Genomic DNA, 57,671 nt, shown 5'->3' on the forward strand with positions numbered 1-57,671 from the left:
AATTTTCTGACAATGGCATCAGAGTCAACGTAGTGGCGCCTGGCGCAGTGGATACGCCGATTCTCAGTAAACTCGGGATACCACCTGAGCAAATCTCCACGCTTAGAGAGCAACAAGAATCCATGATTCCACTGAAAAGATATGGAAAAACAGAGGAAATTGCACACGTTATAGTAAGTCAACTTAACGCTTCCTATGTTACTGGCTCGACATGGCAAGTTGACGGTGGCGTTGATGCCATTTAAGAGGGTTTCCCCTCTTAAATTTTAACCTCCCGGCGTGGCGGAACCACCATTAACTGCTATGCCTTTTACCCTGTCTCCCATTGGCGGGATTTCTTCTTTATCAATGCGTACATCAATTAATGTTGGGCCGTCTTTACTAAAGATGCGGTGGTAATCAATACTTTCCAGCTCTTCGACGGTATTGATAACAATGCCTTCAATGCCCATCGATTGAGCCATCATGGCAAAATCCACTTCGCCCAGTTCAAATCCCACCTGCTCTGCACCGCCCAGACGCTGACCGTGCATCACCATGCCCAACACTGAGTCGTTCAGGATCAAAAACACAATGGGTAATTTCATTTGTTTGGCAACAGTAATTTCCTGCGCACTCATCAGGTAACTGCCATCACCCGTAATACAAACATGAGGTTTAAGCGCGCCATCAGCGCGATTGCCGCCAGCAGAGCCCACAACAGCCCCTATTGCCCATGCCATAGCGCCAAGTCCCATTGCGATATGCAATTTACCGTCGTGCTCTTTGCGCTGGTAATATTGAATTGACCAAGACCAGGCGTTTCCGGCGTCCACAAAAACACGGGTATCAGCGGGCAGTTCACGACTCAAATGCGTAAACAGCCTATGAGGCTTAATAGGATTATCGTCACTCAAACATTTTTCTTCGTCGAATAACGAGGTAGCACAACCATTGATGTTCATTTTTTTCGGTTGTGGCAGGCCTTTCCACTCTTTATTCCAGTAGCGTTGTGCACGATTTAATTTCTCATTCACAATACGAAAGATAGTCGGCAAATGGCCACACACATGCAGGCGCGCCATGTGGGAACGAGTAAAATGTTCCACCCTGGAATCAACGTGAATGAGTTTTTCATTCATTAATTCCCCAGCCCAACCGCGGGTGCCTAATTCACCTAAAGCAGCGCCAATGGCGATAACCAGATCCAATTCCTTGTTCTTGTCTTGCAGCAGTTCTTTTGCGCTCTCATGCCCGGCAAAACCAAAAACACCACGATATAAGGGGTGAGTTTCATCTACCCAACGCTTACCCATTGGCCCGGTAACGAAGGGAGCATTAATCATCTCTGCAAAACGCATGATCTCGGTAGAAGCATCTTTACAACCATCACCGATAAATAGCGCCACCCGGTCAACGCTCTTAAGCTCAATAACCATTTGGTCCATTGCGCCCTGGTCAGTTAAGGTGTAGCGGCCACGTAATGTTTTCTTTTCAACATTGGCTTGTTTTAACGCCACCGCGCGTAACACATCGGAAGGAATACTCACATGCACAGGTCCCGCGGGCTCGTTGCGCGCGGTCATCAATGCAGATACAAGCTTGGTTTCAAGCTGCTCGTGGTGACTGACTAAAGTGCTGTACTTTGTGCAATGGTTAAACATACCAACGGTATCAATGGCAGCGCAGGAAGAGTCTTGCAAAGCGCGCTTACCAAACTTAGGTAATGGGGTTTGAGCGGTGATCACCAACATGGGAGTATTGTCAGCATAAGCACCTGATACACCGGTGATCAAGTTAGTTGCACCCGGCCCGGTGGTTGCACAGCAAACCCCTATTCGGCCAGTTTCGCGCGCATATCCGTCCGCCATAAAAGCTGCACCGGACTCATGCCTTGCCACAACAGGTGCAACTCCACCATATCGCGCGCTTACCGAAAGCGCATTAAATAAAGGTTCAATTGCCCCACCGGGCACCCCGTACACATAATCAATATTCAATTGATTGAGGTAATCCACAATCATGTCTGCGTACGTAAACACATCCATGTCTAAACTAGATTCCGTTTTTGAATCAGCCATAGACATCACACCACCTTTCATCTGTCACTTGTTAAAAAGAGCAATTAAAATCGTTATTATACTGAACGCTAGAGACCAATAAATCGGGCAAAATTTTGCGTAAACTCAAAAAGATATGAAACATAATTCATAGGTCTTACTATCCTTGAGTTCTGCGTCTTGAACTCAACAGCGCGGCGTAATCTACACAAAATTTAACCAATTTAACACCGTAAATCTGATTATTTTTTCGCTAATACGCTTACGAGTTTAGTTTAGGTTAGAATTTTTTCCGTTGCTGAATTGTTTCGGTATTTATTATTACCAAACCTTGATGGGTATCAGGAAGGTGGAGGATATCGTTCGTTGATGACATCAATACCAATTGGCTTACTGATGTGGTAGCCCTGTAAAAAATCCACTCCCATTTTGCGTAATTCAAGTGCGGTCTCTTCGTCTTCCACAAATTCGGCAACTGTGGTTTTGTTGAGGGCACGAGCAACCTCACAAATGGATTTAACAAGCGCTCTGTCGATAGGATTGTCTTTCATGTCTTTTACAAAAGACCCATCCACTTTTACACTATTGGCTGGTAACTGTTTTAAATAACTAAAGGTACTAAAACCCGTTCCAAAATCATCAATGGAAAACTCACAGCCAAGCTCCATTAACTTTTTGATCATATCTTGGGTTGCGCCTAAGTTAGTTAAACTGGCACTTTCGGTAACCTCAAAAATAATTTGCTGTGGATTAACGCCGTATTGGGCCAACTTCTCTTCCACAAGCGGTAACAATCGCTCATCACTAAAGGCTTGCGCTGAAAGGTTGATGGCGACTTTTTTTAGCACCGGGTGTTTGCTTATCATGCTCATGGCTTTGGAAATCACCTGATGATCCAGTAAATTAATATCTTCAACCCGCTCAATAGCTGGAATAAATTCACCGGGAAATATTAACTTACCATCGATTTCCAGTCTTACCAGTGCTTCAAAGTAATGTACATCGCGGGTTTCGGCATCAACCACTGGCTGGAAATGCAATATAAGCTGATCTTTGCTGATAGCTTCTTGCAGTACGTGAACCCATTGTACGGAAATCTGAAAATCTTCGGTTTCTTTATCCTCTTTTTCAAATACATGCACCAGATTACGGCCGCGTTTTTTTGCAACATAGAGTGCAATATCTGCCTGTTGCAGATAGGTTTCCGGCTCGGTTTGTTCGCCGTTGATTTCCGTGGCGCCAATACTACAGCTGATCTTAAAGATGCGCTCGCCAAACTGATAATGACCTTGTTGCAATAAAGCACAAATTTCGTTAGCAATATCCCGCGCTTCATGGCGGTCGGTGCGAGGTAATAACAGCGCGAATTCATCACCGCCTACGCGACAAAACACGTCGGCTTCACGCTTTAAAGAAGAGATAGCGGTAGCCACCTCTTTAAGAATAATATCCCCTTGATGATGCCCTTGAGTATCATTGATCACCTTAAAATGATCCAAATCCAGGTATAACAGAGAGTGCACCACATCTTGCGATTGTGCAGTTTCCGCCAGACGCACAAGTTCGGCATCAAAATAGTGGCGGTTGAAGAGGTTGGTTAAGGTATCATGTGAGGCCAAATGGCTAAGTTGCATCTCCGCTTTTTTGCGATCATCGATGTTGTCCAGATTTACCGTAACCCCTGACACTTTGCCTTTGCGATACAAATCGTTAAATTGCACTTCCACCCAAATCGCTTCACCGGTTTTTATCTCCAACTGGAATTCAATGCGTTTGGACCCGGTTTGGCCTTCTAACATCTGGCTCATGTGATACTCGACATAATGTCGGGTATTGCCATCATCACCGAAAGCAAAATCCGCCAAAGACTTACCCATGGTATCTTCGCGAGAATAACCCGTGAGCAAAACCCAAGCTTTATTAATAAACTTGATATACCCATCGGTATCCAGTTCCATTACCACTGTAGACAAATGGTTGAGCAAGCGCGTATGCGCCTCTGACAATTGTCGGAACTGCTCTTCCCGCCGTTTGATGGTGATCACTTTTTCCTCAAACTGGCTATTGCTCACCAGGTAATTTTCCCGCTGAGAAGCAATCGCAATAACTTTCCTCAGCTGCTCGCCTTTAAAGGGCTTGGAGATAAAGTCCACAGCACCTTGAATCAACAACTCTTCCGCCAGTTCAGTGCTGCCGTGGGCGGTCATAATAACTACGGCTTGTTGGGGATTCATAGCAAGAATGTGCTTTAACACTTCCCCACCCGACATCTCTGGCAGTTGCACATCCAACAAGACAATATCAAAATGCCCATCATGGAATTTACTTACGCCTTGTGTGCCGGTTGTGGCTATTTGCACTTTATAGTTGTTTTTTAACAATCTGTGCGCCAGTTCGGCAATATCAGGATCGTCTTCTACCACTAACACCGACATACGATTATCGGGAGTTTCCGTGGTGTCTGAAAAGCTCAACACCAGATCTGGCAGAGTTTCAAGATGTTCACAAGCAACCACGTGGTTGATGGTAAAGGCATGTGCTGTGGTTTTAGCGATGTGTTCGCAGAATGTATCGGTAATGAGGATATAAGGTGTTTCTGCGGGTACTCTAAATAAGTTAGCTCTTACCATACGTACCAGACGCCAGGCATCCATTTGCCCAATCAAGGTGTCAGAGACAATGACATCGACTTCTTGCTGCTTTAGCTTGGTTACTGCGCTGCTAGCATCTTTTACATGCAATACTTCTGCGTTGTGCTCTGCTAATAGTTCCGTTACGGACTGCCGCCGCTCCACACTGTCGGTGATCAGCAGTACTGAAATCGATGTCGCCATTCGTTTCCTTTCTTCAGATAGCTTCTGTTAATTGGCATCTTAAGTTCCCATACTAGCCGGAATCCAGGGAAACTAAAATACTCAATAGGTTTAATTGCTCAAATTCTGACATGTAACAACGATGAAGCAACCGCATCCGCCAGCTCACCGCTAACTCCAGCCTTGTTATTAGAGATTAAAATACACTTTTTAACCCCAGCCGCTTTACCCGCAATCATGTCGGTAATTTTATCGCCAATCATCACCGATTCTGACAAATCCAAATCCAATTCATGAGCAGCGGCATAAAGCATTCCCGGCTTAGGCTTACGGCAGTCACAATCGATTTTATAATCACCATAACCCTCTTGTGCATGGTGAGGACAATGGTACACCGCGTCGATGTTAATACCCTGTTGTTTAAACTCGTTAAGCATGTAATCGGTTAGATACTCAAAATCCACTTCAGAATAATAGCCACGGGCAATACCCGACTGATTGGTTACAACAACGAGTTTGTAGCCCATGGACATAAAACGACGGCAGGCGGGGAAAACACCGTCCAGGAATTCGAAATCATCAGGTCGAAACGTATAACCGTGATCTTTATTGATCACGCCGTCTCTGTCTAAAAACACCGCTTTGTGTTTTATTGTTGGAGTAGACATCACTGTTTATTCTCTAGAGAACTTGGCCTCTAGCATACTCAAACTCGGGCTTTTGGCTACAGTGCAATGCAAGGAAAACGCACGTTTGCTGAAGAAACGTGCGAGCAGGTAAGTAAACTTCACCAATTAAACGCGGGTACCGCCATCTAATTCGATAACACGACCAGTGAAGTAATCATTTTTGAAGATAAACTTCGCAGTTTGTCCTAACTCCTCCACCTTAGCCAGGCGACGAAGTGGTACTGTGCTTAAGAATTTCTCCATCATTTCCGGACGCATCTGGCGTGCCATTGCGGTGTCCACTAAGCCTGGAGCAATACAGGCAGCACGAATACCAAAACGCGCTAACTCTTTACCCCAAGTTACGGTCATGGTCGCCACTGCGGCTTTAGAGGCTGAATAGTTGGTTTGCCCCATGTTACCGGCACGCGATACCGAAGAAACATTGATGATCACGCCTTCACAGCCCAAATCAATCATCGTTGCCGCCGCTTCACGACCACAGAGGAAGGTGCCCGTTACGTTCACATCCAGAACAGACTGGAACTGCTCAAGCGACATTTTACCAACTACCTGACCTTCTTTGACTTTCAGCAACATACCATCGCGCATGATGCCGGCACTGTTTACCAGACCATTTAGCTGCTTGAAGTCTTCGGCAATTTGCCTGAATACCGCTTCCACTTCCGCTTCATTGGTAACATTCACCACATAAGGACGTGCAGTGATGCCCTTTTCTGAAAGCTCAGCGACGGCTTGATTCAAGGATTCTTCCTGCATGTCCAACAGTGCAATGTGCGCGCCTTCGTCGGCCAACACATCGGCCATAGCACGACCTAAGCCTTGTGCTGCACCTGTAATGGCAATGACTTTGTCTTTTAAATTCATAATCTTGCTCTATCTCTTATTTGTTTTGTTCAAACAACTGAAAAATACTGGAGAAGTCTTTGCTGCCCTGCCCCTGGGCGCTTAAAATCTGATAAAGATTTTGTGCCAGCGCGCCCATCGGCGTCATGGATTGGCTTTGATTGGCCGCTTCCATAGCAAGACCCAAGTCTTTTTTCATCAGATCCACCATAAAGCCACCTTCGTAGTTCTTTGAAGATGGTACATTAGGCAATACATCCGGGCATGGATTATAAAGCTCCAGGGTCCAGTTGCGTCCAGAGCTTTGCAGCATGATGTCGGATAACACCTTTGGATCAAGACCGTGCTTAATCCCCATCTGCAGCGCTTCTGAGGTACCCGTCATCAAGATAGCCAATAACATGTTATTGCAGATTTTAGCCACCTGGCCTGCGCCAATATCACCAGCGTGAAAGATGTTTTTGCCCATACCTTCTAAAATCGGCTTGGCTGTGGCAAAACACGCTTCTGAGCCGCCCACAATAAAGGTTAGCGTGCCACCTTGTGCACCTGCAACACCACCAGAAACCGGTGCATCTACAAATTTAATATCCATTGAAGATAAATGTTCGCCCACTTCTTTGGCAGATGCAGCATCGATGGTGCTGGAGTCAATTACCATTGCACCTTTAGCAATGTGCTTAGCGACCCCGTCTTCCGAAATGAAAAGCGATTTAACATGCTTACCCGCCGGTAACATGCTGATCACGAATTCCACATCGCTCACCACGTCAGCGGCTGTTGCCGCAGCACTGGCACCTTCTGCTACCACTTTGACGACATTCTCTGCGACCAAATCAAACACTTTAACGCTGTGCCCGGCTTTAACCAGGTTCACCGCCATAGGACCGCCCATATTGCCCAGTCCGATAAATCCAATCGTTGCCATAATTATTCTCCTAATTTTGCCAGCGGATGAGTTTGCTCAGTCCAGGGACCGGCGAAGAAAGACTCAATAAAATCATCCGGTACGTTTTCTTGTGCCGGATACAACCACTGAGGCGCGCCGTCTTTATCAATTAACAAGGCCCGTACCCCTTCCTGAAACTCACCGGCAGAAGCGCAGCGACACGCCATAACCAACTCCATGCGAAAACAATCCGCAAGTGCCTTGTCCTGGCCCCGCTTAAGCTGCTCCCACACCAAACGTTGCGTAACCGGCGAACCGTTAAGCAAGGTTTTAGCGGCACGGTTAAGCCATTTGTCTTCGGTCTCTAACCACTTGCTGATACCGTTGATAATGTCCGCCAATGACGCATGAGACATTAGTGTTTCAATCTCAGTATGATATTTCGCGATATTGGATTCTGGCAATTTTGCAGCAGAGTGCTGAGCCAGGTTCGCTAACAAGTCATCTATGGCATAGCGGACATCACTGAGTTCAGAATCTGCAAGTTGCTCAACAAACGACTCAATGGACACTTCAGCCAAGGCATAATCCGCCATACCAATCAGTTTGGCATCGGCAGCATTGATCTGTACCCCGGTTAAGCCGAGGAACAAACCCATATTATCTTTCAGGGTATTTAAGAAGTAACTGCCGCCCACATCCGGGAATAAACCGATAGTGATCTCCGGCATGGCCAGGCGCGAGGTTTCAGTAACCACTTTATGGCTGGCACCGGCAAATAAACCGATACCCCCGCCCATGATAAAACCACTACCCCATACAATCAGCGGTTTGTTGAAGGTATGGATGAGATGATCTAACTGATACTCTTCGGTAAAGAAGGTTTGCACTGACTCAGGGGTTTTGCCCGGCTCGGCTTTCATGGCGTTGTACAAAGACACCACATCACCGCCAGCACAAAAGGCTTTCTCACCCGCACCGCTCAACAGCACAGCCGTGATGTTCTCGTCGGATTGCCATTGTTGCAACTGCTCAGTAAGCAAGCGCACCATATCTAGGTTCAGTGCATTTAAGGCTTTCGGCAAATTTAATTGCGCATGGCCTAACTGGCCATGCTTTAAATTTACTGTACTAAATAAAACAGGAGCTTCGCTCATTTTTATCTCCGTTTTAAAGTAGTTCACCAGCGCCTTCAGCCAGTACACGACGGCCTACAATCAAGCGCATAATCTCATTGGTGCCTTCCAGGATCTGATGCACACGCACGTCACGCACATGGCGCTCCAGCGGATATTCCTGGATGTAACCATAGCCACCGTGAATTTGCAGCGCCTCGTCACACACTTTAAAGCCAATATCCGTAGCAAAGCGTTTCGCCATGGCGCAATAAGCAGTGGCTTCGGGATCGTTACTATCCAGTTTAAAGGCCGCTAAACGCACCATTTGACGGGCTGCCACTAACTCAGTAGTCATGTCGGCAATTTTAAACTGTAATGCCTGGAAGGCTGCCAGAGGTTTGCCAAACTGACTACGCTCTTGCATGTAGTTTTTAGCGGTATTTAGTGCTTGTTGCGCGGTACCGATAGAACAAGTGGCAATGTTAATTCGTCCACCGTCAAGGCCCTTCATGGCAAACGTAAAACCCTGCCCTTCATCACCCAATAAATTACTTACCGGAATGCGCACGTTTTCAAACGTCACAAGACGGGTTGGCTGGGCATTCCAGCCCATTTTCTCTTCTGCTTTGCCATAGATGATGCCTTCAGCATCGGCAGGCACAACCACGGCAGAGATGCCTTTAGGTCCGGCTTCACCGGTGCGCACCATCACTACCATCACGTCAGTTTCACCGGCACCAGAGATAAACATCTTAGAGCCGTTAAGCACGTAATGATCGCCATCGCGCTTTGCTGTGGTGCGCAAAGACGCAGCATCACTACCAGAGCCTGGCTCAGTTAAGCAATAAGAGGCCAGCTTTTCACCCATTACCAGGGCTTCACACCACTGCTCTTTCACTTCCTCGGTGCCCCAGGTCGCAATCATCCAGGACGCCATATTGTGAATTGTCATCATGGCGGTTGTAGCCGTACAGCCCATGGAAAGCTGTTCAAAAATAATGGAAGAATCCAAACGGGATAAGCCCAGACCACCTACTTCTTCAGGTGCATACAGGCCACAAAAACCCAATTCACCGGCTTTTTGGATCACTTCTTTTGGGAAGTAATGCTCTTTGTCCCATTTACCGGCATTTGGTGCCAGCTCCTGCTCAGCAAATTGTCTGGCAGTATCGGCGAAAGCGATTTGATCTTCTGTCAGATTAAAATTCACAGCACACTCCTTATTAACGCAAGTGGATAGTCATGTTAGGACCAGTAGGAATATCGTCTTCAAACCAACGAGAGGTGATGGTTTTGGTTTCGGTGTAGAAACGCACGGCTTGTTTACCGTAAGCGTGCAAGTCACCAAAGAAAGAGTTTTTCCAACCCGTGAAAGAGAAGAAAGGTAATGGCACCGGAATAGGTACATTGATACCCACCTGGCCCACTTCTATTTCGTGCTGATATTTACGCGCAGCCGCACCGCTGGCGGTAAAGATAGACGTACCGTTGCCATAAGGGTTAGCGTTAACCAAGGCGATAGCTTCTTCTAAGGTGTCCACACACATACAGCACAATACCGGACCGAAGATCTCTTCTTGGTAAATGCTCATCTCAGCAGTCACATTGCTGAACAAAGTAGGACCAATCCAGTTACCGTTTTCGTAACCTGCTACGGTGCACTCAGAACCGTCAACTAAACAGTCAGCGCCCTGCTCTTTACCTTTTTGGATGTGCGCCAATACGCGCTCTTTCGCCGCAGGACTGATCACCGGGCCATAAGCGGCAGACTCGTCATCCCACAAACCTGGCTTCACTTCTTTGAAAAGTGGTACGAGTTCTTCAATCCACTCTTGTGCACTACCAACAAATACCGCAACAGAAATCGCCATACAACGCTGACCGGCGGCACCGACAGACGAACCTACAAGGTTATTTAAAACTTGCGCCTTGTTGGCATCAGGCATGATCACACTGTGGTTTTTGGCGCCAGCAAAACACTGAGCGCGTTTCATGTTTTCAGTTGCAGTTTTGTAAATGTACTGACCTACAGGCACAGAACCCACAAAAGATACCGCTTTAATATCTTCGTGATGCAATAAACCATCAACCGTGCTCTTGTCACCGTGCAATACGTTTAATACGCCTTTAGGTGCGCCCGCTTCCATGAACAATTCTGCCAGCTTCATGGGCGTCATAGGATCTTGCTCAGACGGCTTAAGTACGAATGTGTTACCTGCAGCAATGGCCATCGGGAACATCCACAAGGGGATCATGGCCGGGAAGTTAAATGGCGTAATACCAGCGCACACGCCTAACGGCTGAATGTAGCTGTAGGTATCGATACCGCGCGCGACGTTTTCAACGGTTTCACCCATCATCATGGCAGGCATGTTGATGGCTTGTTCTACCACTTCAATACCGCGCCATACATCACCTTTGGCATCAGCGAAGGTTTTACCGGTTTCTTTACTTAAGATTTTGGCAATTTCATCGTGGTTTTCTTTCAGTAATGCCTGATAGCGCATCATCACACGAGCTCGCTCTGATACCGGCGTTTCGCGCCAGGTTTCAAAGGCGGCTTTGGCTGCCGCTACCGCTTTTTCCACTTCCATGGCTTCAGCCACAGGCGCAAGTGCGATAGTTTCGTTATTGGCAGGGTTAGTTACATCGATGGTTTTTGTGCTTTGAGAGGCGACGAATTCGCCGTCAATTAACAAGGGAACGGTTTGCATAGGGTACAAGCTCTTTTGTTAATGTTAAGAAATTGTAGCGACTTTAGCAGAGTTTTAACCTTTACGTTAACGTCAATTGAAAAAATTTCACGATGCAAAGTGACAACTAGAGCTTACAGCTAGAGAATTTTGCCCGGGTATTGCGTTTCATTGTTTTATCAGGAAGTTGAAAATCCAGTAAGAAATTTGCTAACGGAGGCTGACCTTGACGCTTAGAACATTTTTTGAAGAGCCACCTTATTTCCCCTCCTGAAGCGCCATTGAAAAACGTTAAGCAAGTTTCCGGTGATTTTCAGGGAGGAAAATCAAGTCACGCCAATACCAATTAGTAATAATATTTGCTCTACTCAGTGGGAATTGAAACGCATTTAGACAAGGCGGATGTTTGAAGGTCTAGTGGGGCTAAATCGAAAACATCCAACACCGTATAAATGCGTTTCAAACCCATCGAAGACGCGCCTCAGGAACATTATTTCTTTGTTGTGCGAGTTCACAAGACCACCAGTATTCTTTCATTCGCACGCCTCGAACTAATGTCCCTGAGACGGCGCTGAGCGATCACATATTAATACCAATTGGTATAAACATGGACGCGCATCGTGACGACGGAGGCTTGCAGTTTTTTAATGGGTTAAGCGCAAGGCGGGGCGCCCTTTGCTTTTGCTTACTTTATCCTTTGGGCGAGCAAAGGAAAAGTAAGTAGACCAAAGGGATTTGGTTCAGAAAGCCATGGATGGCGTCTATCAGGTTGCGTTAGAGTTAAAAAGCTATGGTGCCCCTGAGACTTACATCTGTCCTAAATGGAATGTAGAAATTCGGTCATATGTAGCAGAGTTTCTGCACAATTATTTAGCATTCTGAACCTCTTCAATAAATGTTGTTTGCAAGCTCTCCAATGAAGCTACTTTTTTCTAGCCGCGAGCACCAAAGGTTTAAGTGTTCAATCAACAAGCAATAAATATCAGACCTAAAAATAAAGCACATTAATTTGCACAATTATCCAACCCCCACTATGGTTAATTTATTTCCAACAACTAAAAGGTAAACATTATGAACGGACGTCGAGGCGATCAAATTACTCATCATCGCACTTATGAAACAGCAAGCGACCGCCGGGCCAATACCCATTTAGCCCATGGTCAAACAAGAACCCGCTCAGGTTCCATTGAAATTCGCCGCCGATCCGGCTCAGTGGACCACTTCCACTATCACGAAAATCGCAACAGTACAGGTTTTATGGTGAGTCGTGGCACTCATACCGACCGCCATGGAACGGTGACCCGTGGTCGCAGAAATGTTGACCCATCGTACAATCCATAGAGGCTTTTATGTAATCCATAGCAAGTGGATAGCATAGAAGAAAGTGCAACCAAGACATATTGATGGCAACGCAGTATATAGCGTTAGGGAACCATAAATGGTTGGAACTAAAGAATAGATAAGTCCTGCCTACCTATGATCCGCATGATATGGACTGAGGCCCCTTGCACCTTAAAATAAATAACATCAGCACCGCAGGGGCAGCGTCGATATCCTTTTTTAATGTGCTGAATGGATTGGTAATGTCCAGGATTTTCAGCAATAACAGTTAACTTCTCAATCAGCTTCAAGTAATATTTATCTGCCTGCTGCTCTCCAAATTCTGATAATCCTCTTAGCGCGCCCCCAAAAGATTATTCTCTCTAAATAACTGCTCCTAATTATGAGTCACTTTTACAGAAAGTCGTACGAGAGTGCGACAACAGTGCCTGAGTCTACGCCGTTATAGGACTTACATCTCAGGTTTCCCCGATACGTTGTCCCCATTAATTTATCTTTTTGTTGATAAATTCATAAGGTTATGAAGTCTCATTGTTTAACCAGAAACTTGAAATGCTCTTCGGAAATTTACTAACGGAGGCTGACACCAACGCTTAGAACAGTATTTGAAGAGCCACCTTATTTCCCCTCCTGGAGCGCCATTGAAAAACGTTAAGCAAGTTTCCGGTGATTTTCAGGGAGGAAAATCAAGTCACGCCTAAGCATGGACGCGCATCGTGACGACGGAAACTTGCAGTTTTTTAATGGGTTAAGCGCAAGGCGGGGCGCCCTTTGCTTTTGCTTACTTTATCCTTTGGGCGAGCAAAGGAAAAGTAAGTGGACCAAAGGGATTTGGTTCAGAAAAGCCATGGATGGCGTCTGTCAGGTGGCGTTAGAGTTAAAAAGTTATGGGAATCGCTGAAACTTACATCTGTCCTACATGGAATGTGGAAATACGGTTATATGTAGCAGAGTTTCTGCACAATTATTTAAATCACCTTCTGCTTTATTAGAAAGTTTATAATTTGCCATTCAATTTGGCTCTTTCCTTTATCGCTTGCAAAACCTGCTCTGGGTTTGTGCTGGATAAGCCACTTTCTTCCGCTTCCTCAAGTGCCACACGGATTTTCTCAATTTGCTTATTTTCATCGTGATCCCTGCGAATTAGCGTCCTTAAATATTCACTGTCAGTAGCAAACTCACCAGAACCGACGCGATCTTTTACGTATTGATCCAACGTTTCTGTAATTGAATAGGTTCGTTTCACCATCGCCATTTTACGCACCGGTTTGAACTTAAGTATGAATTAATCATACCACGTTTAAGTAAATTTACTATTTTAACGGCTCACTAGCAGAAAGTTTAAGAGTCACAAATACCAACAAAAAACGCTCCTACAAGGGAGCGTTTTTTAACAATGTAGGTAGAAGGCGCTTAAGCTTTACGCTTGATGCCCATTCTTCCAATATTGTTTTTATTGTCTTCGTTACCTGAGCTTAAGATAATATCGTACCAAGAACCTGTTTTAGCGATTAAATCCTCAGCCAATATTCTTTTGAGAGAGTCATCACTCATTTTTACGACTTCAGCAGCGTTCTCAACGCCCGCCTGCAATAACATCGCTTCTTTGGCAGCATCGTCGCCATTGTTAAACGACTGGGCTACCGCTGCATCGGTTGCCAGCACTAATAAAAAAGCAGCTAATTTGTTCATATACGCTCCCTGCGCTGTATTAGCGATTATTTAAACCCAAGCGACCAATATTATTTTTCTGGTCATCGTTATCTGCATTAATTGCTAAATTCTGCCATGCACCCGTTTGCGCGATCAGCTCATCGGACAAAAGCTGTTTTAGCTCATCGTTGCCCAAAGCCAGCACTTCAGTAGCATTCTCAACGCCTGCTTGCTGTAACATGGCTTCTTTGGCGGCATCGTCGCCGTTATTGAACGATTGGGCTACCGCTGCATCGGTTGCCAGCACTAATAAAAAAGCAGCTAATTTGTTCATCGTCTCCCCCAACTAATCTGTAACTATTTAAAACTTACTAATAAAAAACTTACAATCAAAAAAATCATTCTGACCTGAAATATTCTGGCCTACCGCCAAAACATAAGAGTATCAGTAAAAACACTGATGCGAAGTTAATCAACCCAAACTTAACGGGTAATTTATTTTTATTCAAGTATAAATAACCACCAACCTGTACATTACACTTAACATTAGGCCGCAAAAGACTCGCAATACAAGTCAGACTCAATTGAAAGAGTGAACCTGTATTGAATAGGTTTGGCAGTGGTGGTGGCACACCATAAGCCAATAATAATTAAAATTGTGGATTACCCTGCCCCATGGTTATTTTTATTCGTATATTTTTGCATAACTAAATTGCAGGATGACAAAGAGTGGCATATTCTAGGTTGGTGAAAGTCAATTCAATGGAATAAGGAAGTCAATGATGCCAGAGAAACAAGGCAGCTTAACTATCGCAGGGTGTGGCTTACATCCAGGACACATGACCCTGGAAACCGAAAGCCTGATCAAAAACGCTGAAAAAGTGTTATTGGTAGCCCCTAACCCACTCTCCATTCAACATATCATCAGCCTGAATGCCACCACAGAGCATTTGGGCAAGTACTACAACGAAGAAGGCATCTCCCGCCCGGAAATCTACAAAAAGATGGCCATGCACATTGTGGATTTGGTGCGCAGTGGTGTGCAAGTCGTTACGGTATTTTATGGTCACCCTGGTGTGTTTGTTACCTCTACACGCACAGCCAGTCGTGTATTAAAACAAGAAGGTTATCCCATTAAAATGCTGCCGGGCATTGCTGCCGATGCCTGCCTGTTTGCCGATCTGGATTTGGATCCGGCAGAAACCGGTTGTCAGTCGTATGAATCCACCCGCTTTTTGCTTACCCGTCGGGTTCCGGATACCAGCGCTGCGTTAATTTTATGGCAACTGGGCTTAACTGGCGAACATACTAATGAGCACTTTAAACCCGGTGAACAGGGTTTATCAGCCCTGAGTCGCTTATTGTCTGAATATTACCCGCAAGGTCACAAGGTGTGTGTTTATGAAGCCCCTACATTGCCGGGTTTTGCGCCGCGTATCGACTGGATGACCATAGAAGAGCTGGCCAGCGCAGATGTGAATACCATTAGCACCCTATATGTACCCGCAGGCAGTGAGCCAACTTTCGCTGAAGATCGCCTGGCATGGTTAGGCTTAACCGAAGCGGATATAGAGCACTGGGAAGAATACGAAGATATCGAATATTAAGCCTGTTAAGCAGTCTGGCTTACTATCTTGCCAACAGTGTTGTTGGCAAGCAAACCACCAAAAAGTAAAAAGAGGAACATGAAATGGATAATTTAAGCCGTTTTTATATTGATTTGGCCACTGATGTTAATAAAGCCAATGCTTTTCATTTGGCGTCGGAAGGTGAGCGTAGAGAGTTGTTGGAACAGGCTGGCGTGGAAGCGACTAGCGAGCTTCTGAGTTCGGACCAGAACGCAACTAAAGAAATTATGATGGCCAACCTTTCGGAATCGACAGGTTCGTGGAAAGGACTAAACAACAATGCTGGCAATGATGACAATAAAAACAACATTGGCCGTTTAGGTAGAAATAAAAAGCACTAAATACTGATGTTTTTAACAGCCTCTTCACTTAAGAAAATTTTTTCTATTGCTTTTATTATTGTTGCGTTCTGCCATGATACTAAAGGAGAAGAGGCTTCATTTGGATCAGAGCAGTTGACTGCCAATCAAAGCGATTTGGCAACGCGAATAGAACAATTAGCGAGGAACAAACCAGAATTAGTTGTTGAAATGTCAGATAGCTCGCTTTCCGAACTACTTTCAAATAAAAGTTTTGAATCCGCAGGAAGAGTTTTAAACGCCAAATCCTATGCCTATTCCTTTTTAGGTAAGTATAAGGAGTCTATGCAATCAGCCAGAGAGGCTGAAAGTTTAGCAATTCAGCATGGTCTTCTTGAGGTCCATGCGCGTTCGGAAATGCTCCAAGGCAATATTCTCCAACTAATCGGAGAATACACCAGTGCAATTAATAAATATCTTAAAGCATCTAAAAAGTATCAAGACGCCAATAATCAATTATATGTTGGATATTGCTTCCACAATATGGCGAATACTTATAGGGCTGCTGGACACTATCAATCAGCATTAGATTATTACAACCAATATAAAAACATTAAAAATGATGGCAGTGTAAACAAAGGGATCGGTGATACGTTACTTTTAATGGATCAAACTGAGCAAGCTCTAGAATTCTTCGAAATGTCTTTGGAGTTATATAGAACCGAAAATGATACTTTAGGAGTCGCTTTGGTAAGAAATAGCCAAGGAGATGCTTTTTTGAAGAAAAAGAATTATATCGAAGCCCTAGCATCATTTGAAGAATCTATTGCACTGTCAAAAAGTCACGGCCAAAGCTATACGCTTGAGTATTCGACTAGAGGAAAAGCTAAAGCTTTGCTCCAATTGGGAAAGCTCAAAGAATCATTTACTTGGGCCAACAAAGCATCAGAGTTAGCTACACAGCGAGACGAGACAGAAGCAATATTATCAAATCTAGAGCTAAAAGCTCAAATTAGTACAAAGCAGAACAAATTATCTTCCGCCATTGGTTATTTGACAAATTTAAGGACATTGGAAAAAAAATACAGAGCAGAACAAGATTCTACTCAGCTTGTAGTTATGCAGGCGTTATTCGACAGCGAAGCCAAAGCCGCTGAAATTGCTGAACTGGAAGAACAAAATAAAATTCTGCAATTAGAGCGAACCGTGGAAAAAGAGCGCTCTCAGCAAACCCAGTTTATCGCCTTCACGCTAGTCTGTGCAATTCTGGCGTTGGCCTTTTGGATTTTTACCGTATCTCGGGAAAAACAACGTCTGGCCAAAATTTCTGGTGAGCTGGAAAAAGCCAAGTTGCAAGCGGAACAAGCCACTAAAACCAAATCAGCCTTTTTGGCCAATATGAGCCATGAAATTCGTACCCCGCTCACTTCCATTATTGGTTATGCCGACAGTATCTTGCAGGGCGATATCCCGGAAAAAGAAGAGCACCGGGTGATTAATATCATTTCGGAGAACGGTAATCATTTACTCAATGTCATCAGCGATATTCTGGATTTCACCAAAATCGAAGCCAATAAATTAGAATTTGAGCACATCTCCACGCCGCTCATTCCACTATTGGCTCAAATTGAATCGGTTACCGGCAAACGGGCGCGGGACAAAGGGCTGAGCTTTGATTTACATTTTCGCTATCCCTTGCCCAGCAGCATTATTACTGACCCTACTCGCCTGCGACAAATTCTATTTAACCTCACCAACAACGCCTTGAAGTTTACCGATAAAGGCAGTATCAGCTTATCGGTCAAAACCACTGAAGAACAGCTGGTCATCGCAGTGCGGGATACCGGTATCGGCATCAGTAAAGAAAACCTAGCCACATTATTCCAACCCTTTCAGCAGGCCGATGGTTCCATCAACCGCCGCTTTGGCGGCTCTGGCCTGGGCTTATCTATTTCCCGTCATTTAGCGCAAGGTTTAGGCGGTGAGTTAAGCTGCACCAGTGAGGCGGGCAAAGGCTCAGAGTTTGTGGTGGCAGTAGAACTACAACCCTCACAGGATTGTCGCTGGATCACCTCGGGAGAAGAAGCCCGTGTTGTCACTAAAAGCGCAGAAATCGAAAAGCAGAAAATGCCAAAATTCAGCAGTGCAAGGGTATTGCTGGCAGAAGATCATCCCAATAATAGAGAATTAATCCGCTTAATGCTGTCTCGTATGGGGCTGGAAGTAACCGACGTAGAAAACGGTTTATTAGCTTGCAATGCCGCCTTAAAAGACAGTTTCGACCTGATATTTTTGGATATTCAAATGCCAGTGATGGATGGCCTGCAAGCGCTAAAACAAATCCGAAAAATCCACGCAGATACGCCCATCATAGCCTTAACTGCCAACAACATGAAACACGAAATTGCGCAGTACTTACAGGAAGGGTTTGACAATCACTTACCCAAACCCTTGCCCCGCGAATCTCTGATTGCGGTATTGGAAGAGCATCTACAAGATCATATTGTTGAGCAAGATGAGGGTACAGCACAAATAAGCGAAGACACTCAGCAAGCCCAAACCTGTGCTGAACTGGCGCAAACACCTGAACCGGAAAACATTCCCGATTTACCCGGCAGCGACGAGGATATGGTTCAGCTTATCGCCAGTTACAGTGCACAGCTGCAAAAGGATGTAGAACAAGCCACACTGCATTGGCAGGAAGAAAACTATGAGGCATTACAAGAGTTAGCCCACAGCATAAAAGGCTCAGCAGCAAACTTTGGATTTGCGGTTATCGGTAATGAATTTGATGAGATTGAAAACTGCCTCAAGGCAAACAATAGTGATGCCGTCAGTGGTTTTATTAATCAAGCCTTGGGTAAAATGCAGCGTTATCTAGCAGTTCCCGGCACCTACCCGGCCTTGGGTATTTTTAAACATGATATCAGTGTGGAGAATTGGCACAGTGCGTTGGTTAAGTTCTGCCAGCAGGTACAATTAACCCTGCCGCAAGCCAACAGCACTAATGAAGAAGAGGTGCTACAACTGGCCTCAGACATTACCCAACTACAAAAACAACTCTTGCAACTTGCACTGCCCAAAGCCCACCTGTTGTGTACTCAAATTCGCAAAGCCATTCGCGAAAACTGCGAACTGGATATCTTGATGAAAAAACTCACGCAACTCTCCGATGAATTGCGCACGATTAAACAGTTTTTGGAATCGAATTGAGCGTTGTAGGGTCCTGCTTGAGCGCCATGGATGGCGTGAATGTCTTTTTTGCAGGGAGGAAAAAAAGACCAGCTGGACAATGGTGTATTAATCAACAACAGCTGTCCGCATAAATGCGAACCTACAAAAAAGTTGCACCGTTGTATGACTGAAGTAAATCCAGAAAAAGAATCATCAGCTTAACTTTCTGTTAGCCAGTTCTGAACTCTTAATCCTTCTACACGATTAAATTCCGCTTCGTTGTTGGTGACCAGGATCAAACCTGAACTTCGTGCATGACCTGCAATCATGACATCATAACCACCAATTGGTGTGCCTCGTTTTTCCAGGTTAGCCCGGATTTCACCAAAGTGCTGCGCCGCCGACCTGTCAAAATCCAGTATTTCCAGCCGAGCGGCAAAGCCTTCGATTACGGCCAAATTATGCGCCACCTGTTGAGATTTTTCGGCCCCTTGGATTAGCTCCCCCCAGGTAACGGAAGAGATACATAGCTGCCCGATATGGGCATTGAAAAGGCGCTTTAAATGCACTGGTTTGCGTTTGATGGTGTAAATGCAGATATCAGTATCCAGCATATACTTGAGCATCAGAAGCTCTCTCTCACTTGAGATTCAGGTTGCTCCCTTGCTTCGGCAAAATCGCCAGAAACTGACTCACCATCAAACCAGGCATCCCACGCGGTTCCGGCAGGTGAAATGATGCGTTGATTACCGACAGCCACCACATCCACCTCTTTTACCCCTTCGGGCATGGCAACCGCTTTTGGCAAGCGCACCGCCTGGGATTGATTACTTTTAAAAATCTTGGTTTGCACCATAACCACCTCATGGATATACATTAGGTATATTCAATTTATACCTGACACATGGATATGTCAAAAGGATAGTCATAAACGGCATTTACATCATCCCTGTAGCTTTAGTCGAACCCAAAGAGGAGCATTGTAGGTCCTGCTTGAGTGCCATGGATGGCGTGAATGTCTTTTTTGCAGGGAGCAAAAAAAGACCATGTCGACAAGGATATCTAAATCAACCACCGCTGTCCGCATAAATGCGAACCTACAGAAGAGCATTGTAGGTCGACATTTATGTCGACATAAGATAGCTGAATAAACCGCCGTTGTCCGGCTAAAGCCGAACCTACAAAAAAAGCGATGCCACTTGCACCGCTTTTCAATTCGATATACACAAAATCGCGCTTACATCATCTCAACAGCAATGGCTGTGGCCTCACCACCGCCAATACACAAAGAGGCAACCCCTTTGGATTTACCCAAACGCTTAAGGGCGTGTAGCAGGGTTACCAAAATTCGAGCACCAGAGGCACCAATGGGGTGACCTAGAGCACAAGCACCACCGTTGACGTTAACTTTAGCTTCGTCCAGCTCTAACTGGCGTACCGCTAACATGGTTACCATAGCGAAGGCTTCGTTGATTTCGAATAAATCCACATCGTTTAACGACCAACCGGCTTTGTCCATCAACTTCTGCATAGCGCCAACCGGAGCTACGGTAAAGTTTTCAGGCTCAATGGAGTTGGTGGCGTGCGCTACGATACGCGCTAGTGGCTGTAAGCCCAATTCTTTGGCTTTAGATTCAGTCATTACCATCAAGGCAGCGGCACCATCAGAGATGGAGCTGGAATTTGCTGCTGTCACTGTGCCGTCTTTTTTGAATGCCGGACGCAGGTTAGGAATTTTTTCTGGCATGGCTTTAGCGGGTGATTCATCTTCACTCACGACCACATTGCCTTTACGGCCCTGGATCACTACGTCAGATACTTCATCTTTAAAGAAGCCTTCTGCAATGGCCGTTTTAGCTTTATCTAACGAAGACAACGCAAAGGCGTCCATATCTTCACGAGTAATGCCTTCGGCATCCGCAGTCGCTTGGGCAAAACAACCCATTGCTTGACCGTCATAGGCATTCTCCAGGCCGTCTAACATCATGTGATCCAGTACCTGACCGTGGCCCATACGATAGCCGCCGCGGGCTTTGGGTAATAAATACGGTGCGTTAGACATACTTTCCATACCGCCAGCAATGACCACTTCAGCACTGCCCGCTTTGATAAAGTCATGCGCCATCATCACGGCCTTCATACCAGAACCACAGACTTTATTAATGGTGGTTACACCAGCAGACAATGGTAAACCACCCGCTAATGCCGCCTGACGGGCAGGAGATTGGCCTAAACCTGCAGGCAATACACAGCCCATGATCACTTCGTCTACCTGATTAGCATCAGCTTGACTATCGGCTAATACGCTGGCGATGGCACCGGCACCTAATTCTGTCCCCGTTAACGGCGATAAACTGCCCATGAAGGCGCCCATTGGCGTGCGTTTGGCAGATACAATAACGATATTTTCTGTAGTCATTTTCATTACCTTTGCTTATTTTGCTGGCATTGTGATCCATCCCTACAATCCTGGCGACTGTACTTTAGGACCATTGGCATCTTGTACAACATTCTGGACGCAAGCGATAACTTTGTCGAAATCGGTTGTAAATAGAATGTTGAAAAGTTGTCAGGGTTACTTTACCTTTACGTTAACCCAATCCTTACGTGAACGTAAAGGTAAACCTATGAGTGAACAAACTTATTCAATAGGTGAATTGTCAAAAGAATTTGACATTACGCCCCGCTCCATCCGTTTTTATGAGGAGCAAGGTCTGCTGGCGCCCGAAAGAGCGGGTCAAAGTCGAATCTACAACAAAAAAGACAGAGTTCGACTAAAGTTAATCCTGCGCGGTAAACGCCTGGGCTTTTCTTTGGCAGAAACCAAAACCTTATTCGAGCTTTACGACTCTCATCAAAGCTCCCGAATACAACTTGAAGAAATGTTACGCATGACGCACGAAAAACGCGCCATCATGAAACAGCAAATGGAAGACATTCAAATGCTGATGAATGAATTAAACGACGTTGAACTGCGCTGTAAAGAAGAATTAGCTGAATTAACTAAAGGTGTATAAATCCATGAATACTCCCTACCCTACATTAAACTTTGACCTTGGCGAAGACATTGATGCCTTAAGAGAAGGTATTTACCAGTTTGCCCAAGGCGAGATTGCACCGCTTGCAGAGAAAGCCGACGAAGACAACGCCTTCCCCAATCAATTGTGGCCACAACTAGGTGAGATGGGCTTACTGGGCATGACCGTAGCCGAAGAATACGGCGGCGTTGACATGGGTTACCTGGCACACGTTGTTGCCATGGAAGAAATCAGCCGCGCGTCTGCCGGTATCGGTTTGAGCTATGGTGCTCACAGTAACCTGTGCGTTAACCAAATTCACAAAAACGGTACAGCGGCGCAAAAAGAAAAATACCTGCCAAAACTGGTTAGCGGTGAGCACATTGGCGCATTGGCGATGAGTGAGCCAAACGCCGGTTCTGATGTAGTCAGCATGAAATTGCGCGCCGAGAAAAAAGGCGATCGCTATATTTTAAACGGCAACAAAATGTGGATCACTAATGGTCCAGACGCCAGCACCTTTGTGATTTACGCAAAAACCGATGTTAATGGCGGCTCTAAAGGCATTACCGCCTTTATCGTAGAAAAAGGCTTTGCTGGTTTCTCCCAAGCGCAGAAGCTGGACAAACTAGGCATGCGCTCTTCTAACACCTGTGAGCTGGTATTCGAAGATTGTGAAGTACCTGAAGAAAACATCCTGGGCGAAGTCGGCGGCGGTGTACGCGTATTGATGAGCGGCCTGGATTATGAGCGTTTGGTCCTTTCCGGTGGTCCTATCGGTATTATGCAGGCTGCCATGGATATCGTGGTGCCTTACATTCACGACCGTAAGCAATTTGGTCAGTCCATCGGTGAATTCCAGTTGGTTCAAGGTAAAGTCGCCGATATGTACACCCAAATGAACGCCGCTCGTGCTTATGTCTACACCGTAGCCAAAGCCTGTGACCGTGGTGAAACTACTCGTAAAGATGCCGCTGGTGCCATTCTTTATTCTGCGGAATTGGCCACCAAAATGGCATTAGATGCAATCCAGTTATTAGGTGGTAACGGCTATATCAACGAATATCCTACCGGCCGTTTATTACGTGACGCTAAGCTGTATGAAATCGGTGCAGGTACCTCTGAAATTCGCCGTATGTTGATTGGTCGCGAATTATTCAAAGAATCAGTCTAAAGTATACAAACCGGGAAATTTAAACGCCCGGTTTGTTTTTAATGGATCGGATTTCTCAGAAATCCGATTTTTTGTGAAGCGGATTTAACGGAGTTAACTGTGTCGACACAAGCAAGTAATCCAATTCAAAGCAAAATTAATGTGAAAAGCGCGGCGTTTGCTGAAAATGCCGAGCACATGTCGCTTCAAGTCAAAGACTTGCAGGACAAAATTGCCCAAATCAAACAAGGTGGCGGCGAAAAATCCAATAAGCGCCATACCGATCGCGGTAAGTTATTGCCCAGAGAGCGCATTAACGCCCTGTTAGATCCGGGTTCACCGTTTTTGGAAATATCACAACTTGCCGCCTGGCAAGTGTACGAAGATTACGTACCTGCAGCGGGCGTCATTGCCGGTATCGGCCGGGTGTCAGGTCAGGAATGCATGATTGTCGCCAACGATGCCACGGTAAAAGGTGGTACCTACTATCCACTTACCGTGAAAAAGCACCTACGGGCGCAAACTATCGCTGAGCAAAATAATCTGCCTTGTATTTATCTGGTGGACTCGGGCGGTGCTAACCTGCCTCGTCAGGACGATGTATTCCCGGATCGCGAACACTTTGGGCGCATCTTTTACAACCAGGCTAATTTGTCCGCGAAAAACATTCCACAAATCGCCGTGGTGATGGGCTCTTGTACTGCCGGTGGTGCTTATGTACCTGCGATGGCAGATGAATCCATTATCGTTAAAAACCAGGGCACTATCTTTTTAGGTGGCCCCCCTCTGGTAAAAGCCGCCACCGGTGAAGTGGTAACGGCTGAAGAACTCGGCGGCGGTGATGTGCATTGCCGTACCTCGGGTGTAGTGGATCACCTGGCTAACAATGATCACCACGCATTAAAAATCGCGCGGGATTCCGTAGCCCGTTTAAACCGGGTTAAGCAACCTAATATCGATATCCGCGAAGCCCGCGAGCCACTGTACGACGCCAAAGAAATCTACGGCATTATCCCGAAAGATTCTCGTCAGCCTTACGATGTGCGTGAAATCATCGCCCGCATTGTGGATGGCTCTGAATTTGATGAATTCAAAGCGCTTTATGGCACCACTTTGGTTTGTGGATTTGCCCGCATCTTCGGCTATCCGGTAGGCATCGTAGCCAACAACGGTATCTTATTCTCTGAATCAGCACTCAAAGGGGCTCACTTCATTGAACTGTGCGCCCAGCGCAAGATCCCGCTGGTATTTTTGCAAAACATCACCGGCTTTATGGTGGGCAAACAGTATGAGTCTGGCGGTATCGCTAAAAACGGCGCCAAAATGGTTACCGCAGTGGCCTGTGCTAATGTGCCTAAATTTACCGTACTTATCGGTGGCAGCTTTGGTGCCGGTAACTATGGAATGTGTGGCCGCGCTTACGATCCGCGCTTCTTGTTTATGTGGCCTAATGCCCGCATATCGGTAATGGGTGGCGAACAAGCGGCTGGTGTACTGGCACAGGTTAAAAAAGAACAAAAAGAACGTGTCGGTGAAAGCTGGTCGCAAGACGAAGAGCAAGCCTTTAAGCAGCCCATTATTGACAATTATGAACATCAGGGACACCCCTACTACGCCTCTGCCCGCTTGTGGGACGACGGTGTAATCGATCCTGCTGACACCCGTTTTGTATTAGGTTTGAGCCTGTCAGCCTCCCTGAATAAGCCCGTTGAGGAAACTCAATTCGGCGTCTTTAGAATGTAAGGTGTGAATATGTCTGACTCTGTACTATATGATCTTGATGAACGCGGTGTCGCCACCGTTACCCTGAATCGACCGGAAAAGCATAACGCCTTTGATGATGAAATCATCGCTGAGCTAACCAAGCTATTTAAACGCATCGGTGAAGACAAGTCCGTTCGTGCCATGGTGCTAAAAGCCAATGGCCCTAGCTTCTGTGCCGGCGCCGATGCCAGTTGGATGAAGCGCATGGCGGATTATTCTTTCGATGAGAATGTCGCCGACGCCAAAAAACTTGCTGATATGTTGTGGCATTTAAACTATATGCCAAAACCGACTATCGCTCGAGTGCAAGGAGCCACTTTTGGTGGCGCTGTAGGTTTGGTAGCCTGCTGTGATATGGCGGTGGCCAGTAAACTGAGCAAATTCTGCTTAAGTGAAGTGCGCTTAGGGCTAATTCCAGCCACTATCAGTCCGTATGTAATTGCCGCCATGGGCGAACGTGTTGCCCGTCGTTATTTTATGACCGCTGAAGTATTTTCTGCCCGTCGTGCTCGTCGCTTGGGTCTGGTAAGCGAGACCGTGACCGAAGAAGAATTAGATAGCACGGTAGATGACTTGCTGACCAATATTTTACGCAATGGACCACATGCGGTTGCCGCCGCAAAGCAACTGATATTTGATGTAGAAAATCAGCCTTGCGAAGAAGAAGTCATCGAAAAAACCTGCCTGCGCATTGCCACCGTCAGAGTGTCTGAGGAAGGTCAGGAAGGCTTGAGTGCCTTTCTTGAAAAGCGCAAACCCAACTGGCGCAAGGATTAAGCATGTTTAAGAAATTATTAATTGCCAACCGCGGTGAGATTTGTTGTCGCGTTATCAAAACGGCGCGCAAAATGGGTATACCAACTGTTGCGGTTTATTCCGATGCTGACGCCAATGCCCTGCATGTGCAGATGGCCGATGAAGCCGTGCACATTGGTGGTCCTGCTGCCAAAGACAGTTACTTAAAAGCACAAACCATTATTGATGTGTGTAACGAAGTGGGTGCGGATGCCGTGCATCCCGGTTATGGCTTTTTGTCTGAAAACGCGAAATTTGCAGATTTATGTGAAGCCAACAACATTACCTTTGTCGGCCCGCCTACCAGCGCAATCGAAGCGATGGGTAGCAAAAGCGCCGCAAAATCCATTATGGAAAAAGCTGGCGTGCCATTGGTGCCCGGTTATCACGGCGAAGATCAATCCGAAGCCATTATCAAAAAAGCCGCTGATGACATGGGTTATCCGGTGCTGTTAAAAGCTGCTGCCGGTGGTGGTGGTAAAGGTATGCGTCAGGTTTGGTCTGAAAGCGAATTCGCAGGTGCACTGGCGGCTGCCAAACGCGAAGCGATTTCCAGCTTTGGTGACGATACCATGTTGGTGGAAAAATACTTGACTCAACCCCGTCACGTGGAAATCCAGGTATTTTGCGATAAGCACGGCAATGGCGTTTATCTGTTTGAACGTGACTGTTCAGTGCAGCGTCGCCATCAAAAAGTGATTGAGGAAGCCCCGGCTCCGGGTTTATCTGACGATATCCGTAAAGCCATGGGTGAAGCAGCACTCAAAGCCGCAAAAGCCATTAATTATGTGGGTGCCGGTACGGTTGAGTTTCTCTACGATGTGGACGGCAGTTTCTACTTCATGGAAATGAATACCCGTTTGCAGGTGGAACATCCGGTCACTGAGATGATCACCGGACAAGATCTGGTGCAGTGGCAATTAGATGTGGCAGCTGGTGAGCCGCTACCACTTTCTCAAGAGCAATTAAAAGTAAACGGCCACGCCTTTGAAGCACGGGTTTACGCCGAAGATCCGGACAATGACTTCTTACCGGTTACCGGACAACTCACCTACTTACAAGCGCCGTTGGAAAACCGCCATGTTCGCGTGGATACTGGGGTGCGCCAGGGTGATGCAGTGTCGGTTTATTACGACCCGATGATCGCTAAATTGATTGTTTGGGATGAAGATCGCAATAAAGCCCTGAATCGTTTAACGACTGCACTCGCTGATTATCACATTAATGGCATGACCACTAACCTGCCATTTTTGTACAACCTTGCCAGTACTGATGCGTTCCGCAATGTAGAGCTGGACACCGGCTTTATCGACAAGCATCAGGATAAGATTTTCGTTAACAGCGAGCACGATTTTAATCAGTGTTTACCCCTGATGGTTTTGGCAATACTGCTGAATAAAAAGCAAAGCCAGCCTCAGGCCAATAGCACTGACTTATCCTCGCCTTGGCATTACAGCAATGCCTGGCGTGCGAATGAGCATCATACCCAAACCGTTGCGGTAGCCGTTGCTGGAGAAACCTTCTCGGTTACCGTAACCCATGTTGATGCGGAGCAGTTTGAACTGAACATTGATGGCGAAGACTTGCTCGTGTCGGGAACGTTGGAAGGCAATGCTTTGATTGCCAATGTCAACGGTCATCGTCAGCGTGCCTCCTTGGTGGTACACGGCAGTGATATGTCTTTGTATACCGCACAATCTGCACTGCATTTCAGTGAAGATGCACCAGATTTGGGTATCGACGACATGCAAGACGATGCAGGCGGTTTAACGGCGCCCATGAATGGTACTGTGGTTAAACTGATGGTTGCCGCAGATGAAGAAGTGGAAGCAGATACGCCGCTACTAATTATGGAAGCCATGAAAATGGAACATACCATTAAAGCACCTGCCAAAGGCAAGGTTACAGAGTTCTTCTTCCAGGAAGGCGAACTGGTTGACGGTGGTGCCGAGTTATTAGCTTTTGAGGTAGCGCAATAATGGCTTTACCAAACAGTGCAACCATCGTCGAGGTAGGTCCTCGCGATGGCCTGCAAAATGAAAAATCCGATATCCAGTTGCAGGATAAGATTGATCTGGTACATGGCCTGGCCGATGCGGGTTTAAACATCATAGAAACTGGCAGTTTTGTATCCCCCAAGTGGGTACCCAAAATGGCGGATTCTGCCGAGGTTTTTAAGCAAATATCTCGCAAGTCTGGTGTCACCTATTCGGCATTAACCCCTAACTTAAAAGGTTTTGAGGGGGCAATAGCCGCAGGTGCCGATGAGGTAGCCATTTTTGGTGCGGCCTCTGAGTCTTTTTCCCTGAAAAACATCAACTGTTCCATAGCTGAGAGCCTTGAGCGTTTTGCCCCTGTAATGGCTGCAGCGCAACAGCAAGGTATCAAAGTACGCGGTTATGTATCCTGTGTACTGGGCTGCCCTTACGAGGGTGAAATTGCGCCAGAAGCGGTTCGTATGGTGTCCAAAAAACTGCTGGATATGGGCTGCTATGAAATTTCACTGGGCGATACCATTGGTGTCGGTACGCCGCTGAAAACAGAGCAAATGTTGCAGGCAGTAATGCAAGATATTGCATCAGATAAGCTGGCGGTGCACTTTCACGACACCTACGGTCAGGCACTGAGCAATATTTTGATGGCACTGCAAATGGGCATTAACGTGATTGACTCTGCGGTGGCAGGATTAGGCGGTTGCCCTTATGCCAAAGGTGCCTCTGGCAATGTGGCCACTGAAGATGTGGTGTACATGCTAAACGGCATGGGCATAGAAACCGGCATCAACCTTGAGTCACTGGTGCAAACAGGTGACAAGATCACTAAAGCCCTCAATCGAGCCAATAACTCCAAAGTGGCGAATGCCATGCTGGCTAAAGCGTAATCTCGATATTATTAGGTAGTCAGGAGTACTCTGGCTACCTTCATTTTGCTCACATCCCAACTCCATTGCACATCTTAAGCGGTCAATTTTTTTCTTTTAGTTGACAGAAATTATTTCTGCCCGCAGTCTTTCTTTTAAACAATAAAAAACAGGAGCCGACTGGTTGGAACCTGTTTGATTAGTAAAAATTGGATTACGTTGCAGGAAAGGTGGCATGCACTGGTTTTTGAATCTGTCTATTAAAAACAAGCTCTGGTTATTAACCGGATCATTCTTCGTTTCCATGTCTCTGGTGATTATTGTGGCTTTCTGGACCCAGCAAAAACTGGCCAATGACGTTGATATCATCGCCAATAAATATTTCACCGCCTCTAATCTGATGCTGGCTGCGGATGCCAATTTGTATCGCGCCATTTCCGCGGAGAGAAGCTTGATTTTTGTCAATGCCACCTCGCCACAATTCCGCAATCTGGTGAATTATCACAAGCTCAACATAGAAGAAGCCCAGCAGAAGTTACAGCAATTCAAACAAGCCATTGATGATCCTCGCGTTCATCAGCTTATGTCGGATTACGATCGTTTAAATCGGGAGTGGCAGGCACTGACCTTCAGAGTGGTTACCCTGAGGGAAAATAATGGCCGGGAAGAACGCCGGGAAGCGTCGCGCATCAGCTTGCAAGACGCGTCACAAAAGTTTGCCGAAATGCATGACGTGATAGATCAGATTTCGGATATTGTGGAACAAGACAGTCAACAAGTGGTGCAACAAGCAGAGTCCAATGTCACCTACTCTGCCTCTCTCATATTATTCGTTACCATAGGCGCATTTATCTTTGGCACCTTGATGACCTTAATGGCCATTCAGCTTTTGGCACAGCCTCTTAAAGTGCTCACTGACCGACTCAAGCAAATATCATCCGGTGACGGTGATCTCACCCAGCGATTAGAAGAAGACCGCTGTGATGAAATAGGTGAAACCGCTATCGCCTTTAATCGTTTTGCCAGTAATCAGGCTGATATCCTCAGGCAGGTGAAAAACGCCATGGACAGTTTTATGGCTTCTATGGAGTTTGTAGGCGAAAAAATGGACAAATTACATGAGGCCACATCAAAACAACAAAACGTCAGTGATGGCGTCGCAGGTTCCATGAGTCAGATGAGTCTGGCAGTGACCGATGTGGCCAAAAACGCAGCCAATGCTTCCGAAGCAACGGAAGAAGCGAATCAATTGGCCATCAAAGGCCATAGCGTGGTTAACGAATCTGTCTCCACCATCAACGAAATCACCTCCAACATTGCCAATACTTCTGATGTGGTGAAACAACTGGATGTGCGCACTCAATCCATCTCAAGTGTTACAGATACCATTAGTGAAATAGCCGACCAAACCAATCTGTTAGCGCTTAATGCGGCGATTGAAGCTGCTCGCGCCGGTGAACAAGGGCGCGGATTTGCCGTGGTAGCAGAAGAAGTGCGCAATCTGGCAAAACGCACATCAGAGCTGACTAAGCAAATACGGGAAAATATCGAACAGCTCAGTATTGAAAGTGCTCAAGCCGTGTCGGTAATGGAAGAATCCTTAAATAATTCAAAAATTTTGGATGAAAAAGCCATATTGTCCGGTCAGGCTTTACAAGAGATCACAACTGCCGTTGATTTGATTTCTGGAATGAACATGACCGTTGCCAGTGCAGTAGAAGAGCAATCGGTAACCGCTGAAGAAATTAATCGCAATATTGAAAACTTAAAATCCATGGCAGTTGAATCCGATACGCATTCTCAGGACACGCTGAAGGAGGTAGTTGCCTTGTTATCACTTGCCAGAGATATGCAAACTTTGTTGAATCGATTTAAAGTTGAGTAAGTTCATGCCTCTGTTTATACGTTCTCTGGTGCTGTTAGTACTCAGTTCCGGCAATTGTTGGGCGGCCAACATTTCTTTTTCAGTCGTAGATAAGGACAATAAACCGCTTGCGGATGCCATAATAAGCCTTACCCCCTTGTCTGAAGGCGCGATTAAAGCCGCCGCAACAACAACCGCTCCTGCAGCCGAGATGCTGCAAAGCAACAAACAATTCAGTCCTCATGTTGTGGCTGTGCAACAAGGCCACAAAATACGATTCCCTAACCAGGACTCCATTAAGCACCAGGTTTACTCACTGTCTAGCTTACAAAATTTCGACTTACTTGTTGAAGCAGGCGCCACAGAACAAGGGCCCGAGATGACAACACCGGGTGTTATTAATATTGGCTGCAATATTCATGACTGGATGCAAGCTTATGTCTATGTTGTAGATACTCCCTGGTTTGGACAATCTGACGCAAATGGCTACGTTTCAATTGAAGTGCCCGAAAATGAAGCCTTTAATTGGCAACTGTGGCACCCAAGAGTCAGCCCGGAAGAAGCTTCACCAGAAGGTTTAGTAAAGGCCCCTTATGGCAAGATAGATATCGTTTTAAAGTCGGCACTTTTACCCGCTTATGATGAAGCCTCTGACTTTGATGACTTTGATGATTATTGATCTTTAAGGAAAAGCGAAACGTTCCATTAAGTTGTAACAAGTACACACAATCAATAACTTTGAGATACCTTGGTGAGCGTAGGCACATAAAAATGAAAAAACTCTTGTTGTTATCCCCGTTAGTTTTTTACAGTGCTATCAGCCATGGTGAAGCACTAAAAGTGAGAGGGCTTTTACAAGCCAGCTATGCTATTAGCGCTGACAATGAAGCGAGTTTTCTCGATGCCGGCACTAATATTCTTCGTTTTGACAATGACAGCCGCCTGCAATTAAACCAAGCGGTTTTAAATTTATCTGGTGACCTCACCGACTTCGTTTCCTGGCATACCGTCCTTAATTTCACCCATACGCCAGAGACACACGCAGGTCCCACTCAAGCATTTCTAAAATACAAACCCATCTGGTCCAGCAAATACCGATGGCAATTTCGCGCAGGCATGTTTTATCCGGAGATGGGCTTTGAAAACCCGGAAATGGGCTGGCTCTCTCCGTTTACCTATACCAACTCAGCCATCAGCAGTTGGATTGGAGAGGAAGTGCGCACCATAGGTGGCGAATTTAAGGTGACCCGGCCCGGTCGTTTTCACAATCGCAGTCCCCACACCTTTGCTCTGACTGGCGCTGTGTATAAAGGTAATGATCCCGCCGGTACTTTATTTGCCTGGCGAGGTTGGGGCCTGCACGACAAACAAAGTATCATTAATGAACGAGTTTTTTTTGCCGACTACCCTTCAATTGGGCCCGGACAGGCTCTGGAGCCTCAAGCTAATTGGGTAGAGCCTTACCGGGAAATAGACGGCCGCTGGGGTTATCAGGTGGGCTTACATTGGGATTATCAAAAACAATCCCGATTGAAATACTACTACTTTAACAATAACGCCGATGAAACCGTGCTGGCCAGAGGTGGACAATATGCCTGGCATACCATCTTCCACTCCCTCGCATGGCAATATCGCTTCGATAAAAACTGGCGTTTGATTATGCAAGGGATGCATGGCAAGACGGCAATGGGCCCCGGTGCGGTATTGGTTGGCTTTAATAGCTGGTACACCATGCTGGCTTATCGAGATAAAGAGCACAATGCAGCGCTACGCTTTGAAAAATTTAATACTATTGATAAAGACACTCTCATTCCTGAAGATGACAATAATGGCCACGGTTGGGGATTGACTGCCGCTTACCGCTATAACCTCAACACTCACTGGCAAATGGGCAGTGAGTTGGTATTGAGCGAGTCCTGGCAAGCCAGTCGCGCACAATTTAACGCAACCCAACCCAGGTTGAGCCAAACTCAGTTAACGGGTGTTGTACAATATCGATTCTAAATAACTTCTTGTGCCAAAAATTGCTTTACATAAATAGAATGATATGACTAGTATTAGATTCAGATAATCACAAAAATCGAACATTCTCATGTATCGCTCAAAAACGACTCTCGAGCAATGGCGCATTTTACAAGCTGTCGTGGATTATGGGGGTTACGCTCACGCCGCGAAAGTTCTCAATAAAAGTCAGTCTTCTCTCAACCATGCCGTGGCTAAATTACAATCCCAACTGGATGTTCAATTGCTTGAAGTGCGAGGCCGTAAAGCCTACCTCACCAAAGCAGGCGAAGTCATGTTGCGCCGCTCCAGGCTTTTAAGCAAAAATGTTGAGGACCTGGAAGAACTTGCTAAAAGTATCAACCAGGCTTGGGAGCCGGAGATCAATATTGCTGTGGAGCTGGCATTTCCGGATCAATTTCTGACACCTATTATGATGGAGTTTTATCCGTCTTGCCGTGGCAGCCGCCTGAACATCATTGATACCGTGCTTACTGGTACCGAAGAACTCATCAATGAGGGCTGGGCAGATATCGCATTGACGGCTTCAATACCCAAAGGCGTTTTAAGTGAGCCGATATTGAACGTAAAGTTTGTGCCAGTCACCCACCCAGACAATCCGTTGGCTCATAAGGATCAACCGATTGATCCCAACGAACTGGTTCAACATTTACAGATCGTGATTAAAGATACCGCTAAAGCCCCAGTAGAAAAGCAAGGTTGGTTAAAGGCAGAACAACGTTGGACGGTAAGTCAATTTGAAACTGCGATAAAATTCTTGCGTCAAGGGCTAGGTTTTTGTTGGTTGCCTGTGCACAATGTAGAAAAATACCTTGCAAGCGGTGAATTAGTGAAACTGAATATCCAGGGAAGCAGTTTTCGCTCAATTACCATGTCGCTTGTTAATCCGCATTCAGATAGAATGGGGCCTGGTACTAAGATGCTAACGGATATGATCTTAGCCAAACGAGAATTAGAACAATAATCTGGAAAGAGATATGTCAATGACACGCGAAGAACTTGATGAGCTAATGCTAGACAGTGCCAGAAATGCGGTGATCACCACCCGTGAAGAATTTGGCCTTGAGCTTGACGGTTCCGTAGACAGTATTGCCGTTGTAGATGAAGTTATCTTAAAGTGGATTAATAAATACCGCGACCAGGCACTTGAAAACAAGGCCGTGTTCACGCTATGCAACATTTATGGTGCTTACGTGGGTGAAGTTTTCAAGCAAACCGTTGGCGGAGAATGGAGTTATGATGACTCTAACCCTGAAGCGCCCCTTCTTTTATTAGAGTACGGGACTCACTCTTACGCCTTTGCCGGCATTTGCTATCAAAGACTGGTTAACGACAGTCAAATCAGTGTTGATAGTTATTTCAATCAAGCTGTTAGCAATAATACTCAATAAAGCGATTAATTGATGGCGAGTAAAGAGTGTTGTGTGACAGCCCCAGACTGACACACAACAACCCTCGCCTCTCGTCAGTTACGCACCGATGCTCCTGCCCCATTGCGATACTCCCTGTCACTGACTATTCCATGTTAACGGCAACTCCTGTAGGGCTGCCCGGCATTATCTGGTCGTTATCTTTATTCCTTACAGACAATAACCAAATAGCGGTTCTGCCTCATCCTTGAGAATACAATTTGGCACTCCTTTGTCAGAACCCTTGCCAGCTTCCTGCTTGTTCACTGGTTAAGCTTATTCCTTGTGCTTTTCCAGTTCTTTCCTTGTACACAACGACTTTTCAGATAGCAGCGCCAAAGCTAACAACTCACTCCTGTCCGAATAAACACTCCCTATTAATGGTATGCGATGGCTTAATCCTTAAACCTACATAGCGCTTCCTGCGCAACCATTTCCGTCGAGTACGGAGTAAAGGTTAGAAAAAAATGGATATCATCGCTTTCACAATTAAGCCAACGACGTCAGAAATTGAGCCATATCAAACGTTTAAATATGAGAGAAACAACTAAATTTATTGACTGTTGGTCATTAGAAACTGAGCAACTCGTCAACCTTTTAGGGAAGTTGGCCTTGAGTTAACTCCACAAGAAAAGTTTCTTTAATCCTGCACAATTTTTAGTTCGGAGTACTATTCAGCATTCCCTTTACACGCAGTAAGCTAAGTATTCAGATGACACAACGATGAGAGGTATCAGGGAAGATACCTCAATCAATGCCAGCACACGGATGTGCTGTCATTGATGGTCATTGTTGTGCTGAATACGAAGTTTACGCTTTGCGTGTCAAGGGCTGCGGAGGATTCTTAAGGAGTGCCGCAGGCAGCATTCCTTAAGGCGCGGTCGGCGCCCCGGCAAAATAACATCATAAGTTGAAACTTTGGTACTGTCCGGACAATATCCTTTTCTAAATGATAATTATATAGTGGAGTTGTTGATTCAAAACTCAAAAAAAATACCAAGGTGTATATTCCCATACCGGGCACAAAAAAGGCGACTAAATGCCGCCTTGATAATAGCTGGTAGTTTTATTCAAACTTTCTACCACGCTTGGTTTCGATGGTATCAATATATGCATGCCAGGACGCATAGCCAATTAGCGGCATGGTAAACAAGAAGCTCCCAAAGCCAAGGATGTAGTCCAGAGTAATGCCCACAACAAACCCAAAGGCCACGCAAGCAAAGATAAATCCGCCCCAAATAAGCATTACTTTTTTGTTCACCCAAACGGCGTTCATGCTGGTCATTACTGCGGTGGCAAGGTCAACTTTTCGCTCCATTAAAATGGGCTGCGTAAAGGCGCTGATGAAAAATACCAATATAGTAAAACCAGCTCCAACAACCGTTCCTACAGCCAAGAACGGTAGTAGATTCTCAAAATTTTCTTCCAAATAAGGGGGGTAAAGAGCGTGAATCAACGCTGCCACCCGTAACCAGAAGATCATCAGCACCATTAGCAAAATACCAAAAGCCCATTCATTTACGGCATTGCGCGTAATAGCCTTGATACTGTGCCAGATACTGGGAACATGGTTTTTTTCCAGTTCCCAGGAAACATCATATAAGCCTGCCGCTAAAAACGGGCCTATCAACATAAAACAAACTAAGGCAGGCAAGATCACCAGATGCCACCCTGTTTGCACCACCAGGTAATAAATAAGCCATGGAACTAACGCAAATAACAAACCGAAAAACGCAGTAATATGCGGTGCCTTTAACATGTCTCTTAAACCTAGACGTATCCACTTCAAAGGATCGCCGAGGTCCAGTTCTTTACAAGGGATGACACGTGCAATCTTACTATCGGTGATCGCGTTATGGGGTTGTTCCTCAAATTTATGCGACATATATTCTCCTAATCTTCCAATTCTTCTAGTTTTTGATTTTTCAACGGATTATCAAACGTCGTATCTTTGCCGAGATAGCGAGAATAGGTATCAGTCTGTTGCACAATTTGTCTCGCTTTTTCAGCATGCTCATCATCAGTATATACAAGCATGATAGCTTTGCCATTTTTCAACTCATTTTCGTACTTGCTGAGTCGATAGTTACGGTGACTTATTCCTGACAAGCCACCAATCCATCCTCCAAACCCCGTGCACAAAGCCATCATAAACAAGGCGTTGATGGTGCCAAATTGCCAACCCCAGGGCTGCAATACGGAAAATAACACACTTACGACTATACCGAAGCCAAGCCCAACAATGCCAAACCTTACGGCGCTATGAATAATGTCCCGCTCTTCAAAGATTGATGCCTCGTGAACTTTGTGACCGGCATAGTCTTGATTGGTTTCAGTAACAAAATGAATATCATTCTCTTTGATGCCAGTGGCCATTAGCCCAGCCTGCAACTGATCAGAATGCGTTAAATTATTCAGCAGAAATTGATGTTGCATAACATCACCCTCCTAACAGTAAAAAAGTCACGATTGACCATTTTTTGTACTATTAAGTTTAGCAGTTGGTTCAGTTATAACGTAATGACACAGGCAAAAACTTGTTGCAGGTCAAGTTTTAATCAATTGATAGACATTTTAAGCCAGGAAAGGCGGGATTGATGTAATAAGCTAAGGTGCTGATTGAGATCAGTAAAACGATTAATAGGCTCATCTATCCCACTTACCGCTTGCCAGACAAAACGGTGGCAATTGTTATTCAGTAAATCGTAATCTCGGTATTGATAAAGATGGCTGACTGCTCGAGTGTGGGTATGCTCTGCAATCAATGGGTGACCAAATGTATCACAGGCGATAAAGATCTCTTCACCGGAACGGTCCGCTAGAAAGCGTTCAGCGCTAATACTGCGGATCAAACCATTACCATTGAGCTCTATGACACCATCATCGAACCAAATACCGGTGTGGTCCAGTACACCATAAACTTCACAGCACACCACGGCCCCGTCTAAAGGTTGTACCGAAAGCGTCGATTCACCCGGTAAAACATCGACATGTCCCCGATGCTGAGAAATTTTATTGCTGTATTTAATTCCAGCCAAAGTTGCTGCGGCAGCGGCACCTAGCCATAACAAGGGTAAAGCCATATTGTCGATTCACATTGACACATAACAAAATATAAGCAGGATATAAGCAAGAAGGCAAAAAATAAGCAAAACCTACTTCGTAACCTTTTATGTCAGATTTCCAGCAGGCTACTGCAAAATTACAACAATGGATTGCCCAGCAATTAAAACAGGGTATCAGTAAACAGCAGCTTTATTTCTATTTACTAAAGCGCGACTTTGCACAATCCATGATTGATTTGCTTCTCGATGGCTATCAACCTGTGGCCAATACAGCTGTGATTGAACAACTCCCGGAAACACTGAGTCCCAAGCAATTAGCTTTATTTGATGAGGCCAGCCACTTTTTTGCTCTGGCCAATATTCGCCTGACCACAGAACATAAACGGTTCCAGTTGCCTGTGTCTGATGTGCAGATTTTTCACGTACCTCAGGTGATCGATGCAAAGCTGTGTGAACAGCTTATCATTCGCTCGCGCCGTTTCTTTTCACCATCACAAGTGGTAGGTCAAAAATACGCAGTAAAAGACTCAGGTCGCAGTTCAACAACAGCGTTAGTGCGAGATATTGCCGCTGATGTTGAAAAAAAACTGCAAAGAAGTTTCGGAGCACTGTTGGGTATCGATCCCCGATTTTGCGAACCGCTGCAAATCCAGAGTTACCAACCAGGTCAAGCTTATCAAAACCACGCAGATTGGTTTGACAAAGCGCATCCTGGATACAAGGACAGCATAGCGAACCAAGGTCAGCGTACCTGGACCTGCCTGATTTATTTAAACGAAGACTTCGAAGGCGGAGAAACGCTGTTTACTAATATCAAACAGCAAATTAACCCAGCAACAGGCTCAGCTTGCATCTGGAATAACCTGCAGGTTAATGGTGAGGTGAATAGCGAAACCTATCATCAGGGTTTAACAGTGAACAGGGGAACAAAATATATTTTAACGGCCTGGTTTAGAGCCAAGCCGCATTAACACTTTAAGATTTAGCTTTATGAGCTTTAACAGCAGTTCCGGCAATGCTTACCATCAACATACTGCCCTTATCTCCGACAATTTGATAATCAATATCGATACCAATTACCGCGTTAGCACCACAAGCTCGAGCTTCGGCTTCAATTTCTGAAAAAGCAATCTTGCGCGCTTTAGTGAGTACATCCTCGTACGCACCACTTCGTCCACCTACAATATCCCGTACCGCAGCGAACATATCCTTAAATAAATTGGCCCCCATTACGGCTTCGCCCACGACAATGCCATAGTAGTGATCAACTTCGTAACCTTGCAGCTCGTGTGTCGTTGTTACTATCATCCTAATTTATCTCCTTGAATTCAGTGAAGCTAGATATTAGCTGGCTAATCTGGCTTTCGCCATAAGCTTTGGCTGTGAATTTACTCCAAACGGGTGCAGGCCAGGCTTCATCGTGGCGAAACCGGGCAATGTGATGGATATGCAGCTGAGGAACCACATTACCCAAGGCTGCTACATTTATCTTATCGGCCTTGAGCTCAGTCTGCAAAAAACGCTGCATTAGAGCAGATTCGTACCAATACTGACGTGCATCGCTATCAGATAATTGCATTAACTCAGTAAGCCCATTGACCATGGGCACCAGAATAAACCATGGATACCTTGATTCGTTCATCAGTAAGACCCGGCACAATGGCAAATCACAAACAAAAATACAATCTTGCTCCAGCTGCTTGTGCAGTGTGAACGCCTCCACTTAATTCTCCTCGAGCGACGTAGGTACAACCGTTAGCAAAGCTCGTTGCCCAAGCGCCACCTTGGCATTGGGGAACACTATGGCCTCGCCATCTTGTTGTGCAAAATATTCCGCTCCCGGCTCTGAGGCCAACAAAGTACCTTGTGCATAATCACTAAAATTGGGGGTATCGTCGGCAAAATGCAGGGTAAAGTCTTCCTGAGTACGATTGATGATCTGGTTTACGCGATAAATTAAAAAGTCTTCAGGATTAAACTCTGGCAACACCATCTCGGGTTCACAAGCCCAACGAGTTAACATATTGCGAGCCTGTTCAAAACGAGACATGTCGTTCTCACCGAACCCTCTCACCTTGCCTAATTCGACAGTAAAGGCATCCGCTTCGAAATGCTTATTGCTATGGTAGCTAAAGGTGGTTGTTGGAGACTCAGAAAGCATTATTGTAGATACGCCACACTCCCTCATAAAAACAAGCTGTTCAGGTTTACGAGGGCGACCATGGGTAAAGGGATAGACTGCAAACTTTTCGTTTTTTGAATCCCGGATTGCGGTGTGTAAATCGTAGTGATAGCGCTTACGGCCCTCACCTTGTGAGGTAAAGAATACAGATACAACTTCTTCTAAATGACGCGCACGTTTTCTTTCCTGATTTTCAGGAATATCGGGATTAGCATGTTCACCATCAAACAAGCGATTCATATTTTCTTGCACAAATCGCTCACCGATGTCCATCGCAGGTAAATTGCCAAAAATCACTAATAAGCGATGCGCCAGTGTTAATTCACCTATAAGGATAGAACCCACCAGATCATCACAAATTTCAATAGGCGCAGTTTCGTTTCCGTGAATACCGCAGGAATATATGATGTCTTTGTCGCCTGCATTCTCCGGCTCAAATTGAATTACCCCTTCGGACAACACACTCACCTGGGTATTGTTGTTTAAGGAAAATTGTAGTGGTGTTGCGAACAAGGCAGGTTCAGTTCTGGAAAGGTGTAAAAAGTCACCTTTAGATAATAATCTGGTTATTGTATCGGACATAAAGATGTTTTGATTCTAATTAGTAGGGTCAGAATGCTCAATGATACAGGATGTGGCAGGTTATTTTAAGCCAGATGAAACTTTGACCCGGACGCCAATAGAAAACTTAAACTATTTACGCGCTTCGAATGCGTAAGAGCCACCAACGCTGATATCGGTATTAAGCAGTTGCATAAAATCAGCCATGGGAATGGCTTGTGAGAATAAGTAGCCCTGCCCTGAATTGATGCCCAGCTGACGAAGAATATGCAGGTGCTGCAATTCTTCAATGCCTTCAGCTACCACATTACAGGAAAGCGAATCGGCAATCACCTTGGTGGCTTCGACTATCGCTTTATTCACTGGATTGTCCAGCAGTTGCATGATAAAGGTCTTATCAATTTTGATAGTATCGATATCCAGATCCCGAATATAGGCCAGATTAGAATAACCTTTTCCGAAATCATCAATTGCGATTTTGGCTCCCAAACGCTTAGCAGCCGCCAGCTGTTTATTTACCATCAGTGAGTTGGACATAGCCGCATCTTCGGTAAGCTCCAACTCAATGCGACTTAAATCGACGCACATGTTATCGCTGTACTGTTTTAAGCGATGCACAAATTTATCGTCGTAAAGCTGCGTCGGCGAAACGTTTACTGCCAAATTGATATCAAAACCTGCTGCCTGAAAATACAACAAGCTGTCAAACGCTTTACGCAGTGCCCAATAACCTAATTCGTTCATCATGTTATAGGACTCAGCGGCATCGATAAGTGCCCCTGGAAATAACATGCCATCTAACGGATGATTCCAGCGCAACAAACATTCTGCCCCGGTGATTTGCAAGCTATTCAAATCGATTTTGGGCTGGAAATAAAGTTCCAATTCATCATGGGCAAAAGCGCGCTTTAAATCGGCTTTCAAGGCCAACGCCCGACCACCAGAATGGCGACGCTGCTCTAAAGTAACAATAGAGAAGTTATCGTATTTATTACCCTTTGCTTGTTTTAAGGCTGTTTCCGCGCCAGAAAAAAGTCGGTTAACATCGCGATTATCAATTGGGTTGGATACTGCTCCAACGTTAAAGTCGGCAATAAACGCGTGATCGCCAATGTGAATCGGCGCCTTGAAGTGTTCGTTGAGACGAGTGTAAAAACTGTTGAGTTGCGTTGCTCTGTGTTGTCCGGGAAAAACTAAGCCAAAAATGTCGCCACTAACCCTGCCTACTTCAGCATCAAACGCGAAAATTGACTGAATACGCCTGACTATTTCCGCCAATATGTAATCACCAGCCTTATAACCAAAGCTGGTAGACACGTCGGAAAACCGGACAACATCAATGATGAACAACGATACCTGCCCGTCCTGGTCAATCAGGTTTTGCACTTTTTGCAAAAACGCATATCGACTCGGGATTTCAGCAAGCACGTTATGAATAACGCTCATAGAGTACGACTAAACCTCACACAATCTCAAAGCGCAATTTAGCGTTTTTTTGCACAAAAAAAAAGCCCTGATGGAATAATCAGGGCTTGAAACTGTAAAGTTTATGTTATGTTTTCCCCAGACCGCGATCCGGGTGAAATGAAATCATCAGATTTCGCAATTTTAACTCCATGTTTTAAATCAGGAATTCACCTTGCAGCTTTCTAATTTCCATATCTTATTAACATAATCACGGATAGACCTGTCAGAGTTAAATTTACCCATATTGGCCGTATTGATGATGGCTTTCTCTGCCCAGCCGGCTTTATCTCGATAGGCGGCATCAACTTGTTTGTGCGCTTCTGAGTAAGACTCATAATCAGCCAAAGCCAGGTAAGCATCACCGTGCTCAAGTAAACTGCGTTTAATTGAAGACAATTCACCCGGTTTACCCGGCGTAAAGTAGTCAGTGTCCATCCAATCCAATACCGCTTTGATCTCAGCGTTTTGGTAATAGTGATCGTGAGGGTTATAGCCCTTTTCGCGCAACGCGTTTACTTCATCCACTGTTAAGCCGAAAATGAAAATATTCTCTTCACCAACTTCTTCGGCAATTTCGATGTTTGCACCATCCATAGTGCCGATGGTTAATGCGCCATTCAGCGAAAGCTTCATGTTGCCAGTACCCGAAGCTTCTTTACCCGCCGTCGAAATTTGTTCGGAGACATCCGCTGCCGGGATCATTTTCTCCGCCAGTGAAACGCGGTAGTTAGGCAAGAAAACCACTTTCAGTTTGCTGTTGACGCGGTTGTCCGAGTTAATACGCTCTGCAACTTTGTTGATGGCATAAATAATATCTTTGGCAAGCTTATATCCGGGAGCCGCTTTGGCACCGAAAATAAACACTCTGGGATGCATGTCGTAATCAGGATTTTCTAGAAGACGACGATACAGGGCCATGATATGTAGCAAATTCAGATGCTGACGCTTATATTCGTGCAAGCGTTTTATCTGAATATCAAAAATCGCATCGGGGTCGATAGTCTCTCCCGTCAAACGCAGAACCTCTTCCGCTAACGCGACTTTATTACGGCGCTTAATGGCCATAAACTCATCCTGGAACTTCTTGTCTTTGGCAAGCTTGGTGAGCCCTGTCAGCTTATCCAGGTGAATTGGCCAATCAGTACCAATCTTACCATCGATAAGTGCCGATAACTCAGGATTACAGGCTTTCAACCAGCGTCTTGGCGTAATACCGTTGGTTACGTTAGTGAATTTACCCGGCCACATTTCGTCGAATTCCGGGAACAGGTTAGCTTTAACCAGCTTTGAGTGAATTTCGGCAACACCGTTAACGGCAAACGAACCAATGACACTCAAATGGCCCATGCGCACCATCTTCTCGTTGCCTTCTTCGATAATAGAAAGTCTGGACTTAACATCGGTTTTACCCGGCCATTTGGCATCCACTTCTTTCATAAAGCGATGGTTAATTTCGTAGATGATTTCCAAATGGCGAGGCAAGATCTTTTCAATCATTTTGGCAGGCCATTTTTCCAATGCTTCTGGAAGTAATGTGTGGTTTGTATAAGCAAATACCTTAGTAGTGATTGCCCATGCGTCATCCCAAGACATCTCTGCTCTATCCACCAGAATACGCATTAACTCGGGAATGGCGATTGCTGGATGGGTATCGTTAAGTTGAATAACCACTTGCTCAGGGAAACGGCTCCAGTCATCACCATGGGCGCGCTTGTAACGACGTACGATGTCCTTCAATGAACAGGCACAGAAGAAATACTGCTGAATAAGACGCAGCTCTTTACCTGCTTCGGTTTCATCATTCGGATAGAGCACTTTTGAAATTGTTTCAGCCTGAACGGTTTCAGAATGAGAGTCTACATAACCACCGGCATTAAAGACGTCCCAGTTAAAATAATCTGAGGACTGGCTCTGCCATAATCTCAACACGTTAACGGTTTTACCTTCGTAGCCTACTACCGGAATATCCCAAGGTAAGCCTTTCACGATAGAACCGGGGTGCCATTCCTTCTGAATTTTACCATTTTCGCCGTATTTGGTTTCCACATAACCATAAAGCGGAATTTCCTGAATAGACTCAGGACGGCAGATTTCCCAAGGGTTGCCATAGTCACGCCAGCTATCTGGACGCTCTATTTGTGCACCATTTTGGATTTCCTGGCGGAATAAACCGTGTTCGTAATGCAAACCATAACCAATAGCCGGCATTTCTAAGGTGGCAAGTGAATCGATATAACAGGCCGCAAGACGCCCTAATCCGCCATTCCCCAGCGCCATATCCGGCTCTTCTTCCATGATATCAGTCAAGCTGATACCCAACTCCTGAAGCGCTTTATCCGTATTTTCAAACAAACCCAAGTTGTGCATGTTGTTTGAAAGCAAGCGCCCCATTAAAAACTCGGCAGAAAAGTAATGCACTGCACGAGTATCATTAAAGTAGTGGGTTTTTTGGGTCATTCTCAGGCGCTCTAGCACCTGTTCATTGATGGCTGCACAAACCGCCTTCCACCATGCGTGATTATTTGCTTTGTTCTCGTCAGTACCCAAAGTGCAATGTAAATGTCTTACGATTGATTGCTTTAACGTCTCTTTGTCAAACTGCATAGTATTGCTTTTGTTCTCAGCGGACTTAACCGTTTTAGCCGCTGAAGTTTTGCGTGTTGTTGTCTTTTTTGTAGTCGATCGGGTTGCCATAATTTTAGCCTCGCTAATATCAAACAGCAGTAGATTTTTTCGCCATAAAAATGAAAAAACTCTACACCATTTTGTAATTTAATTACAGATAATGCAGAGTTAACCACGTTTACGACGGAATTTTAAGTGCCTCAATGTTATTTTTTTGTTATTTTTTCAACAAAAAAACAGGGACAACAAAATTTTAACGCATATATTAACACCCTATTAACATTAAGGATTACTTAATTTAACAACCTTTATTTTTGAACACCTCATCCACCAGATTTTGTGCTTCGCCTAACAACTGCTCCAGGTGCGCCTCACCATTGAAACTTTCAGCATAAATTTTATAGATATTTTCGGTACCTGAAGGTCTTGCAGCAAACCAACCATTTTCAGTACTGACTTTCACACCGCCTATTGCAGCATTGTTACCTGGTGCATGAGTTTGGATCTGCTTAATCGTTTCACCTGCCAGTTCACTAGAAGTGACGTTTTCGGCACTTAGGGATTTTAACGCTGATTTTTGAGCGGGTGTTGCTGCTACGTCGATGCGTTTATAAGAAGGCGCACCGAACTGTTGGGTTAAGGATTGATAATGTTCGCCTGGATCTTTGTTGGTTTTAGCTAAAATCTCAGCGCCCAGTAAACACAAAATGATGCCATCTTTATCGGTGGCCCAGGTTTTACCATTACGGCGCAGAAAAATCCCCCCGGCACTCTCTTCTCCGGCAAAGCCTAGCTCTGAGTTGAGCATTCCTTGCACAAACCATTTAAAGCCCACTGGCATTTCCGCTACATCTTTACCCAGGTTTTTAGCAACCCTATCAATCATAGAACTGGAAACCAGAGTTTTACCTATCTGCAAAGAGGAAGACCAATCAGGACGGTTTTGATAAAGGTAATTAATGGCTACCGCAAGGTAGTGATTAGGATTCATTAACCCCACCGATGGAGTAACAATACCGTGGCGGTCAAAATCCGGATCGTTGCCAAACGCCAAATCGTATTTGTCTTTTAAACCAATCAAACCCGCCATGGCATAGGGAGAGGAACAATCCATGCGCAACTTGCCATCTTTGTCCCGCGTCATGAAAGAAAACGTCGGGTCCACGTTGGGGTTCACCACATCGATATTCAAACCATAGCGTTCAGCAATGACATCCCAGTAGCCCAGACCTGCACCGCCCAACGGATCAGTACCCAGTTTTAAGCCAGCATCAGCTATCGCTTGCATGTCGATAACCTGATCTAATTGCTCAATATAATTTTGTTTAAAATCCTGCTCAGAATAATATTCACTATTGAGTGCCTGCTGAAAAGATACTCGCTTAACATCTTTACTTCCCGCCTCAATTATCTGATTGGCGCGCGCTTGAATAATATCGGTTACATCGCTATCCGCCGGGCCGCCATTAGGTGGATTGTATTTAAATCCTCCGTCCTCTGGTGGATTGTGCGATGGCGTGATCACAATACCATCTCCAAGTCCGGAGACTTTGCCCTCGTTAAAACACAAAATAGCGTGAGAAATAACTGGAGTTGGGGTATAACCCCTGCCCTGTTGCGCCACAACGGTTACCCCATTGGCCACTAGTACCTCAACCGCTGTAACAAAGGCGGCTTCAGATAGTGCATGAGTATCCATACCAATGAACATCGGACCACTTGTGCCCTGATTCTTTCGAAACTCTGCCAGTGCCTGGCTAATGGCTGCAATATGGGTTTCAGTGAAGGTTGCACTTAGCGAACTACCCCTATGACCCGAAGTGCCGAAGGACACCATTTGTGTGGCATCGGTGATATCAGGGTGAGCACTATAATAACTGCTCATTAAGCGGGGAACATTGACCAATTGATCTCTGGATGCCGGTTTGCCGGCCTCTGGGTGAAGTGCCATATCAAAATATCCTGTTTTAAAAAAATAGATGAAACTCCAGAGCGTGTTAACCTTTGCGGTACAATTTTGCAGCAGTCTGTGTGCAATTTAGACAAGGCGAATGCTTGAAGGTCTGGTGGTTCCAAATCAAAAGCATTCAACACAGAATAAATTGCACACAGGCGCTGCCCGGAGGGTTCGTCATATAAGCGCTTTACTCTTTGTCACAGTCCTTTGACTTAGCACCACTAGGCCTGTAGGACTGTTCCGCGATTAAAGCGCTTATATATAGAACAAATTTCGTACAGCAAAGGTCAACACGCTCAAGTTGCAGGGAAATTAGTATCTGGTCGATAACCTCGACTACAGACACTGAATTTTGGCTTAAATGCCGACAAACTATCCGTTAGTAGCATATACCAATATTTTTGTACTTGTTAAATTAACCTATTAACCACACATTTCAATGAAATTTCAGAGATAAGACCTGATAAAAACATTATGATTTTAAATTACGAGATAAAAGGCCAGGGTGAACCCATCGTACTACTGCATGGTTTGTTCGGCAGCCTTGAAAACCTGGGAGTCATTGCCCGCCAGTTGGAAGATGAATACCAGATAATCAGCATAGATTTGCCAGACCATGGCCGCTCTGCGAAAACCGAACAATTTAGTTTCTCCTTATATGCTGATAGCGTAGTTGAAACCTTAAAATCAATTGACTTGCCGCAGGTCAATCTCTTAGGGCACTCGTTAGGCGGAAAAGTGGCCATGCAGATTGCGCTACAATATCCAGCGTTGGTAAAAAATCTGGTAGTGGCTGATATTGCTCCAGTTGCCTACTCTCCCAGACACCAAAACGTGTTCAACGCCTTGCAAAGTTTTAAGCCCGAGGAAATCAGCAGCCGCCAGGAAGCTGACAAAGCCATGGCAGAGTTTGTTCTGGAAGCCGACGTGCGTCAGTTTTTGTTGAAGAGCCTGGTAAAGCAGGAAAATGGCCAATTCGGTTGGCGCTTCAATCTGGAATTATTGATCCGAGATTATCATCTGTTGTCACAAGCCATCACCTCGGATAACAACTATGCAGGGCGCACCTTGTTTATCAAAGGTGGTAATAGCGACTACATCACCCGAGAACATCAGCCCGCCATCAGTGCCCTGTTTCCCATAGCGGAAGCACGCATTATGAACGGGGTCGGTCATTGGCTACACGCTGAAAAGCCTGTCGTATTTGCCGGGATCGTGTCGCGTTTCTTAGAAGAAAGCCAATGACGCCAATTATGTTGATTGACATCAATGAAAGTTGGCAGGCCAATTAACAACAAAAGCAGCCTGTGCTATAGTGCGCGCCAAATTGAGATGTCGAAACAAAAATACCCATGCTAAGTGAATATTACGAACAAATAGAAGCCATTATTATGTATTTGGCACTTAGTGGTTTGTTCCTGTTAATGGGCTTTGCCGTACACGACGTACTGAAGAAAAACGAGATCCCTATGGGCGGTCGTATCGTAGTGTACTCAGTATTGTTTTTTGGCTGCGTGGGCTTTTTGGCCAAAGGCGTCATTCAAGTATTTTTCAGTGCCTGATAAATCCAGGTCAATAAAGTTTATAGTTGTAACCCGTCTGATTAACTCAGGCAGCATTCTTAGAAGCGAGATGTAAAACTAATGGCAATCGTCGGACTATTTTTCGGTAGTGACACTGGTAACACGGAACACGTGGCCAAAATGATTCAGAAAGAAATTGGTAGGGATATCATTGATATTCATGACATCGCCAAAAGCACCAAAGAAGATATCGAAAAGTACGATTTTCTGCTGTTTGGTATTCCCACCTGGTACTACGGTGAAGCCCAATGCGACTGGGATGACTTTTTCCCGGAATTAGAAGAGATTGATTTTAACGATAAGCTTGTGGGTATCTTTGGTTGTGGTGATCAAGAAGACTATGCCGAATACTTCCTGGATGCCATGGGCATGGTACGTGAGATCGTTGAAACCAAAGGGGCCATTATTGTAGGGCATTGGTCTTCTGAAGGTTACGACTTCGAAGCTTCCAAGGGCATGGTAGATGATAACCACTTTGTAGGTTTAGGAATTGATGAAGATCGCCAACCAGAACTCACCGAAGAGCGAGTCAAAGCCTGGTCTAAACAGATCTTTGAAGAGATGTGCTTGTCTGAACTGGCATAAATAACGAAAGTTTTAGATAAAGGGAGCAGCAGCTCCCTTTTTTATTGCCTGATTACCACAGCCAGCGATAAAAACTCACATCCATTTCAATTTTTATCTCTGCTATTTTGCTAGTTGCTATTTCCCCTTCAAAACCTTACCTTGTTACTAAATAGAAATCACTTTTAGGCTCACTTCTGTACCAGATGTAGCACCTCATGATCCCATAGAACGTCGGGAGCAACTGAGTCATGCTTACAAGGGACTGGATGAATACATACAAAAATGGGAACGCATTTAGGCGAAGAAATAACAACATGGCAAGCACGAATAACTCAACAACTGAATCGCCCGACCTTGAGGGTTTTGATCCGAAAAAAGATCTTAAAAACAATCCGCTACCAGAATTAAAGTGGGATGAAGCCAACCGGGATGCCTCGTTAGAGGTGTTTTATCTGCATGTTTGCACTGAAGCGAACAAAGCCATTGCTTGGTATCTGGATCGCAAGGCCAGTAAACGCATTGGCGCTCGCACCACCCGACTAACAGCAATCCTACTGACATCTGGGGTGGCAATAATTCCATTGCTTGCCAGCATCTACCCTGAATGTATCAATCCGGTATGGGCGTCAGTGGCTCTGGCGCTTGCTGCCACTTGTATTTTGTTGGATCGCTTTTTTGGTTTTTCCTCTGCCTGGATGCGTTTTTTAACTACCGAGATGAAAATTAAAAATCTATTGCAGAGTTTTCAGTTTAGCTGGCAAATTTGGCGCGCCGAGCGCGATGATAAAAATCTCAATAAGGAGCAGTTGCTACAAGGACTGCAGATGTGCAAAGAGTTCATTGAGGAGGTGAATGAAATTGTGGCTGAAGAAATGAAAACCTGGCAAAGCGAATTTCAAAGTATGCTAAAAGAAATCGACCAGGCTACAAAGCACAAAGCGAATAAAGGCAACCAAAAACCATGACGGCAAAACGCTGTGCGCCTGATAAAAGTCTCTTGTTAACTAATCGCTGCTTACGGCTCTATACCATTGAGCATTTATAAATAGTATAGATGGGGATGTATTTCTAAAATGATTATATATTTTCCGACTGAAGTCGAACCAACAGAAAGCGCCCCGATTTCTGTTCTCTAACAGGTGTTTAAGATTTTTTGTAAAAAAGGGAGCAGCAGCTCCCTTTCTCTTTTCTACCCAATTAGGTTTAAACCTTAAACTTAGTGACCGCTTCTTTTAGTTGCGCCATCAGGCAATTGACTTCATCGGTAGCCGTATTAGATTGCTCAGTTAAAGCAGCACTGTTATCTGCCAAATCCACTATGGTATTGAGTCGTTTGGATACATCGTTAAGCACCCTGTCCTGCTCACCCGAGTCTTTTACAATGCGATTGTTTACATCCGACAGCTCTTCGATGATCTCGGTGATTTGCGACACCTTGGTGTTAACTTCTCGGATCATCTCAACACTCTTATCGGATAACGCTTTACCTTCTTCGATGGTGCGTACTGCTTTGTCGGCATCTGATTGTAAACTGCCGATCATGGTTTCAATTTCCTGGGTGGAATTTTGAGTTTTGGTGGCTAATGTGCGTACTTCATCAGCCACAACCGCAAAGCCTCGCCCTTGCTCTCCCGCTCTGGCCGCTTCAATAGCGGCATTCAATGCCAGTAAATTGGTTTGTTCGGCAATACTTTTAATCACATCCAAAATACCACCGATGTTGCGGCTATTTTCTGCAAGATTAGAGATCACTTCGCGCGAATAATCGGCCTGCGTCGCCTGTTGTTGGATTTGTTTTTCCCCTTCAGCGGCCAAATCACTTGCCTGATTAGATTGCTGAGCAACGTCGTTGAGTTTATCCATACCATGGCGTATTTGCTCAACATTATTTTGGCTGCTGTTTCTTACCAGCGCAGTACTTTCCGCTGTGAGGTGAATTTCTTCGCGTTGCTTATCCACTTTTTCCAGCGCCTGATGGCCCAACTCCACGGTTTGCGCGGTGGCAGCATTCAAGCCTTCTTGCTGTTCCAGTATATGCACTACCAACTCGTGCAAGTTATCTGATAACAAGTTCACTTGTTTTGACAAATCACCGAACTCGCAGTTGCTGGAAGCGTCGGCTTTATGCGTTAGATCGCCAGAGCTGATCACTTTGAGGCTACGAGAGATACGACTAATAGGCCCGGAAATGCTCTTGTACACTACAATTCCTGTGCCCACCGCCAGTCCAGTGCCTAACAGCATAATGACCACGCCAATAGCAATATTGGTTTCAATAATATTCAGGATTTCATTTTGACCATCTAAGGTGCTGTCATTAACCTTATCAAACAGAGTTTTAAAGCTTTCAAGCGCTTGGTCCACATACGAGTCAGCAGCCGTATTGGCTTGACGAGCTGAAGCCAGCTTATCCAGCTTATACTGATGCATACCAACGACACCGTTACTACCAAAAATTAATGGCTTCAATTTGCTTAGTTGCTCTTTGTAATCATCCACTAAGCCATCGGTCTCCACCGATTCAGCCAAACGCGTCACAAACTGATCCGCTTCTTCGATGTTGCTCATGGAAAATTCCATGCTACTGACGATATCTCCGGATACTTTCGCATCTTCGGTGGCAACGAGTTCGGTGGTGGAGTTTAACAAGGTAATTAGCAAGGTATCGATGTTATTGCCTGCTCCCGCCAGACTTTTGAGATCATCATCGGTATCCGCACCGGGCATGTAGGCTAAATCTAATAAGGGGGCACTGGTATCATCTACGGCTAACGATACTTTATCCATAAAGCTAGTGATACTATTGCGCTGATTGAGGTAAGACTGCCTTTCCAGGTACATGGTTTTGGCGTTTTGTAAATACAGTTCTACAGAGCGTTTTCCTTCACTCAAATACTGGCGTTGATTAGCCTCGATAGACATTTGTTCAAGGGAGCGCAGTGTGCCTTCAAATTCACTCAGCAGATTATCAAATTCACTCTTATTGGTATTGAGTGCAGACAGGTTATCCATGTAATAACCGCGCAACGAGGCTTTACCGAGGTTTAATAGCTGGGTCTGAATTTTTAATACCTGACTTTGCAGCGGCATTTTTTCATTGATAACAGACTCAGAAGACTCTCTGATATCAGACAGACCAACATAAGACATCACATTAGTGATGAACAACACGAATCCCAGCAATATGAATCCGAGAATCGTTTTTGCTACTACTGTAAAACGCATAATTTTAGTTGCCTCATTATTTTTCTAATTGGCAGTCAATCGCTTAGGTATCATATCGGCCATATTCACTATAGCCTTAATTTCTAAAGTCAGCGTAAAAATTGGGGTCAGCACCCTGACTTTAAATCTATGATTTTCCAAGCATACTCACTTAATTCTAGCGCAGTATAGCGCCTTGTGGTACAACCAGTTAACTTGTTTTTAACAAATAGCCAATATTTTTATTCTGAATACCCCCCTTTTAATCTTGTGCAAGTCACTTATAATGTCGTCAAATTGAGATTTATAAGCCAATCACATGGATCAAAATCAAGAACTAAAGAAAGCGGGCCTGAAAGTCACGCTGCCCCGCCTGAAGATTCTGGAAATTCTGAAAGAACCTAAAAATCAACACATTAGCGCTGAAGATGTGTACAAAATCCTGTTAGAGCAAGGTGAAGATATCGGTTTGGCTACGGTGTATCGCGTACTCAACCAGTTCGATGATGCTGGCATTTTGGACCGTCACCATTTTGAAGGTGGCAAATCAGTATTTGAGATCAGCGACAAGAACCACCACGATCATCTAGTTTGCCTGGACTGTGGCAAGGTCATCGAATTTGAGGATGAAGTTATTGAAACTCGTCAAAATGAAATTGCCGAAAGTCACGGTATCAGACTAACTAACCACAGCCTGTACTTATACGGAAGATGTGTTAACGAAAAGTGTGATCACTAATCAGAAGACACTGCAAACACAGTTGTGAAAGCCAACTTCATTAAGTTGGCTTTTTTATTGTCCCGACTCTGAAAGCAAATAGGTTTTGGGAACTCTCAAGGGCATGCGGGTAACAAGCTCATAGCCAATAGTATCCGCCCAGCCTGCCACTTCGTTGGCACTTAATGACTCTCCCCACAAAGTGACGGTATCACCAATGCGAACTTCGGGAATATGAGTGATATCGATACTAAGCATATCCATGGACACCCTACCCGCAAGATAAGCGCGTTTGTCTCTTACCATTACAGGCGTGCCACTTTTGGCATTGCGCGGGTAACCATCTCCATAACCAATAGCCACAGTGGCCACTCTGGATGGTTTTTGTGCTTGCCAGGTACTGCCATAGCCTACTCGCTCGCCGGCATCAATATTGCGAATTGCGATAATTTTTGATTGTAACGTCATTACCGGACGCAGTTTATCTGCGTCTGGGTGCGCTTCATTAAATGGCGATAAACCATAAAGCATTATACCCGGACGAACATAATCACTACGTCCCTGAGGCCATCCTAAAATGGTTCCTGAATTGCCGATGCTGGTGGAAATTTGCTGCTCACCATTTGCAATGATAGCTTTTTTAACCTGTTTAAACTCCGTTAGCTGTTGCTCTGTATAAGGTTCAGTAAGTAAATCCGCACTGGCCATGTGCGTCATTAAAGTAACCACATCTTGGGTTTTATCCGAGTCCTTCAAGCGTTGATACAAACGCAATCCAGAACTCGCGTAGATCCCCAAACGATGCATACCTGTATCGATTTTTAACCAGGCCGACAAAGGCTTGTCCAGTGCTTGTTTTTCAAGTGCGTTGATTTGATATTCACTGTGAAACACCACTGAAAAATCATGTTTTGAGGCCAGGTTCAATTCGCTGGCACTGAAACAACCTTCCAGTAACAAGACAGGCCGGGTTAAACCCGCTTCTCGCAACTGCATCGCTTCCTCAATACTGGAAACAGCAAACATCTCCACATGATCCTGAATGGCAAATGCCACCTCTACAGCACCATGACCATAGGCATTGGCTTTTAAAACTGCGACGATTTTACTCAGGGGACTACAACGCTTAGCAATTGATAAGTTGTGACGCAGTGCATCCAGATTAATGATCATTGCAGCAGGGCGAGACATAACTATGCTTCCTCAATAATCAAAGCGATGTTGAAAATACAAACTGGCAGTATCAAACCAATGTTTGCCTGGTTTGCCATCCGCAATGGCTTTGCCTGCGATTTCCACAACCGGTACCACCCCCTTTGTGGAGCTGGTAAGCCAAACTTCATCAGCAGCAAACAGCATTTCTTGCGTTACTACGGATTCTTGCAAGGTCAATGCAGAATGACGTTCCAAAATATCCATGACGATACGGCGCGTAATACCAGGTAACAATGCCGAACTCAAAGGGGGGGTGAGCACCTTCTTATCCTTACAAATAAAAACGTTGCTGGTGCTGGCCTCTGTAACGGTGCCATCATCTCCTAGCAATAACACTTCGTTTAAGCCCTCTTGCTGAGCGGTTTGAAAATGCAGCACGTTGCCCAATAAGGATGTCGATTTAATATGGCAATTGCGCCAACGGCGATCCTGATCAAGCCCCAACCGGAGTGCTTTACACTGCTCAAAATCAGGTTTTGTCAGCGCTGGAATTGGAAAGGTCATCATAAATATGGTGGGTTCGGCATTGTTATGCCAACCATGAAAACGTTTTTCTTCTGCACCACGCGTAATATGAATATAAATGCCCTGATCAGGCTCAGGATTATATTGGGTCAATTGCTGACAGAAACCCTGCAGTTGTTGCCAGTCGTACTGTAAATTTATATCCAGCGCTTTAAGACCCTGGGTTAATCGCTCTTTATGCCACTGCCAGGCAATCATACGGTTGCCATAACTAGGCAGCACTTCATAAAGCCCTTCCCCAAATAAAAAGCCTCTATCCAGCGGAGAAATTCGCGCTTCTTCCAGAGGCATAAAGGTGCCATTTAAAAATACGGTATTCAACGTGTGCTTTTCCAGACGATGAGTTGAGATCACATGGGAAGTATTGGTAGCTTTTGAATGTTAGCCCAATAATCCTTTACCACTTGCTGTGCGATAGACGGTCGTATCAATGCAAACCGCACTTTGGTTCCCGGCGGCGATTGTAACAGCCTATGGCAGTCAGGTGAAATAACACTGCCGGGTTTGCAGTAACCTCCCAGAGATTGCCTGTCGTTTAGTAATATGATGGGCTTGCCCGACGGAGGGATTTGCACGGCGCCATAAGCAATTGCATCCGGTGTAATTTTTGGTAGTTGAGTCAACACCTTGGTGGAGGTATCCAGGCGATAGCCCATACGGTTGAATTCGCGACTTAAGGTAAACCCAGTTTGAAACAGCACTCTTCGCTGAATCTTGCTAAGTTGTCCGTACTGGGCACCAGGGATTAAGCGCAAAGTGTACGGTTCATCATTAAAATATTGTGCGGCAATGTGCTGAGCACTCATGCCGACGTGCTGTGCGCTGGAAAAGCAGGGAATTGTTTCCCCCTTTTTTAACGGACTACCTTTACCATCCAGCCCCCCTAATTTTTCTCGCTGGTTGGTGGCACAACTTCCCAGTACAGGTTTAACCTTGAGTCCGCCGCGGATCGCCAGGTAAACCCAGGTTCCCTTTCTGGTTGCAGAAATAGACAGTTCATCTCCTTGCTGTACTTGCACGCTTTGCCAACAATGGCGGATATTGCCGTTAATCTTTAACGTTACCTCAGCCCCTGTCACTGAAATCGTACTACTGGCCTCAATAACACAGCTGAAATTGCCCATGGGAATTTCCAGCAATGGCAGACCTATAGGATTGCCACACAATCGATTGGCAGTATAAGCGGCTTTGGGCTCCATAAATCCTGCCGGGGCTACACCAGAAAACAGATAGCCAAGACGTCCACTATCCTGAATTTGGGTATTGATACCGGGATTTACTATTTTAAGGTGGCTGTTTTGCGCACTAATCAACGGCAATGAACCTCACGTTTTGACCCACTTCGAATAAGGCTGGTTTAGGCAACGCAATATCAAACAAATTTTCATCACAGCGGCCAATCAGGTGCCAACCTCCCGGTGATTCCTGAGGATAAATTGCAGAGTATTGCTCGGCGATAGCCAACGTGCCAGCAGGGACTCTGATGCGCGGCTCTGGTCGCCTTGCTAATCTCAACGGCTTAGGCAATCCTTTGAGATAGCCGAAACCCGGAGCAAAGCCCACTGCAGTGACGGTGAAGATAGCATCCTGGTGAGCTTGAACTACTTCTTTCACAGACATATCACAGGACTCCGCCACCCATTTCAAATCAGGTCCGTATTCTCCGCCATAGCGCACGGGTAGTGTCAGTAAAGGTTGCGATTGCCGGTCTGGTTGGAAGTCAAAATTGACTAAACAGATTTTAAGCTGTGACTTAACCTCAAAATAAGAAATCGCAAATACATTGTAAAACAGTGTCACTGACGACTCCGCAGCCACGACATCTTGCAACCAAAGATAGTTTTGTTGCCGGATATAGACTCTTAAACTGGCATAAAAACTCGCGTTCGTGGATACGGCATTTTGAGCGGTTACCTTAATGGCATTTTCACCACATGGGACGAGCTTAAACTTCATTTCTCCAGATTACCCTTAATCTGCAGCACAATCTCCAGTGCATCTGAACCATCACCATGAATACACAAAGTATCTATTGGCATGCTTAGCTCGGTACCATTTGCGCTCAGTACTTTCCCCTGTTGCATAATGGTTTTTGCCTGGGCTATGGCATCTTCTTTTGATAATAACGCACCATGCTGGTTACGCGGTACCAATAACCCATCATCTTGATATGCCCTGTCAGAGAATGCTTCAAAGCATAGATTGACGCCATATTGCGCAGCGAGCCCCTGATGCTGTTGCCATTGTCCTGTCGCCTGCAAAACCAACAAAAGTTCATCATCATAATCGCTGACGGCCTGAATCACTTGCAACAAAATATCTTTGTCTCGCATCATGTCGTTGTACAACGCACCATGCGGCTTAACGTGATGCAGGTGCCCACCACAGGCCTTCGTAATGCCTTCTAACGCGCCTATCTGATAGCACATAAGCGCACGGATTTCGCCTTTTGCCATTGTCATTGAACGACGGCCAAAACCCTGTAAATCGGGATATGCCGGATGAGCCCCGATCTTAACATTGTACTCCAGCGCCAACATCACGGTACGCTGCATGACGTTGGCATCGCCTGCGTGAAAACCACAGGCAATATTGGCCATATCGATGTAAGGCATAATTTCCTGGTCCTGGCCCATTTGCCAGGCACCATATGATTCTCCCATGTCGCAATTAATGAGCAATAGTTTACGCGATTCAGTCATTGGGATTTGTCTCTCTTTGCCATTGGCACAATGTCTCTGTGATCAGTTGTGCGGTGAGCTGTGGTTTTTCCAATGGAAACATGTGCCCTACTCCTTTAATGAGTTCATGCTCCAGTTTTGGTTGCTGCTTCAATAATCGTTTCACCATGGGCGGAAAACAGGCATTGGTATATTGCGCAGTAAATAGTTTGGCAGGTACCGTCAACTTGTTGCGAAACAAGTTGAGGTTGTGAGGAATATTGCGAAAAATCGCAGTCTCCACTTCCCGCTGATAAGCCAGTTGCGCACCTTTTCCTTCTGGCTTCACCGCGGATTGCACGTAGTCTTCGATGCACTCAGGGTCAAAATATTTGAACAGCGCTTTGGGTTTAAAATAATCCAGTACGGTATTGTGATCTTGCCAGCTGGTTTTACGCAGTTTTGACTTACCTGACGGCGTAACCTTGTCGATCAAAGGTGTTTTTTTGAGTATACGAAACACATGGCTCATTAACCCTACCATGATGGGCGGATCTAACATAATCAAACCTTTTACCAAATCGGGTCGCTGACAGCTGACTAAATAGGATATCACTCCGCCAAAAGAGTGCCCCACCAGATATACCGGCTGCTGAGCATTGCCCTCCAGAAAATGAACTAGCTCGTTTACCTGGTTATGCCAATTGTCATTGACCGGGAAACGGCTGTCATGACCAAATTTTTCCTGCGCGATCACCTGAAAATCATCAGGAAAAAAGCGCCATAGCTTTTGATAGCTACTGGCGGGAAACCCATTGGCATGGGCAAAATGTAATGTCAGTGCTGCATCTGATGACGATTCAATGGTTGCTAAACTCATACTACTCTTGGATACGGTTTTTGTTGCGAAATTCAATGGGGGTCATCTTTGACCAGGTTTTAAAAGCGCGCCTAAAGTTTGCCACATCTTCATAACCTAATGCCCAGGCAACTTGTTCAACTGGCATATTGGATTCTACTAAATATTTTTCTGCCTGGGCTTTTTTTGTTGCCACTAAAAGGGAACGAAAACTCGTACCTTCATCTTGCAAGCGTCGATGCAAAGTACGCGGGGTGACGGATAAAAGATTAGCGACTGTCGCAATTGAAGGTATGTGTTGGCTATCCTGTTCCAGGACAGATATCACCATACTCGAATAATCTCTTTGCTGAGTACCTCTGATCTGACTCAATTGCTGTTCAAACTGCCGGGTAAGCTGTTTGAGCGCGATAGCAT

The 57,671-nt window shown here is 45.3% G+C and carries 53 protein-coding genes and 1 pseudogene (2 of these 54 running past the window's edge); 22 read left to right on the forward strand and 32 right to left on the reverse strand.

Annotated features, from left to right (window positions below; translation table 11 throughout):
• Nucleotides 1-245: the end of an SDR family oxidoreductase gene (locus ACXAGP_RS01010; protein WP_475258988.1), read on the forward strand. It extends 472 nt beyond the left edge of the window; only the last 245 of its 717 coding nucleotides appear in the window; its start codon lies beyond the left edge, outside the window; the stop codon is at nt 243-245.
• A 21-nt stretch (nt 246-266) separates the two neighbouring features.
• Here the strand turns inward: ACXAGP_RS01010 and ACXAGP_RS01015 are convergent, their stop codons facing one another.
• The 8 genes from ACXAGP_RS01015 to ACXAGP_RS01050 all read right to left on the reverse strand — a co-directional run bounded on the left by ACXAGP_RS01015 (nt 267) and on the right by ACXAGP_RS01050 (nt 11,108).
• A complete protein-coding gene (locus ACXAGP_RS01015) occupies nt 267-2,060 on the reverse strand; it encodes a thiamine pyrophosphate-binding protein (protein WP_475258989.1) in 1,794 nt (597 codons plus the stop codon).
• Between the two features lie 320 nt (nt 2,061-2,380).
• On the reverse strand, nt 2,381-4,873 hold the full coding sequence (locus ACXAGP_RS01020) for an EAL domain-containing protein (protein WP_475258990.1): 2,493 nt from the start codon (nt 4,871-4,873) through the stop codon (nt 2,381-2,383).
• Between the two features lie 98 nt (nt 4,874-4,971).
• Nucleotides 4,972-5,520, reverse strand: coding sequence for a D-glycero-beta-D-manno-heptose 1,7-bisphosphate 7-phosphatase (gene gmhB, locus ACXAGP_RS01025; RefSeq protein ID WP_475258991.1), 549 nt, complete (start codon nt 5,518-5,520; stop codon nt 4,972-4,974).
• Between the two features lie 126 nt (nt 5,521-5,646).
• On the reverse strand, nt 5,647-6,408 hold the full coding sequence (locus tag ACXAGP_RS01030; protein WP_475258992.1) for an SDR family oxidoreductase: 762 nt from the start codon (nt 6,406-6,408) through the stop codon (nt 5,647-5,649).
• A gap of 16 nt (nt 6,409-6,424) precedes the next feature.
• On the reverse strand, nt 6,425-7,315 hold the full coding sequence (mmsB, locus tag ACXAGP_RS01035; RefSeq protein WP_475258993.1) for a 3-hydroxyisobutyrate dehydrogenase: 891 nt from the start codon (nt 7,313-7,315) through the stop codon (nt 6,425-6,427).
• Between the two features lie 2 nt (nt 7,316-7,317).
• Nucleotides 7,318-8,433 carry an enoyl-CoA hydratase/isomerase family protein gene (locus ACXAGP_RS01040; protein WP_475258994.1) on the reverse strand — a complete coding sequence of 372 codons (1,116 nt, stop codon included), beginning with the start codon at nt 8,431-8,433 and terminating at the stop codon, nt 7,318-7,320.
• Between the two features lie 13 nt (nt 8,434-8,446).
• The gene (locus ACXAGP_RS01045; protein WP_475258995.1) at nt 8,447-9,604 is read right to left on the reverse strand and encodes an acyl-CoA dehydrogenase family protein; all 1,158 of its coding nucleotides are present in this window, start codon (nt 9,602-9,604) and stop codon (nt 8,447-8,449) included.
• A 13-nt stretch (nt 9,605-9,617) separates the two neighbouring features.
• On the reverse strand, nt 9,618-11,108 hold the full coding sequence (locus ACXAGP_RS01050) for a CoA-acylating methylmalonate-semialdehyde dehydrogenase (RefSeq protein WP_475258996.1): 1,491 nt from the start codon (nt 11,106-11,108) through the stop codon (nt 9,618-9,620).
• Nucleotides 11,109-12,158: 1,050 nt separating this feature from the next.
• Between ACXAGP_RS01050 and ACXAGP_RS01055 the strand changes: the two genes are divergently transcribed.
• Nucleotides 12,159-12,428, forward strand: coding sequence for a hypothetical protein (locus ACXAGP_RS01055; protein WP_475258997.1), 270 nt, complete (start codon nt 12,159-12,161; stop codon nt 12,426-12,428).
• A gap of 107 nt (nt 12,429-12,535) precedes the next feature.
• On the opposite strand, the pseudogene ACXAGP_RS01060 reads toward ACXAGP_RS01055, so the two are convergent.
• The 4 genes and pseudogenes from ACXAGP_RS01060 to ACXAGP_RS01075 form a co-directional block, all read right to left on the reverse strand.
• Nucleotides 12,536-12,739: pseudogene (locus ACXAGP_RS01060) on the reverse strand (type II toxin-antitoxin system RelE/ParE family toxin); the annotation flags it as partial.
• Nucleotides 12,740-13,425: 686 nt separating this feature from the next.
• Entirely contained in the window at nt 13,426-13,683 is a 258-nt protein-coding gene (locus ACXAGP_RS01065) for a ribbon-helix-helix domain-containing protein (RefSeq protein ID WP_475258998.1), read from the reverse strand.
• A gap of 158 nt (nt 13,684-13,841) precedes the next feature.
• Nucleotides 13,842-14,120 carry a hypothetical protein gene (locus ACXAGP_RS01070; RefSeq protein WP_475258999.1) on the reverse strand — a complete coding sequence of 93 codons (279 nt, stop codon included), beginning with the start codon at nt 14,118-14,120 and terminating at the stop codon, nt 13,842-13,844.
• Nucleotides 14,121-14,139: 19 nt separating this feature from the next.
• Nucleotides 14,140-14,415 carry a hypothetical protein gene (locus ACXAGP_RS01075; RefSeq protein WP_475259000.1) on the reverse strand — a complete coding sequence of 92 codons (276 nt, stop codon included), beginning with the start codon at nt 14,413-14,415 and terminating at the stop codon, nt 14,140-14,142.
• A gap of 445 nt (nt 14,416-14,860) precedes the next feature.
• Here ACXAGP_RS01075 and ACXAGP_RS01080 point away from each other — a divergent pair, with 445 nt between their 5' ends.
• The 3 genes from ACXAGP_RS01080 (at nt 14,861) to ACXAGP_RS01090 (ending at nt 19,221) form a co-directional block, all read left to right on the forward strand.
• The gene (locus ACXAGP_RS01080) at nt 14,861-15,688 is read left to right on the forward strand and encodes an SAM-dependent methyltransferase (protein WP_475259001.1); all 828 of its coding nucleotides are present in this window, start codon (nt 14,861-14,863) and stop codon (nt 15,686-15,688) included.
• An 83-nt stretch (nt 15,689-15,771) separates the two neighbouring features.
• Nucleotides 15,772-16,050, forward strand: a complete 279-nt coding sequence (locus ACXAGP_RS01085; RefSeq protein ID WP_475259002.1) for a hypothetical protein — start codon at nt 15,772-15,774, stop codon at nt 16,048-16,050.
• Between the two features lie 114 nt (nt 16,051-16,164).
• The gene (locus ACXAGP_RS01090) at nt 16,165-19,221 is read left to right on the forward strand and encodes a tetratricopeptide repeat-containing hybrid sensor histidine kinase/response regulator (protein WP_475259003.1); all 3,057 of its coding nucleotides are present in this window, start codon (nt 16,165-16,167) and stop codon (nt 19,219-19,221) included.
• 179 nt (nt 19,222-19,400) lie between these two features.
• Here the strand turns inward: ACXAGP_RS01090 and vapC are convergent, their stop codons facing one another.
• From vapC to ACXAGP_RS01105, 3 genes are all read right to left on the reverse strand, one after another.
• Nucleotides 19,401-19,808 carry a type II toxin-antitoxin system tRNA(fMet)-specific endonuclease VapC gene (vapC, locus tag ACXAGP_RS01095; RefSeq protein WP_475259004.1) on the reverse strand — a complete coding sequence of 136 codons (408 nt, stop codon included), beginning with the start codon at nt 19,806-19,808 and terminating at the stop codon, nt 19,401-19,403.
• A complete protein-coding gene (vapB, locus tag ACXAGP_RS01100; protein ID WP_475259005.1) occupies nt 19,808-20,038 on the reverse strand; it encodes a type II toxin-antitoxin system VapB family antitoxin in 231 nt (76 codons plus the stop codon). The genes vapC and vapB overlap by 1 nt, the downstream gene beginning before the upstream one ends.
• A gap of 381 nt (nt 20,039-20,419) precedes the next feature.
• Nucleotides 20,420-21,601, reverse strand: a complete 1,182-nt coding sequence (locus tag ACXAGP_RS01105) for a thiolase family protein (protein WP_475259006.1) — start codon at nt 21,599-21,601, stop codon at nt 20,420-20,422.
• 208 nt (nt 21,602-21,809) lie between these two features.
• Here ACXAGP_RS01105 and ACXAGP_RS01110 point away from each other — a divergent pair, with 208 nt between their 5' ends.
• The 11 genes from ACXAGP_RS01110 (at nt 21,810) to ACXAGP_RS01160 (ending at nt 34,048) form a co-directional block, all read left to right on the forward strand.
• The gene (locus ACXAGP_RS01110; RefSeq protein WP_475259007.1) at nt 21,810-22,199 is read left to right on the forward strand and encodes a MerR family transcriptional regulator; all 390 of its coding nucleotides are present in this window, start codon (nt 21,810-21,812) and stop codon (nt 22,197-22,199) included.
• A 4-nt stretch (nt 22,200-22,203) separates the two neighbouring features.
• Complete coding sequence (locus ACXAGP_RS01115) at nt 22,204-23,373, forward strand: isovaleryl-CoA dehydrogenase (protein WP_475259008.1); 1,170 nt, start codon at nt 22,204-22,206, stop codon at nt 23,371-23,373.
• A gap of 99 nt (nt 23,374-23,472) precedes the next feature.
• A complete protein-coding gene (locus ACXAGP_RS01120) occupies nt 23,473-25,095 on the forward strand; it encodes a carboxyl transferase domain-containing protein (protein WP_475259009.1) in 1,623 nt (540 codons plus the stop codon).
• A gap of 9 nt (nt 25,096-25,104) precedes the next feature.
• Entirely contained in the window at nt 25,105-25,893 is a 789-nt protein-coding gene (locus ACXAGP_RS01125; RefSeq protein ID WP_475259010.1) for an enoyl-CoA hydratase/isomerase family protein, read from the forward strand.
• A 2-nt stretch (nt 25,894-25,895) separates the two neighbouring features.
• Nucleotides 25,896-27,890 (forward strand): acetyl-CoA carboxylase biotin carboxylase subunit, encoded by a 1,995-nt coding sequence (locus ACXAGP_RS01130; protein ID WP_475259011.1) that lies wholly within the window; start codon nt 25,896-25,898, stop codon nt 27,888-27,890.
• Nucleotides 27,890-28,792 carry a hydroxymethylglutaryl-CoA lyase gene (locus ACXAGP_RS01135; protein WP_475259012.1) on the forward strand — a complete coding sequence of 301 codons (903 nt, stop codon included), beginning with the start codon at nt 27,890-27,892 and terminating at the stop codon, nt 28,790-28,792. The genes ACXAGP_RS01130 and ACXAGP_RS01135 overlap by 1 nt, the downstream gene beginning before the upstream one ends.
• Nucleotides 28,793-29,006: 214 nt before the next feature.
• Nucleotides 29,007-30,656, forward strand: a complete 1,650-nt coding sequence (locus tag ACXAGP_RS01140) for a methyl-accepting chemotaxis protein (RefSeq protein WP_475259013.1) — start codon at nt 29,007-29,009, stop codon at nt 30,654-30,656.
• Nucleotides 30,657-30,660: 4 nt separating this feature from the next.
• Nucleotides 30,661-31,314, forward strand: coding sequence for a cupredoxin domain-containing protein (locus ACXAGP_RS01145; protein WP_475259014.1), 654 nt, complete (start codon nt 30,661-30,663; stop codon nt 31,312-31,314).
• Nucleotides 31,315-31,406: 92 nt separating this feature from the next.
• Nucleotides 31,407-32,639, forward strand: coding sequence for a hypothetical protein (locus ACXAGP_RS01150; protein WP_475259015.1), 1,233 nt, complete (start codon nt 31,407-31,409; stop codon nt 32,637-32,639).
• Between the two features lie 88 nt (nt 32,640-32,727).
• A complete protein-coding gene (locus ACXAGP_RS01155) occupies nt 32,728-33,621 on the forward strand; it encodes a LysR family transcriptional regulator (protein WP_475259016.1) in 894 nt (297 codons plus the stop codon).
• Between the two features lie 13 nt (nt 33,622-33,634).
• The gene (locus tag ACXAGP_RS01160; protein WP_475259017.1) at nt 33,635-34,048 is read left to right on the forward strand and encodes a hypothetical protein; all 414 of its coding nucleotides are present in this window, start codon (nt 33,635-33,637) and stop codon (nt 34,046-34,048) included.
• Between the two features lie 1,084 nt (nt 34,049-35,132).
• Here ACXAGP_RS01160 and ACXAGP_RS01165 read toward each other — a convergent pair.
• The 3 genes from ACXAGP_RS01165 to ACXAGP_RS01175 all read right to left on the reverse strand — a co-directional run bounded on the left by ACXAGP_RS01165 (nt 35,133) and on the right by ACXAGP_RS01175 (nt 37,149).
• Complete coding sequence (locus tag ACXAGP_RS01165; RefSeq protein WP_475259018.1) at nt 35,133-35,951, reverse strand: DUF2189 domain-containing protein; 819 nt, start codon at nt 35,949-35,951, stop codon at nt 35,133-35,135.
• An 8-nt stretch (nt 35,952-35,959) separates the two neighbouring features.
• Nucleotides 35,960-36,502: a hypothetical protein gene (locus ACXAGP_RS01170; RefSeq protein WP_475259019.1), complete on the reverse strand. Its 543-nt coding sequence runs from the start codon at nt 36,500-36,502 to the stop codon at nt 35,960-35,962.
• Between the two features lie 122 nt (nt 36,503-36,624).
• Complete coding sequence (locus tag ACXAGP_RS01175; RefSeq protein WP_475259020.1) at nt 36,625-37,149, reverse strand: hypothetical protein; 525 nt, start codon at nt 37,147-37,149, stop codon at nt 36,625-36,627.
• A gap of 89 nt (nt 37,150-37,238) precedes the next feature.
• On the opposite strand from ACXAGP_RS01175, the gene ACXAGP_RS01180 reads away from it, so the two are divergent.
• Nucleotides 37,239-38,102, forward strand: a complete 864-nt coding sequence (locus ACXAGP_RS01180) for a prolyl hydroxylase family protein (protein ID WP_475259021.1) — start codon at nt 37,239-37,241, stop codon at nt 38,100-38,102.
• A gap of 4 nt (nt 38,103-38,106) precedes the next feature.
• Here ACXAGP_RS01180 and ACXAGP_RS01185 read toward each other — a convergent pair whose 3' ends face one another.
• The 6 genes from ACXAGP_RS01185 to pgm form a co-directional block, all read right to left on the reverse strand.
• Nucleotides 38,107-38,439 carry a heavy metal-binding domain-containing protein gene (locus tag ACXAGP_RS01185; RefSeq protein WP_475259022.1) on the reverse strand — a complete coding sequence of 111 codons (333 nt, stop codon included), beginning with the start codon at nt 38,437-38,439 and terminating at the stop codon, nt 38,107-38,109.
• Between the two features lies 1 nt (nt 38,440).
• Nucleotides 38,441-38,854 carry an HIT domain-containing protein gene (locus ACXAGP_RS01190; protein ID WP_475259023.1) on the reverse strand — a complete coding sequence of 138 codons (414 nt, stop codon included), beginning with the start codon at nt 38,852-38,854 and terminating at the stop codon, nt 38,441-38,443.
• Nucleotides 38,855-39,895, reverse strand: coding sequence for a succinylglutamate desuccinylase (astE, locus tag ACXAGP_RS01195; protein WP_475259024.1), 1,041 nt, complete (start codon nt 39,893-39,895; stop codon nt 38,855-38,857).
• 111 nt (nt 39,896-40,006) lie between these two features.
• A complete protein-coding gene (locus ACXAGP_RS01200) occupies nt 40,007-41,320 on the reverse strand; it encodes a putative bifunctional diguanylate cyclase/phosphodiesterase (RefSeq protein ID WP_475259025.1) in 1,314 nt (437 codons plus the stop codon).
• Nucleotides 41,321-41,500: 180 nt separating this feature from the next.
• Nucleotides 41,501-43,945, reverse strand: a complete 2,445-nt coding sequence (locus ACXAGP_RS01205) for a glycogen/starch/alpha-glucan phosphorylase (RefSeq protein ID WP_475259501.1) — start codon at nt 43,943-43,945, stop codon at nt 41,501-41,503.
• Between the two features lie 319 nt (nt 43,946-44,264).
• The gene (gene pgm / locus ACXAGP_RS01210) at nt 44,265-45,917 is read right to left on the reverse strand and encodes a phosphoglucomutase (alpha-D-glucose-1,6-bisphosphate-dependent) (RefSeq protein WP_475259026.1); all 1,653 of its coding nucleotides are present in this window, start codon (nt 45,915-45,917) and stop codon (nt 44,265-44,267) included.
• A 480-nt stretch (nt 45,918-46,397) separates the two neighbouring features.
• Between pgm and ACXAGP_RS01215 the strand changes: the two genes are divergently transcribed.
• The 4 genes from ACXAGP_RS01215 to ACXAGP_RS01230 all read left to right on the forward strand — a co-directional run bounded on the left by ACXAGP_RS01215 (nt 46,398) and on the right by ACXAGP_RS01230 (nt 49,038).
• Nucleotides 46,398-47,168 carry an alpha/beta fold hydrolase gene (locus ACXAGP_RS01215; protein ID WP_475259027.1) on the forward strand — a complete coding sequence of 257 codons (771 nt, stop codon included), beginning with the start codon at nt 46,398-46,400 and terminating at the stop codon, nt 47,166-47,168.
• 107 nt (nt 47,169-47,275) lie between these two features.
• On the forward strand, nt 47,276-47,485 hold the full coding sequence (locus ACXAGP_RS01220; protein ID WP_475259028.1) for a DUF2788 domain-containing protein: 210 nt from the start codon (nt 47,276-47,278) through the stop codon (nt 47,483-47,485).
• Nucleotides 47,486-47,566: 81 nt separating this feature from the next.
• A complete protein-coding gene (gene fldA / locus ACXAGP_RS01225; protein WP_475259029.1) occupies nt 47,567-48,091 on the forward strand; it encodes a flavodoxin FldA in 525 nt (174 codons plus the stop codon).
• Between the two features lie 296 nt (nt 48,092-48,387).
• Nucleotides 48,388-49,038 (forward strand): SLATT domain-containing protein, encoded by a 651-nt coding sequence (locus ACXAGP_RS01230; protein ID WP_475259030.1) that lies wholly within the window; start codon nt 48,388-48,390, stop codon nt 49,036-49,038.
• A gap of 238 nt (nt 49,039-49,276) precedes the next feature.
• Here the strand turns inward: ACXAGP_RS01230 and ACXAGP_RS01235 are convergent, their stop codons facing one another.
• On the reverse strand, nt 49,277-51,298 hold the full coding sequence (locus ACXAGP_RS01235) for a HAMP domain-containing methyl-accepting chemotaxis protein (RefSeq protein WP_475259031.1): 2,022 nt from the start codon (nt 51,296-51,298) through the stop codon (nt 49,277-49,279).
• Nucleotides 51,299-51,596: 298 nt separating this feature from the next.
• Between ACXAGP_RS01235 and fur the strand changes: the two genes are divergently transcribed.
• Nucleotides 51,597-52,016 (forward strand): ferric iron uptake transcriptional regulator, encoded by a 420-nt coding sequence (fur, locus tag ACXAGP_RS01240; protein ID WP_475259032.1) that lies wholly within the window; start codon nt 51,597-51,599, stop codon nt 52,014-52,016.
• A 54-nt stretch (nt 52,017-52,070) separates the two neighbouring features.
• On the opposite strand, the gene alr is transcribed toward fur, so the two are convergent.
• The 7 genes in view from alr to ACXAGP_RS01275 are tightly spaced (at most 29 nt apart) and all read right to left on the reverse strand, a layout consistent with a single transcriptional unit that may run on beyond the window.
• Nucleotides 52,071-53,186 (reverse strand): alanine racemase, encoded by a 1,116-nt coding sequence (alr, locus tag ACXAGP_RS01245; RefSeq protein WP_475259033.1) that lies wholly within the window; start codon nt 53,184-53,186, stop codon nt 52,071-52,073.
• A gap of 12 nt (nt 53,187-53,198) precedes the next feature.
• The gene (locus ACXAGP_RS01250) at nt 53,199-54,056 is read right to left on the reverse strand and encodes an aminotransferase class IV (protein ID WP_475259034.1); all 858 of its coding nucleotides are present in this window, start codon (nt 54,054-54,056) and stop codon (nt 53,199-53,201) included.
• Between the two features lie 29 nt (nt 54,057-54,085).
• Entirely contained in the window at nt 54,086-55,048 is a 963-nt protein-coding gene (locus ACXAGP_RS01255; protein WP_475259035.1) for a 5-oxoprolinase subunit C family protein, read from the reverse strand.
• Entirely contained in the window at nt 55,041-55,691 is a 651-nt protein-coding gene (locus ACXAGP_RS01260; RefSeq protein ID WP_475259036.1) for a 5-oxoprolinase subunit B family protein, read from the reverse strand. The genes ACXAGP_RS01255 and ACXAGP_RS01260 overlap by 8 nt, the downstream gene beginning before the upstream one ends.
• Nucleotides 55,688-56,437: a 5-oxoprolinase subunit PxpA gene (locus ACXAGP_RS01265; protein ID WP_475259037.1), complete on the reverse strand. Its 750-nt coding sequence runs from the start codon at nt 56,435-56,437 to the stop codon at nt 55,688-55,690. The genes ACXAGP_RS01260 and ACXAGP_RS01265 overlap by 4 nt, the downstream gene beginning before the upstream one ends.
• Nucleotides 56,430-57,275: an alpha/beta hydrolase gene (locus ACXAGP_RS01270; protein WP_475259038.1), complete on the reverse strand. Its 846-nt coding sequence runs from the start codon at nt 57,273-57,275 to the stop codon at nt 56,430-56,432. Before ACXAGP_RS01270 ends, ACXAGP_RS01265 begins: the two co-directional genes overlap by 8 nt.
• A 1-nt stretch (nt 57,276) precedes the next feature.
• Nucleotides 57,277-57,671 carry the 3' end of an AraC family transcriptional regulator gene (locus ACXAGP_RS01275; protein ID WP_475259039.1) on the reverse strand. 625 nt of this gene lie beyond the right edge of the window, so only the last 395 of its 1,020 coding nucleotides appear in the window; its start codon lies off the right edge, out of view — the gene reads right to left on this strand; the stop codon is at nt 57,277-57,279.

The organism is Planctobacterium sp. AWM4_229 (assembly GCF_056160305.1).

Coding starts and splice junctions, on each gene's coding strand:
- ACXAGP_RS01015 (WP_475258989.1), bottom strand. CDS start 2,060: ATGGCTGATTCAAAAACGGAATCTAGTTTAGACATGGATGTGTTTACG.
- ACXAGP_RS01020 (WP_475258990.1), bottom strand. CDS start 4,873: ATGGCGACATCGATTTCAGTACTGCTGATCACCGACAGTGTGGAGCGG.
- gmhB (WP_475258991.1), bottom strand. CDS start 5,520: ATGTCTACTCCAACAATAAAACACAAAGCGGTGTTTTTAGACAGAGAC.
- ACXAGP_RS01030 (WP_475258992.1), bottom strand. CDS start 6,408: ATGAATTTAAAAGACAAAGTCATTGCCATTACAGGTGCAGCACAAGGC.
- mmsB (WP_475258993.1), bottom strand. CDS start 7,315: ATGGCAACGATTGGATTTATCGGACTGGGCAATATGGGCGGTCCTATG.
- ACXAGP_RS01040 (WP_475258994.1), bottom strand. CDS start 8,433: ATGAGCGAAGCTCCTGTTTTATTTAGTACAGTAAATTTAAAGCATGGC.
- ACXAGP_RS01050 (WP_475258996.1), bottom strand. CDS start 11,108: ATGCAAACCGTTCCCTTGTTAATTGACGGCGAATTCGTCGCCTCTCAA.
- ACXAGP_RS01055 (WP_475258997.1), top strand. CDS start 12,159: ATGAACGGACGTCGAGGCGATCAAATTACTCATCATCGCACTTATGAA.
- ACXAGP_RS01065 (WP_475258998.1), bottom strand. CDS start 13,683: ATGGCGATGGTGAAACGAACCTATTCAATTACAGAAACGTTGGATCAA.
- ACXAGP_RS01070 (WP_475258999.1), bottom strand. CDS start 14,120: ATGAACAAATTAGCTGCTTTTTTATTAGTGCTGGCAACCGATGCAGCG.
- ACXAGP_RS01075 (WP_475259000.1), bottom strand. CDS start 14,415: ATGAACAAATTAGCTGCTTTTTTATTAGTGCTGGCAACCGATGCAGCG.
- ACXAGP_RS01080 (WP_475259001.1), top strand. CDS start 14,861: ATGATGCCAGAGAAACAAGGCAGCTTAACTATCGCAGGGTGTGGCTTA.
- ACXAGP_RS01085 (WP_475259002.1), top strand. CDS start 15,772: ATGGATAATTTAAGCCGTTTTTATATTGATTTGGCCACTGATGTTAAT.
- vapC (WP_475259004.1), bottom strand. CDS start 19,808: ATGCTCAAGTATATGCTGGATACTGATATCTGCATTTACACCATCAAA.
- vapB (WP_475259005.1), bottom strand. CDS start 20,038: ATGGTGCAAACCAAGATTTTTAAAAGTAATCAATCCCAGGCGGTGCGC.
- ACXAGP_RS01105 (WP_475259006.1), bottom strand. CDS start 21,601: ATGACTACAGAAAATATCGTTATTGTATCTGCCAAACGCACGCCAATG.
- ACXAGP_RS01110 (WP_475259007.1), top strand. CDS start 21,810: ATGAGTGAACAAACTTATTCAATAGGTGAATTGTCAAAAGAATTTGAC.
- ACXAGP_RS01115 (WP_475259008.1), top strand. CDS start 22,204: ATGAATACTCCCTACCCTACATTAAACTTTGACCTTGGCGAAGACATT.
- ACXAGP_RS01125 (WP_475259010.1), top strand. CDS start 25,105: ATGTCTGACTCTGTACTATATGATCTTGATGAACGCGGTGTCGCCACC.
- ACXAGP_RS01130 (WP_475259011.1), top strand. CDS start 25,896: ATGTTTAAGAAATTATTAATTGCCAACCGCGGTGAGATTTGTTGTCGC.
- ACXAGP_RS01135 (WP_475259012.1), top strand. CDS start 27,890: ATGGCTTTACCAAACAGTGCAACCATCGTCGAGGTAGGTCCTCGCGAT.
- ACXAGP_RS01140 (WP_475259013.1), top strand. CDS start 29,007: ATGCACTGGTTTTTGAATCTGTCTATTAAAAACAAGCTCTGGTTATTA.
- ACXAGP_RS01145 (WP_475259014.1), top strand. CDS start 30,661: ATGCCTCTGTTTATACGTTCTCTGGTGCTGTTAGTACTCAGTTCCGGC.
- ACXAGP_RS01150 (WP_475259015.1), top strand. CDS start 31,407: ATGAAAAAACTCTTGTTGTTATCCCCGTTAGTTTTTTACAGTGCTATC.
- ACXAGP_RS01155 (WP_475259016.1), top strand. CDS start 32,728: ATGTATCGCTCAAAAACGACTCTCGAGCAATGGCGCATTTTACAAGCT.
- ACXAGP_RS01160 (WP_475259017.1), top strand. CDS start 33,635: ATGTCAATGACACGCGAAGAACTTGATGAGCTAATGCTAGACAGTGCC.
- ACXAGP_RS01165 (WP_475259018.1), bottom strand. CDS start 35,951: ATGTCGCATAAATTTGAGGAACAACCCCATAACGCGATCACCGATAGT.
- ACXAGP_RS01170 (WP_475259019.1), bottom strand. CDS start 36,502: ATGCAACATCAATTTCTGCTGAATAATTTAACGCATTCTGATCAGTTG.
- ACXAGP_RS01175 (WP_475259020.1), bottom strand. CDS start 37,149: ATGGCTTTACCCTTGTTATGGCTAGGTGCCGCTGCCGCAGCAACTTTG.
- ACXAGP_RS01180 (WP_475259021.1), top strand. CDS start 37,239: ATGTCAGATTTCCAGCAGGCTACTGCAAAATTACAACAATGGATTGCC.
- ACXAGP_RS01185 (WP_475259022.1), bottom strand. CDS start 38,439: ATGATAGTAACAACGACACACGAGCTGCAAGGTTACGAAGTTGATCAC.
- astE (WP_475259024.1), bottom strand. CDS start 39,895: ATGTCCGATACAATAACCAGATTATTATCTAAAGGTGACTTTTTACAC.
- ACXAGP_RS01200 (WP_475259025.1), bottom strand. CDS start 41,320: ATGAGCGTTATTCATAACGTGCTTGCTGAAATCCCGAGTCGATATGCG.
- ACXAGP_RS01205 (WP_475259501.1), bottom strand. CDS start 43,945: ATGCAGTTTGACAAAGAGACGTTAAAGCAATCAATCGTAAGACATTTA.
- pgm (WP_475259026.1), bottom strand. CDS start 45,917: ATGGCACTTCACCCAGAGGCCGGCAAACCGGCATCCAGAGATCAATTG.
- ACXAGP_RS01215 (WP_475259027.1), top strand. CDS start 46,398: ATGATTTTAAATTACGAGATAAAAGGCCAGGGTGAACCCATCGTACTA.
- ACXAGP_RS01220 (WP_475259028.1), top strand. CDS start 47,276: ATGCTAAGTGAATATTACGAACAAATAGAAGCCATTATTATGTATTTG.
- fldA (WP_475259029.1), top strand. CDS start 47,567: ATGGCAATCGTCGGACTATTTTTCGGTAGTGACACTGGTAACACGGAA.
- ACXAGP_RS01230 (WP_475259030.1), top strand. CDS start 48,388: ATGGCAAGCACGAATAACTCAACAACTGAATCGCCCGACCTTGAGGGT.
- ACXAGP_RS01235 (WP_475259031.1), bottom strand. CDS start 51,298: ATGCGTTTTACAGTAGTAGCAAAAACGATTCTCGGATTCATATTGCTG.
- fur (WP_475259032.1), top strand. CDS start 51,597: ATGGATCAAAATCAAGAACTAAAGAAAGCGGGCCTGAAAGTCACGCTG.
- alr (WP_475259033.1), bottom strand. CDS start 53,186: ATGTCTCGCCCTGCTGCAATGATCATTAATCTGGATGCACTGCGTCAC.
- ACXAGP_RS01260 (WP_475259036.1), bottom strand. CDS start 55,691: ATGAAGTTTAAGCTCGTCCCATGTGGTGAAAATGCCATTAAGGTAACC.
- ACXAGP_RS01265 (WP_475259037.1), bottom strand. CDS start 56,437: ATGACTGAATCGCGTAAACTATTGCTCATTAATTGCGACATGGGAGAA.
- ACXAGP_RS01270 (WP_475259038.1), bottom strand. CDS start 57,275: ATGAGTTTAGCAACCATTGAATCGTCATCAGATGCAGCACTGACATTA.